50 protein-coding genes and 2 tRNA genes (1 of these 52 running past the window's edge) are annotated in these 57,671 nt (G+C 69.0%); 37 read left to right on the forward strand and 15 right to left on the reverse strand.

Annotation, left to right across the window (positions count from 1 at the left end; genetic code table 11):
- The 8 genes from ABS64_RS04605 to serA all read left to right on the forward strand — a co-directional run.
- A partial coding sequence (locus ABS64_RS04605) for a dihydroxy-acid dehydratase (protein ID WP_292681322.1) occupies nt 1–235 on the forward strand: 235 nt, incomplete at its 5' end.
- A 60-nt stretch (nt 236–295) separates the two neighbouring features.
- Nucleotides 296–2,095 carry an acetolactate synthase large subunit gene (locus ABS64_RS04610; protein ID WP_036290479.1) on the forward strand — a complete coding sequence of 600 codons (1,800 nt, stop codon included), beginning with the start codon at nt 296–298 and terminating at the stop codon, nt 2,093–2,095.
- Between the two features lies 1 nt (nt 2,096).
- Complete coding sequence (gene ilvN, locus ABS64_RS04615; RefSeq protein WP_036290481.1) at nt 2,097–2,606, forward strand: acetolactate synthase small subunit; 510 nt, start codon at nt 2,097–2,099, stop codon at nt 2,604–2,606.
- A gap of 71 nt (nt 2,607–2,677) precedes the next feature.
- Nucleotides 2,678–3,703 carry a ketol-acid reductoisomerase gene (ilvC, locus tag ABS64_RS04620; RefSeq protein ID WP_292681335.1) on the forward strand — a complete coding sequence of 342 codons (1,026 nt, stop codon included), beginning with the start codon at nt 2,678–2,680 and terminating at the stop codon, nt 3,701–3,703.
- Between the two features lie 104 nt (nt 3,704–3,807).
- A complete protein-coding gene (locus ABS64_RS04625; protein ID WP_292681337.1) occupies nt 3,808–4,533 on the forward strand; it encodes a copper homeostasis protein CutC in 726 nt (241 codons plus the stop codon).
- Nucleotides 4,530–5,045, forward strand: coding sequence for a hypothetical protein (locus ABS64_RS04630; protein ID WP_005050120.1), 516 nt, complete (start codon nt 4,530–4,532; stop codon nt 5,043–5,045). The genes ABS64_RS04625 and ABS64_RS04630 overlap by 4 nt, the downstream gene beginning before the upstream one ends.
- Complete coding sequence (locus ABS64_RS04635; RefSeq protein WP_005050122.1) at nt 5,042–5,395, forward strand: hypothetical protein; 354 nt, start codon at nt 5,042–5,044, stop codon at nt 5,393–5,395. Before ABS64_RS04630 ends, ABS64_RS04635 begins: the two co-directional genes overlap by 4 nt.
- A 104-nt stretch (nt 5,396–5,499) precedes the next feature.
- Nucleotides 5,500–7,104: a phosphoglycerate dehydrogenase gene (gene serA, locus ABS64_RS04640; protein WP_288119313.1), complete on the forward strand. Its 1,605-nt coding sequence runs from the start codon at nt 5,500–5,502 to the stop codon at nt 7,102–7,104.
- 134 nt (nt 7,105–7,238) lie between these two features.
- Here the strand turns inward: serA and ABS64_RS04645 are convergent, their stop codons facing one another.
- Nucleotides 7,239–7,781: a TetR/AcrR family transcriptional regulator gene (locus tag ABS64_RS04645; RefSeq protein WP_005050126.1), complete on the reverse strand. Its 543-nt coding sequence runs from the start codon at nt 7,779–7,781 to the stop codon at nt 7,239–7,241.
- Between the two features lie 64 nt (nt 7,782–7,845).
- Here ABS64_RS04645 and ABS64_RS04650 point away from each other — a divergent pair, with 64 nt between their 5' ends.
- The 5 genes from ABS64_RS04650 (at nt 7,846) to ABS64_RS04670 (ending at nt 13,693) form a co-directional block, all read left to right on the forward strand.
- The gene (locus ABS64_RS04650) at nt 7,846–9,396 is read left to right on the forward strand and encodes an MFS transporter (RefSeq protein ID WP_288119322.1); all 1,551 of its coding nucleotides are present in this window, start codon (nt 7,846–7,848) and stop codon (nt 9,394–9,396) included.
- 68 nt (nt 9,397–9,464) lie between these two features.
- Nucleotides 9,465–10,517, forward strand: a complete 1,053-nt coding sequence (locus tag ABS64_RS04655; protein ID WP_292681343.1) for a 3-isopropylmalate dehydrogenase — start codon at nt 9,465–9,467, stop codon at nt 10,515–10,517.
- 49 nt (nt 10,518–10,566) lie between these two features.
- A complete protein-coding gene (locus ABS64_RS04660) occupies nt 10,567–11,697 on the forward strand; it encodes a branched-chain amino acid aminotransferase (protein WP_016465001.1) in 1,131 nt (376 codons plus the stop codon).
- Nucleotides 11,694–12,461, forward strand: a complete 768-nt coding sequence (locus tag ABS64_RS04665; protein ID WP_292681347.1) for a fumarylacetoacetate hydrolase family protein — start codon at nt 11,694–11,696, stop codon at nt 12,459–12,461. The genes ABS64_RS04660 and ABS64_RS04665 overlap by 4 nt, the downstream gene beginning before the upstream one ends.
- 17 nt (nt 12,462–12,478) lie before the next feature.
- Complete coding sequence (locus tag ABS64_RS04670; protein ID WP_292681499.1) at nt 12,479–13,693, forward strand: MFS transporter; 1,215 nt, start codon at nt 12,479–12,481, stop codon at nt 13,691–13,693.
- Between the two features lie 361 nt (nt 13,694–14,054).
- Here ABS64_RS04670 and ABS64_RS04675 read toward each other — a convergent pair whose 3' ends face one another.
- Entirely contained in the window at nt 14,055–15,116 is a 1,062-nt protein-coding gene (locus ABS64_RS04675; RefSeq protein WP_005050140.1) for an aminotransferase class V-fold PLP-dependent enzyme, read from the reverse strand.
- A gap of 48 nt (nt 15,117–15,164) precedes the next feature.
- Here ABS64_RS04675 and ABS64_RS04680 point away from each other — a divergent pair, with 48 nt between their 5' ends.
- Both ABS64_RS04680 and gltX read left to right on the forward strand, forming a co-directional pair.
- Nucleotides 15,165–16,127: a LysR family transcriptional regulator gene (locus ABS64_RS04680; protein ID WP_005050142.1), complete on the forward strand. Its 963-nt coding sequence runs from the start codon at nt 15,165–15,167 to the stop codon at nt 16,125–16,127.
- Nucleotides 16,128–16,223: 96 nt separating this feature from the next.
- The gene (gene gltX / locus ABS64_RS04685) at nt 16,224–17,738 is read left to right on the forward strand and encodes a glutamate--tRNA ligase (RefSeq protein WP_005050143.1); all 1,515 of its coding nucleotides are present in this window, start codon (nt 16,224–16,226) and stop codon (nt 17,736–17,738) included.
- Nucleotides 17,739–17,756: 18 nt separating this feature from the next.
- Here gltX and ABS64_RS04690 read toward each other — a convergent pair whose 3' ends face one another.
- Nucleotides 17,757–19,856 (reverse strand): glycosyltransferase family 39 protein, encoded by a 2,100-nt coding sequence (locus tag ABS64_RS04690; RefSeq protein WP_292681353.1) that lies wholly within the window; start codon nt 19,854–19,856, stop codon nt 17,757–17,759.
- A gap of 125 nt (nt 19,857–19,981) precedes the next feature.
- Here ABS64_RS04690 and ABS64_RS04695 point away from each other — a divergent pair.
- The 3 genes from ABS64_RS04695 to ABS64_RS04705 all read left to right on the forward strand — a co-directional run bounded on the left by ABS64_RS04695 (nt 19,982) and on the right by ABS64_RS04705 (nt 23,315).
- A tRNA-Gln gene (locus ABS64_RS04695) sits at nt 19,982–20,053 on the forward strand.
- Between the two features lie 245 nt (nt 20,054–20,298).
- Nucleotides 20,299–21,312, forward strand: a complete 1,014-nt coding sequence (locus ABS64_RS04700) for an aldo/keto reductase (RefSeq protein ID WP_292681355.1) — start codon at nt 20,299–20,301, stop codon at nt 21,310–21,312.
- A gap of 74 nt (nt 21,313–21,386) precedes the next feature.
- Nucleotides 21,387–23,315 (forward strand): glycosyltransferase family 39 protein, encoded by a 1,929-nt coding sequence (locus ABS64_RS04705; protein ID WP_292681501.1) that lies wholly within the window; start codon nt 21,387–21,389, stop codon nt 23,313–23,315.
- On the opposite strand, the gene ABS64_RS04710 is transcribed toward ABS64_RS04705, so the two are convergent.
- Together ABS64_RS04710 and ABS64_RS04715 are read right to left on the reverse strand one after the other, a co-directional pair.
- Nucleotides 23,300–24,013, reverse strand: a complete 714-nt coding sequence (locus ABS64_RS04710) for a HEAT repeat domain-containing protein (RefSeq protein ID WP_005050152.1) — start codon at nt 24,011–24,013, stop codon at nt 23,300–23,302. The two genes, ABS64_RS04705 and ABS64_RS04710, sit on opposite strands and share 16 nt — an antisense overlap.
- A 74-nt stretch (nt 24,014–24,087) precedes the next feature.
- A complete protein-coding gene (locus ABS64_RS04715; protein ID WP_231477048.1) occupies nt 24,088–25,623 on the reverse strand; it encodes a serine hydrolase in 1,536 nt (511 codons plus the stop codon).
- A gap of 261 nt (nt 25,624–25,884) precedes the next feature.
- Between ABS64_RS04715 and ABS64_RS04720 the strand changes: the two genes are divergently transcribed.
- Complete coding sequence (locus ABS64_RS04720) at nt 25,885–27,612, forward strand: histidine kinase (protein ID WP_292681362.1); 1,728 nt, start codon at nt 25,885–25,887, stop codon at nt 27,610–27,612.
- Entirely contained in the window at nt 27,603–28,283 is a 681-nt protein-coding gene (locus ABS64_RS04725; RefSeq protein ID WP_005050158.1) for a response regulator transcription factor, read from the forward strand. The genes ABS64_RS04720 and ABS64_RS04725 overlap by 10 nt, the downstream gene beginning before the upstream one ends.
- A gap of 1 nt (nt 28,284) precedes the next feature.
- On the opposite strand, the gene ABS64_RS04730 is transcribed toward ABS64_RS04725, so the two are convergent.
- Entirely contained in the window at nt 28,285–29,820 is a 1,536-nt protein-coding gene (locus ABS64_RS04730; protein WP_292681365.1) for a bifunctional phosphatase PAP2/diacylglycerol kinase family protein, read from the reverse strand.
- 11 nt (nt 29,821–29,831) lie between these two features.
- Nucleotides 29,832–31,871 carry a DUF262 domain-containing protein gene (locus ABS64_RS04735; RefSeq protein WP_292681368.1) on the reverse strand — a complete coding sequence of 680 codons (2,040 nt, stop codon included), beginning with the start codon at nt 31,869–31,871 and terminating at the stop codon, nt 29,832–29,834.
- Between the two features lie 135 nt (nt 31,872–32,006).
- Here ABS64_RS04735 and ABS64_RS04740 point away from each other — a divergent pair, with 135 nt between their 5' ends.
- The 5 genes from ABS64_RS04740 to ABS64_RS04760 all read left to right on the forward strand — a co-directional run bounded on the left by ABS64_RS04740 (nt 32,007) and on the right by ABS64_RS04760 (nt 37,039).
- Nucleotides 32,007–32,780 (forward strand): hypothetical protein, encoded by a 774-nt coding sequence (locus tag ABS64_RS04740; RefSeq protein WP_005050163.1) that lies wholly within the window; start codon nt 32,007–32,009, stop codon nt 32,778–32,780.
- A 146-nt stretch (nt 32,781–32,926) separates the two neighbouring features.
- Nucleotides 32,927–33,709 carry a DeoR/GlpR family DNA-binding transcription regulator gene (locus tag ABS64_RS04745; RefSeq protein WP_292681373.1) on the forward strand — a complete coding sequence of 261 codons (783 nt, stop codon included), beginning with the start codon at nt 32,927–32,929 and terminating at the stop codon, nt 33,707–33,709.
- Nucleotides 33,706–34,653 (forward strand): 1-phosphofructokinase, encoded by a 948-nt coding sequence (locus ABS64_RS04750; protein ID WP_292681375.1) that lies wholly within the window; start codon nt 33,706–33,708, stop codon nt 34,651–34,653. The genes ABS64_RS04745 and ABS64_RS04750 overlap by 4 nt, the downstream gene beginning before the upstream one ends.
- A gap of 38 nt (nt 34,654–34,691) precedes the next feature.
- Nucleotides 34,692–36,725 (forward strand): fructose-specific PTS transporter subunit EIIC, encoded by a 2,034-nt coding sequence (locus ABS64_RS04755; protein ID WP_292681378.1) that lies wholly within the window; start codon nt 34,692–34,694, stop codon nt 36,723–36,725.
- Between the two features lie 41 nt (nt 36,726–36,766).
- Nucleotides 36,767–37,039, forward strand: coding sequence for an HPr family phosphocarrier protein (locus tag ABS64_RS04760; RefSeq protein ID WP_005050170.1), 273 nt, complete (start codon nt 36,767–36,769; stop codon nt 37,037–37,039).
- Nucleotides 37,040–37,110: 71 nt separating this feature from the next.
- Here the strand turns inward: ABS64_RS04760 and ABS64_RS04765 are convergent, their stop codons facing one another.
- Nucleotides 37,111–37,749 carry an MBL fold metallo-hydrolase gene (locus ABS64_RS04765; protein ID WP_292681382.1) on the reverse strand — a complete coding sequence of 213 codons (639 nt, stop codon included), beginning with the start codon at nt 37,747–37,749 and terminating at the stop codon, nt 37,111–37,113.
- Nucleotides 37,750–37,869: 120 nt separating this feature from the next.
- Here ABS64_RS04765 and ABS64_RS04770 point away from each other — a divergent pair.
- A tRNA-Glu gene (locus ABS64_RS04770) sits at nt 37,870–37,945 on the forward strand.
- Between the two features lie 62 nt (nt 37,946–38,007).
- Here ABS64_RS04770 and ABS64_RS04775 read toward each other — a convergent pair.
- The 3 genes from ABS64_RS04775 to ABS64_RS04785 form a co-directional block, all read right to left on the reverse strand.
- Nucleotides 38,008–39,120 (reverse strand): DUF4349 domain-containing protein, encoded by a 1,113-nt coding sequence (locus tag ABS64_RS04775; protein WP_036285275.1) that lies wholly within the window; start codon nt 39,118–39,120, stop codon nt 38,008–38,010.
- On the reverse strand, nt 39,117–39,680 hold the full coding sequence (locus tag ABS64_RS04780; protein WP_036285277.1) for a sigma-70 family RNA polymerase sigma factor: 564 nt from the start codon (nt 39,678–39,680) through the stop codon (nt 39,117–39,119). The genes ABS64_RS04775 and ABS64_RS04780 overlap by 4 nt, the downstream gene beginning before the upstream one ends.
- 491 nt (nt 39,681–40,171) lie before the next feature.
- The gene (locus ABS64_RS04785) at nt 40,172–40,765 is read right to left on the reverse strand and encodes a Chromate resistance protein ChrB (RefSeq protein WP_292681388.1); all 594 of its coding nucleotides are present in this window, start codon (nt 40,763–40,765) and stop codon (nt 40,172–40,174) included.
- A gap of 99 nt (nt 40,766–40,864) precedes the next feature.
- On the opposite strand from ABS64_RS04785, the gene ABS64_RS04790 reads away from it, so the two are divergent.
- Nucleotides 40,865–41,866 (forward strand): IS481 family transposase, encoded by a 1,002-nt coding sequence (locus tag ABS64_RS04790; protein WP_292681504.1) that lies wholly within the window; start codon nt 40,865–40,867, stop codon nt 41,864–41,866.
- A gap of 77 nt (nt 41,867–41,943) precedes the next feature.
- Here ABS64_RS04790 and ABS64_RS04795 read toward each other — a convergent pair whose 3' ends face one another.
- On the reverse strand, nt 41,944–44,469 hold the full coding sequence (locus ABS64_RS04795; protein ID WP_292681391.1) for a cation-transporting P-type ATPase: 2,526 nt from the start codon (nt 44,467–44,469) through the stop codon (nt 41,944–41,946).
- A gap of 230 nt (nt 44,470–44,699) precedes the next feature.
- On the opposite strand from ABS64_RS04795, the gene ABS64_RS04800 reads away from it, so the two are divergent.
- Genes ABS64_RS04800 through ABS64_RS04810 form a run of 3 tightly spaced genes read left to right on the forward strand, consistent with a single transcriptional unit; the run spans nt 44,700 to nt 47,301 of the window.
- A complete protein-coding gene (locus tag ABS64_RS04800; protein WP_292681394.1) occupies nt 44,700–45,059 on the forward strand; it encodes a metalloregulator ArsR/SmtB family transcription factor in 360 nt (119 codons plus the stop codon).
- Complete coding sequence (locus ABS64_RS04805; protein WP_292681396.1) at nt 45,056–46,966, forward strand: cation-translocating P-type ATPase; 1,911 nt, start codon at nt 45,056–45,058, stop codon at nt 46,964–46,966. The genes ABS64_RS04800 and ABS64_RS04805 overlap by 4 nt, the downstream gene beginning before the upstream one ends.
- Nucleotides 46,963–47,301 carry a hypothetical protein gene (locus ABS64_RS04810; protein ID WP_292681399.1) on the forward strand — a complete coding sequence of 113 codons (339 nt, stop codon included), beginning with the start codon at nt 46,963–46,965 and terminating at the stop codon, nt 47,299–47,301. Before ABS64_RS04805 ends, ABS64_RS04810 begins: the two co-directional genes overlap by 4 nt.
- 52 nt (nt 47,302–47,353) lie before the next feature.
- On the opposite strand, the gene ABS64_RS04815 is transcribed toward ABS64_RS04810, so the two are convergent.
- The 3 genes from ABS64_RS04815 to ABS64_RS04825 form a co-directional block, all read right to left on the reverse strand.
- On the reverse strand, nt 47,354–48,385 hold the full coding sequence (locus ABS64_RS04815) for a hypothetical protein (RefSeq protein ID WP_292681402.1): 1,032 nt from the start codon (nt 48,383–48,385) through the stop codon (nt 47,354–47,356).
- Between the two features lie 407 nt (nt 48,386–48,792).
- The gene (locus ABS64_RS04820) at nt 48,793–49,143 is read right to left on the reverse strand and encodes a helix-turn-helix transcriptional regulator (RefSeq protein ID WP_292681405.1); all 351 of its coding nucleotides are present in this window, start codon (nt 49,141–49,143) and stop codon (nt 48,793–48,795) included.
- A complete protein-coding gene (locus ABS64_RS04825) occupies nt 49,133–50,251 on the reverse strand; it encodes a tyrosine-type recombinase/integrase (protein WP_292681408.1) in 1,119 nt (372 codons plus the stop codon). Before ABS64_RS04825 ends, ABS64_RS04820 begins: the two co-directional genes overlap by 11 nt.
- A gap of 264 nt (nt 50,252–50,515) precedes the next feature.
- On the opposite strand from ABS64_RS04825, the gene ABS64_RS04830 reads away from it, so the two are divergent.
- From ABS64_RS04830 to ABS64_RS04860, 7 genes are all read left to right on the forward strand, one after another.
- Nucleotides 50,516–51,466, forward strand: coding sequence for a TerC family protein (locus ABS64_RS04830; RefSeq protein WP_292681411.1), 951 nt, complete (start codon nt 50,516–50,518; stop codon nt 51,464–51,466).
- Nucleotides 51,467–51,616: 150 nt separating this feature from the next.
- Nucleotides 51,617–53,062, forward strand: a complete 1,446-nt coding sequence (gene leuC, locus ABS64_RS04835; RefSeq protein WP_036285283.1) for a 3-isopropylmalate dehydratase large subunit — start codon at nt 51,617–51,619, stop codon at nt 53,060–53,062.
- Nucleotide 53,063: 1 nt separating this feature from the next.
- Nucleotides 53,064–53,660: a 3-isopropylmalate dehydratase small subunit gene (leuD, locus tag ABS64_RS04840; protein ID WP_005050185.1), complete on the forward strand. Its 597-nt coding sequence runs from the start codon at nt 53,064–53,066 to the stop codon at nt 53,658–53,660.
- Nucleotides 53,661–53,738: 78 nt separating this feature from the next.
- Nucleotides 53,739–55,097 carry a UDP-N-acetylglucosamine 1-carboxyvinyltransferase gene (gene murA, locus ABS64_RS04845; RefSeq protein ID WP_005050187.1) on the forward strand — a complete coding sequence of 453 codons (1,359 nt, stop codon included), beginning with the start codon at nt 53,739–53,741 and terminating at the stop codon, nt 55,095–55,097.
- The gene (locus tag ABS64_RS04850) at nt 55,094–55,879 is read left to right on the forward strand and encodes a lysophospholipid acyltransferase family protein (RefSeq protein ID WP_016465026.1); all 786 of its coding nucleotides are present in this window, start codon (nt 55,094–55,096) and stop codon (nt 55,877–55,879) included. The genes murA and ABS64_RS04850 overlap by 4 nt, the downstream gene beginning before the upstream one ends.
- On the forward strand, nt 55,869–57,005 hold the full coding sequence (locus tag ABS64_RS04855) for an NAD(P)H-dependent glycerol-3-phosphate dehydrogenase (RefSeq protein ID WP_036283479.1): 1,137 nt from the start codon (nt 55,869–55,871) through the stop codon (nt 57,003–57,005). Before ABS64_RS04850 ends, ABS64_RS04855 begins: the two co-directional genes overlap by 11 nt.
- Nucleotides 56,905–57,671, forward strand: partial view of a D-alanine--D-alanine ligase family protein gene (locus ABS64_RS04860; protein ID WP_292681420.1) — the 5' portion only. It continues 316 nt past the right edge of the window; only the first 767 of its 1,083 coding nucleotides appear in the window; the start codon lies at nt 56,905–56,907; its stop codon lies off the right edge, out of view. Before ABS64_RS04855 ends, ABS64_RS04860 begins: the two co-directional genes overlap by 101 nt.

The following is a 57,671-nucleotide window of genomic DNA, read 5'->3' on the forward strand; positions in this document are numbered from 1 at the left end:
CATCGGCCACATAGCACCCGAAGCGGTGGACGCAGGTCCCATCGCCTTCGTGCGCGATGGTGATCTGATACGGGTCGATATCGCGGCTCGCACTCTCGACCTACTCGTCGACGACGCAGAGCTGAACTCCCGCCGTGACGGCTGGGAGCCGCTTCCCCCGCGCTACACCCGTGGCGTTCTGGCCAAGTACTCGAAACTCGTGCGCTCCGCAGCGGAGGGCGCGACGACCGGCTGAGGCCGTGACTCCCAGGGCGGGAAGCCGCCCTCACACGCATCTGACACCCGAGGTACCACTATGTCTCTCGACACCGCGGCCGTGCCGCGACCACCCGCCCGCGGAGCTGCTGCTCCGGTGATGACCGGAGCCCAGGCCGTCGTCCGATCCCTCGACATGCTCGGGGTCACAGACGTCTTCGGTCTGCCCGGCGGCGCCATCATGCCGGTCTACGACCCCCTGATGGACGATGAGGCGGTGCGCCACATCCTCGTCCGCCACGAGCAGGGCGCCGGTCACGCGGCCGAAGGGTACGCCGCGGCATCCGGCCGCACCGGCGTCGCGATCGCGACGTCCGGTCCCGGCGCGACCAACCTCGTCACCGCCATCGCCGATGCCTACATGGACTCGGTGCCCCTCGTCTGCATCACGGGCCAGGTGTTCAGCCACCTCATGGGCACCGACGCCTTCCAGGAGGCGGACATCGTCGGCATCACGATGCCGATCACCAAGCACTCCTTCCTCGTCAAGAGCGCCGAGGAGATCCCCGGCGCGATCGCTGCGGCGTTCGAGATCGCCTCCACGGGGCGCCCCGGTCCCGTCCTGGTCGACATCACGAAGGATGCGCAGCAGGCCTCGGCGCCGTTCGTGTGGCCCCCGAAGATCGAGCTGCCCGGCTACCGCCCGGTCACGAAGGCGCACGGCAAGCAGATCCAGGCGGCGGCGCAGCTGATCGCGCACGCCAAGAAGCCCGTGCTGTACGTCGGCGGCGGCGTCATCCGCGCGGGTGCGGCGGCGGAGCTGCGCGTGTTCGCCGAAGCGACCGGCGCCCCCGTCGTGACGACGCTGATGGCGCGCGGAGCGTTCCCCGACTCGCACCCGCAGAACCTCGGCATGCCCGGTATGCACGGCACGGTCCCGGCGGTGCTCGCGCTGCAGGAGTCCGATCTCATCGTCGCGCTGGGTGCCCGCTTCGACGACCGCGTGACCGGAAAGGCCGACGAGTTCGCTCCGAACGCGCAGGTCGTGCACGTCGACATCGATCCGGCGGAGATCTCGAAGATCCGCACGGCCGACGTGCCGATCGTGGGGGATCTGAAGGAAGTGCTCGTCGACCTGGATGCCGCGTTCCAGAGCGCCCGCGTCGACCACACGCCCGACATCGCGGAGTGGTGGGCCTACCTCGACGGTCTGGTCACCGAGTTCCCGCTGGGTTACGCCGAGCCCGAGGACGGCCTGCTCGCGCCGCAGTACGTCATCAAGCGCATCGGCGAGCTCACCGGACCCGAGGCCGTCTACGCGGCGGGCGTCGGCCAGCACCAGATGTGGGCCGCGCAGTTCATCAGCTACGAGCGGCCCAACGCATGGCTCAACTCCGGTGGAGCCGGAACGATGGGCTACTCGGTGCCGGCCGCCATGGGCGCGAAGGTCGCCGAGCCCGACCGTGTCGTGTGGGCCATCGACGGCGACGGCTGCTTCCAGATGACCAATCAGGAACTGGCGACGTGCGTCCTGAACGACATCCCGATCAAGGTCGCGATCATCAACAACTCGAGTCTCGGCATGGTGCGCCAGTGGCAGACGCTGTTCTTCGCGGGCCGTCACTCCAACACCGACCTCAACACCGGTCACGGCACGGTACGCGTGCCCGACTTCGTGAAGCTCGCCGACGCCTACGGCTGCCTCGGCATCCGCGTCGAGAAGATCGAAGAGGTGGATGCCGCCATCACGCTGGCACTGGAGACGAACGACCGGCCCGTCGTCATCGACTTCGTCGTGTCGGCCGACGCGATGGTGTGGCCGATGGTGCCGCAGGGCGTGAGCAACAGCTTCGTGCAGTATGCCCGCGACCATGCGCCCAGCTTCGACGGGGAGGACTGAGATGAGCCGTCATGTCCTGAGTCTTCTGGTCGAGAACAAGCCGGGTCTGCTGACGCGGGTGGCCGGCCTGTTCGCGCGCCGCGGCTTCAACATCGAGTCGCTCGCGGTGGGTGTCACCGAGGTGCCCGGCCTGTCGCGCATCACGGTCGTCGTCGACGTCGAGGAGCTGCCGCTCGAGCAGGTGACCAAGCAGCTGAACAAGCTGATCAACGTCATCAAGATCGTCGAGCTGGAGCCGGCGGCATCCGTGCAACGCGAGCACATGCTCATCAAGGTGCGCGCCGACAATCAGACGCGCTCCAACGTGATCGAGGTCGTGAACCTGTTCCGCGCCTCGGTCGTCGACTACGCGACCGACGCCCTCGTTGTCGAGGTGACCGGCGATCGCGGCAAGATCGACGCCATCCTCCGCGCCCTCGAGCCCTTCGGCATCAAGGAGCTCGCCCAGTCGGGTCTGCTCGCGATCGGCCGCGGCGGCAAGTCCATCACCGAGCGCGTCCTGCGCGGCTGACACCTTCGCGGGCGTTTCGACTCGCTGCGCTCGCTCAACGACCGGAAAGAAACCAAGGAGAAACACACACCATGGCTGAGATCTTCTACGACTCCGACGCCGACCTGTCCGTCATCCAGAACAAGAAGGTCGCGATCGTCGGCTACGGCTCGCAGGGTCACGCGCACGCGCAGAACCTCCGTGACTCGGGCGTCGAGGTCGTCATCGCGCTGAAGGACGGCTCGAAGTCGATCGCGAAGGCCCAGGAGGACGGCTTCGAGGTGAAGAACGTCGCCGACGCCACCGCGTGGGCCGACCTGATCATGATCCTCGCGCCCGACCAGCACCAGCGCGGCATCTACAGCGAGAGCATCCTGCCGAACCTGTCGGCCGGCAAGACCCTCGCCTTCGCCCACGGCTTCAACATCCGCTTCGGCTACATCGACGCCCCCGAGGGGGTCGACGTGATCCTCGTCGCCCCGAAGGCGCCGGGTCACACCGTGCGCCGCGAGTTCGTCGCCGGTCGCGGCATCCCGGACATCATCGCCGTCGAGCGCGACGCCTCTGGCCAAGCCTGGGCGACGGCGCTCTCGTACGCGAAGGCGATCGGCGGCACGCGCGCCGGCGTCATCAAGACCACGTTCACCGAAGAGACCGAGACCGACCTGTTCGGTGAGCAGGCCGTGCTCTGCGGTGGCGTGTCGCAGCTCGTCCAGTACGGTTTCGAGACGCTGACCGAGGCCGGTTATCAGCCGCAGATCGCCTACTTCGAGGTGCTGCACGAGCTCAAGCTCATCGTCGACCTCATGTGGGAGGGCGGCATCGCCAAGCAGCGCTGGTCGGTCTCCGACACCGCCGAGTACGGCGACTACGTCTCGGGCCCGCGCGTCATCGACCCGCGCGTCAAGGAGAACATGCAGGGCGTTCTCGCCGACATCCAGTCCGGCGCGTTCGCGGAGCGCTTCATCGGCGACCAGGATGCCGGAGCTCCCGAGTTCCAGGAGCTGCGTGCGAAGGCCGCCGCCCACCCGATCGAGGCCGTCGGCAAGGACCTGCGCGCCCTGTTCGCGTGGAAGCAGCAGGACGCCGACTACACCGAGGGCTCCGCCGCGCGCTGACCTCGTCCAGACCCTCGGCACACCCGCCGAGCAGGCTTGCGAAAGCCGTACCGGCCCGGCCCCCACACAAGGGGGCCGGGCCTTTCGCTTGCTAGCGTGACGGCATGACCGTCGCGTTGGAGATCGCCGTTCAGGATGCCGCGGGCGCCCGCGCCGCCATCGCCGCCGGAGCGGACCGCCTGGAGCTGTGTCAGGCCCTTGCCGTCGGCGGACTCACGCCCTCGATCGCGTTGGTGGAGACGGCCGTCGCCGCCGTGGGCGGGGACCGCGTCAACGTGCTCGTGCGCCCTCGCGCAGGTGGCTTCGTCTACGACGGCGACGAGATCACCCTCGTCGCGGCGGACATCCGGGCAGCGATCGCCGCGGGCGCAGCCGGTGTCGTCGTCGGTGCGCTGACCGACGACGGGCAGGTCGACGCGCAGGCGCTGCGCAGGTGGAGGGCCGCCGCAGGCGACAGCACGCTCGTGTTTCACCGCGCGATCGACGCGGCCCCTTCACCGCTCGCCGTCCTCGACGAGCTCGCGGCGATCGGCGTCGATCGCGTGCTGACCTCGGGCGGCGCCGCCCGCTCCGTCGACGGCACGGATATGCTGCGACGCCTGGTTGCGGCGGACACCGGTATCGAGATCATGGCCGGCGGCGGCATCCGCGTCGGCGACATCGCGCGCATCGTTGCCGTGGGCGTCGACGCCGTGCATCTGTCCGCCCGCGCCGTCGCCGGTCTCGACGTGCCGTCGGGGCCCGGGGGAGGAGCGGGCGGCCACGACGTCACCGACCCGGTCGTGGTGGCGGCGGCCGAGGCCGCCGTCCGCAGTACGCTTTCGGGGTGAGCACGCCACGTGATGACGACGCCCTGAGCTGGGACGGCGACGATGACCCCACTCTCGAGGTGGGCCACCGACCCACCGCCGAGCCGGTGACCGCCCCGACGGTCGCGCCCGAGCCGGCCGTGCTTCCCGACGGATTCACGGCCGTCGGCAAGGGCAGCACCACCGTCGGCCACATCGATGCGGACGGCACCGTCACGATGCCCGACGCGCCGACGCAGATGTCGAATGCGATGCTCGTGACCCTCGGCATCCTCGCCGGCGCTTACCTGCTGTTCACCATCGGCTGGATCATCGGCGGGTTGCGTCTGCGGGGCACGGCAGAGTTCCTCGTCAGCCCGGTCGGGTACGCGGCCGCCCTGTGGCTCGCCGTCGCGGCGGCGCCGGTGTGGTTCCTCACGGTGTTCGTCCTCACCCGCGCCGCGAAGGCCTGGGTGCGCGTCCTGCTGCTGGTCGGCGGTCTCGCCCTGCTCGTACCGTGGCCGTTCATCCTCGTCGGGGCGGTGGGACGATGACCACGAACGCCCCCACGCCCTCCCGCACGCGTGCCCTGCCCACCTGGCTGATCGTCGCCATCTCCGTCGTGTTCGTTCTGTTCTACGCGTACTTCGTGTGGAACGCCGTCGGCTTCCTCTCGCAGGCCGCATCGGGCGCTCAGCCGCTGAACGCCTACGGCTGGTTCGTGCTGCTGCTGTCGGTCGTCTTCCCGCTGATCGCGTTCGGCGTCGCCTTCGCCGTCGGTTGGCGGCGGACGTGGTGGGAGTTCGCCCTCGTCCTCATCACCGGTCTGTGTGTCGTGGCGGTGTTCTGGCTGAACATCCTGACCTACACCGTGGGGCCGTCCGGCTCGTCGATGCTCGGCTGATCCCACGCTTTTGCCCGGCCGTCATACGGTCGGGGGCAGGGGGGTCTGACCGGTAGGCTGGCATCCTTCCACCCGCTCCGATCCTGCGCAAAGGTCCTGCCGCTGTGTCCAAGCCTGTCGTCCTCATCGCCGAAGAACTCTCACCCGCCACGATCGATGCCCTGGGGCCGGACTTCGATGTCCGTCAGGTCGACGGCACCGACCGTCCCGCGCTCCTGTCGGCTCTGGCCGACGCCCACGCCATCCTGATCCGATCGGCGACGAAGGTGGATGCCGAGGCGATCGCAGCGGCTCCAATACTCAAGGTCGTCGCGCGTGCCGGCGTCGGACTCGACAACGTCGACATCAAGGCCGCCACGGCCGCGGGGGTCATGGTCGTCAACGCGCCGACCTCCAACATCATCTCGGCGGCCGAGCTGACGATCGGGCACATCCTGAGCCTTGCCCGTCACATCCCCGCCGCTCACGCGTCGCTGGCCGCCGGCGCCTGGAAGCGCAGCTCGTTCACGGGCACGGAGGTCTTCGAGAAGACCGTGGGCATCATCGGTCTCGGCCGCATCGGCGCCCTCATCGCCGCTCGTCTGCAGGCATTCGGCGTGAGGGTCGTGGCGTACGACCCGTATGTCACGCCGACGCGCGCCCAGCAGCTCGGCGTCACGCTCCTGAGCCTCGATGACCTGCTCGCGCAGAGTGACTTCATCACGATCCACATGCCGAAGACGCCCGAGACGACCGGCATGATCGGCGCGGCGCAGTTCGCGCGCATGAAGCCGACCGCGTACGTCGTCAACGTCGCGCGCGGTGGACTCATCGACGAGGAGGCGCTCTACACGGCGTTGACCACGGGGGAGATCGCCGGCGCCGGACTCGACGTGTTCACGAGCGAGCCCCCGAAGCCCGACGGCACCGCGTTCCCGCTGCTGTCGCTTCCGAACGTCGTGGTGACCCCGCACCTGGGCGCGTCGACCGACGAGGCGCAGGAGAAGGCCGGCATCTCCGTCGCCCGATCGGTCAAACTCGCCCTCGAAGGCGACCTCGTGCCCGATGCGGTTAACGTCGCCGGTGGAGTCATCGACCCGTTCGTGCGTCCCGGCATCGCTCTCGTCGAGCAGCTCGGTCAGGTATTCTCCGGCCTTGCGACCAGCGCCCTCACGAGCCTGGACATCGAGGTGCGCGGCGAGCTCGCCGCCTACGACGTCAGCGTCTACCGCCTCGCGGCGCTGAAGGGCATCTTCACGAAGATCGTCAGCGAGAACGTGTCCTACGTGAACGCGCCGTTGTTCGCCGAGCAGCGCGGCATCGAGACCCGTCTGATCGTCGAGGCCGACAGCCCGCTCTATCGCAACATCACGATTCTGCGCGGCACGCTGTCGGACGGAACGGTGCTCGAGGTTGCGGGAACCCTGGCCGGAACCCGCATGGTCCCCAAGATCGTCGGCATCAACGGCTACGAGATCGAGGTTCCGATCGAGAAGCACCACATCCTCATGCGCTACGCAGACCGCCCCGGCATCGTCGCGATCTACGGCCAGAAGCTGGGGGAGGCGGGCATCAACATCGCCGGTCTGTTCGTCGCTCAGCCCGACGCCTCGGGCCGTGCGCTCTCGGTTCTCACGGTCGACCAGCCCGTGCCGGACGCGATCCTCGACGACACGCGACAGGCGATCGGCGCCGACCTCTTCCGCCAGCTGGAGATCGTCGGAGCCTGACGTCGCGGCGCGGGGTTTCGGGGCGCCGCGGCATCCCGTCGTCGAGCCGCCATGATTCCTCCGAACCGCTATGGTTTAGCGCGCAAAACCATAGCGGTTCGACGAGAACGTGGCGGCTCGGCGGGATGCGGGGGTCAGCGGACGGCGCGCTCGACCAGGGCGACCAGCGCCTTCAGCGCGTCGCCGCGGGGGACCGGTCCGGGGATCGATCCGCCCGACAGGGCGTTGTTGAAGTACAGGCCGTCGCCGACGAGCATCACGAGATCGAGCGCCGCGCCCTCGGGGGCGTAGGGACGCAGCGCGTCAGCCCACTTCTCCCGCACCTCCCGCAATGCCTCGGCGGCGTGGCCGTTGCCGCCCTGCGCGAGGCGCGAGGTGGCGAGGATGACGCGGTCGATCGGGTCGTTCGACATGACGGATGAATGCAGATAGTGGGCGATGGGGCCGCCCGGGTAGCTCGACATCGCCGCGACGTCCTCGTCGACGAGGGTCTGGAGGCGTTCGATCAGGCCCGCCTCGAGCATCTCCTTCGAGGCGAAGTGGTAGAGCAGGCCACCTTTGGAGACCCCGGCTGCGCGCGCCGTGGCATCCATCGTCGCCGCGCGTTCACCCTCGTCCACGAGGATCGCCTCGAAGGCGTCGAGCACCTTCTCGCGGGCCAGGGGAGGGCGACTCATGGTGTCGATCGTATCGAGCGCTCGGAGTCCATGTCTGTTACTATACCGGCTGGACGGTTTATAAATGATGACACTGACTGAAGAGATCACCCTGGCCGAGTCGAACGGCAAGCGGGTCGGATGGCGCGGCTGGCTCGCACTGATCGTGCTGATGCTGCCGGTTCTGCTCGTTTCCGTGGACAACACGGTGCTGAGCTTCGCCCTGCCCGATATCGCTCTGAGCCTGAATCCCTCCAGCGCCCAGCAGCTGTGGATCATCGACGCCTACCCGCTTGTGCTGGCGGGGCTGCTGGTGACGATGGGCACGCTCGGCGACCGGTTCGGACGTCGACGGATGCTGCTGATCGGTGCGACGGGCTTCGCCGCCGTGTCCGTGCTGGCCGCCTTCGCTCCCAGCGCAGCCTGGCTGATCGCGGCTCGCGCGGGAATGGGCGTGTTCGGCGCGATGCTCATGCCGTCGACGCTGTCTCTGCTGCGCAGCATCTTCACCGACCGCGACCAACGCCGTATGGCGATCGCGGTGTGGGCGTCGATGTTCTCCGCCGGAGCGGCCCTGGGACCGATCGTCGGCGGCATCCTGCTCGAGCACTTCGCCTGGGGCTCGGTGTTCCTCATGTCGGTTCCGGTGCTCGTCCCGCTGCTGATCCTGGCGCCGCTGCTGGTTCCCGAGAGTCGCGATCCGCGTCCGGGCCGCATCGACCCGGTCAGCATCGCCTTGTCGATGCTGACGATGGTGCCGATCGTCTACGCGATCAAGGAGGTCGCGGTGCACGGCTTCGGGGTGCTGCCGGTGGTGCTGACGGCGGCCGGGTTCGGCTTCGGGGTCGCATTCGTGCGCCGCCAGCTCGCCTCGGAGCAGCCCATGCTCGACATGCGACTGTTCGCGCGCGGCACCTTCAGCGGCGCGCTGCTGGTGAACCTCCTCAGCGTTGTGTCCCTCGTCGGCTTCCTCTACTTCGTCGCGCAGCATCTGCAGCTGATCGTCGGCCTGTCGCCGATGGACGCAGGATTCGCTTTGGTGCCCGGCATGGCTGCGATGATCGTCGCCGGTCTTCTCGTCGTCCCGATCGCGCGGCGCGTCTCGGCGCGCGTGGTCGTGCCGGTCGCGCTGACGTTCTCGGTCGTGGCCTACCTGCTCGTCCCCGGCGCGGTCGGCGACGGCGCCCTGGCCCTGCTGATCGCCGCCTTCGTCCTGCTCGGCATCGGCATCGGTGCCGCCGAGACGGTGTCGAACGAGCTCATTCTCGCCAGTGCACCTCCCGCCAAGGCCGGAGCGGCCAGCGCCGTGTCGGAGACGGCCTACGAGCTGGGCGCCGTCTTGGGCACGGCGGTGCTCGGCGGCATCCTGACGGCGGCCTATCGAACCGGCATCGTGCTTCCGGCGGGGGTCGAAGGGGCGGCGGCGGATGCCGCGCGCGAGACCTTGGCAGGGGCGATGACGGTCGCGGGCTCACTCGACGGCGCCACCGCCGATGCGCTGCGCGCGGCGGCCGCACACGCCTTCGACGCGGGCGTCGGCATCACCGCGGTGATCGGAGCCGTGCTCGTCGCCATCGCCGCGGTCATCGCGGCCACTACGCTGAAAGGGTCCCGCAGCGCCCACGTCGATCACTGATCGTCCCGACGGACATCGACACCGACGGCGCCGCGCATGCCCGAGTACGAGCAGTGTCGAGGAGTTCCATGTCGCGTGTCATCAAGCTGGCCGTCATTCCGGGTGACGGCATCGGTCCCGAGGTCGTCGCAGAGGCGGAAAAGGTGCTCGATGCCGTGACCGCGGCATCCGAGGTCACCTTCGACAAGACACGCTTCTCGCTCGGCGCCGCGCGCTACCTCGACACGGGCGACACGCTCACCGACGATGATCTCGCCGCCGTCGCGGCGCACGACGCGATCCTCCTCGGTGCCGTCGGAGGTGTGCCGGGCGATCCACGTCTGAAGGACGCGAACATCGAGCGCGGACTGCTCCTGAAGCTGCGCTTCTCGCTCGACCACTACGTCAACCTCCGCCCGTCCAAGCTGTATCCGGGTGCGCCCGGGCCGCTCGCCGATCCCGGGCAGATCGACTTCGTGGTCGTTCGGGAAGGTACGGAGGGCCCCTACGTCGGCAACGGCGGATCGATCCGCACCGGTACGCCGCACGAGGTGGCCAACGAGACCTCGGTCAACACGGCCTTCGGCATCGAGCGCGTCGTGCGCTACGCCTTCGCCCAGGCGGAGCGCCGACGCCAGAAGGTGACGCTCGTGCACAAGACGAACGTCCTCGTTCACGCCGGCGGCATGTGGAAACGGATCGTGGATGCCGTGGCGTCGGAGCACCCCGAGGTGACCGTAGACTATGTGCACATCGACGCGGCCACCATCTATCTGGTCACAAACCCGGGCCGCTTCGACGTGATCGTCACCGACAACCTCTTCGGAGACATCCTCACCGACTTGGCCGGCGCCGTCACCGGAGGCATCGGCCTCGCCGCTTCGGGGAACATCAACCCCGACGGCGCGTTCCCCTCGATGTTCGAGCCCGTGCACGGCTCGGCGCCGGACATCGCAGGACAGCAGAAGGCCGATCCCACGGCCGCGATCCTCTCCGTCGCCCTCATGCTCGACCATCTCGGGCTCGCCGACGAAGCCGCACGCGTCACCCGCGCCGTCGAGGAGGACATCGCCCACAGGGGCTCCGCACCCCGCACCACCACTCAGGTCGGCGACGCCATCGTCGCTGCAGTCCAGGCGTAGCCTGGAACCGCCGCACGCACGCCGACCGCTCACACCCTCAGGACACGACATGAGCCTCACCTACGAACCCGACGCCGGACTTGCCCCTCTGGAGTTCGCGGTCACCCGCAACCTCGCCGCGAAGTCGGCGGCGGAACGCGAGCAGCTGCTCGCCGACCCCGCCTTCGGCACGACCTTCACCGACCACATGGTCGACATCTGCTGGTCGGTGCGCGGCGGATGGCACCGCCCGCGCGTGCAGCCCTACGGCCCGCTCTCGCTCGACCCTGCCGCGGCGGTGCTGCATTACGGGCAGGAGATCTTCGAGGGCATCAAGGCGTATCGTCACGCCGACGGCTCGGTCTGGACCTTCCGACCCGATCAGAACGGCCGTCGCCTGCAGCGCAGCGCACGGCGTCTGGCGCTTCCCGAGCTGCCGGTGGAGTACTTCGTCGAGTCGCTCAAGGCTCTCATCGCCGTCGACGGCGCGTGGGTACCCGCCGGCGCCGACCAGAGCCTGTACCTGCGCCCGTTCATGTTCGCCAAGGAGGCGTTCCTGGGCGTGCGTCCGGCGAACAAGGTCGGCTACTACGTGATCGCCTCGCCGGTGGGCGCGTACTTCAAGGGCGGCGCGAAGCCGGTGTCGATCTGGCTCAGCGAGGACTACGCACGCGCGGGCAAGGGGGGCACGGGCGCGGCGAAGACGGGTGGGAACTACGCCGCGAGTCTGCTGCCGCAGGCGGAGGCCTACGAGCAGGGCTGCGACCAGGTCGTCTTCCTCGACCAGGACCGCAACGTGGAAGAGCTCGGCGGCATGAACGTCGTGTTCGTCTACAAGGACGGCACGATCGTCACGCCGCAGTCGGACTCGATCCTCGAGGGCATCACCCGTGACTCGATCCTGCAGCTGGCCGCCGACCGCGGTCACAAGATCGAGGGTCGTGCGGTGTCGATCGACGAGTGGCGTTCGGGCGTGGCCTCCGGCGACATCGTCGAGGTGTTCGCGTGCGGCACCGCCGCTGTGGTCGCTCCGATCGGTGTGCTGAAGGGGCGCGAGTTCGTCGACGAGCAGCCTCTCGGCCCGCTCGCACAGTCGCTGCGCGACGAGCTCACCGACATCCAGTACGGGCGCCGCGAAGACACGCACGGCTGGCTCGTGCGCCTCGACGCGCCGGAGAGCGACGCGGAGCCGGCGGCGTGAGGGTCGTCCGCTTCAGCCACAACGACGCGATCCGCTTCGGCATCGTCGACGAGACCGAGCTGGTCGTCTTGGCCGGAGACCCGCTGTTCGCGGGTTTCGAGACGACGGGGGAGCGTGTGCCTCTCGGCGAGGTCGCGCTGCTCGCACCGGTCATCCCGCGCTCGAAGATCGTGTGCGTCGGCAAGAACTACCGCGACCACGCCGCCGAGATGGGCGGCGAGGCGCCCGAGGCGCCCCTGCTGTTCCTCAAGCCGAACACGGCCGTCATCGGTCCCGGCGACGCGATCGTGCGGCCGCCGCAGTCCGAGCGCACGGACTTCGAGGGCGAGCTTGCGGTCGTCATCGGTCGTGTGGCCAAGAACGTCCCGGCATCCGCGGCGCTGGACTACGTGTTCGGCTACACCATCGGCAACGACGTGACGGCACGCGACCTGCAGAAGTCGGACGGCCAGTGGGCGCGGGCCAAGGGATTCGACACGTTCTGCCCGCTCGGACCGGCGATCGAGACCGAGTTCGAACTGGACGCCGGTGCGCGCATCGTGACGCGGGTCGACGGGGAGGTGCGCCAGGACGGCCCGATCTCCGACATGGTGCATTCCGTGCCGGACATCATCGCGTACGCGTCGGCGGCCTTCACCCTGCTGCCGGGCGACGTGATCCTCACCGGGACGCCCGCCGGCATCGGCCCGTTCGAAGCGGGCCAGACCGTCGAGGTCGAGATCACGGGACTCGGAACGCTCCGCAACACCGCGCGAAACGCGTGACCGACACGGCGCCGGCGATGGATGCTGCCGCGGTCGCGAGGATCCAGCGGCGCACCGTCACCGTCCTCGCCGCCGGGCAGGTGCTGGGCGGCATCGCGTTCGGCGCGACGGTTTCGCTCGGCGCGCTGCTGGCGGCGGATCTGTCGGGCAATGAGGCGCTGTCGGGGCTGGCGACGGCATCCGTGACCTTGGGTGCTGCCCTGTGCGCCATCCCGCTCGCGCGCCTGGCGGGGCGGCGGGGGCGGCGGGTGGCCCTGACGCTCGGCAACCTCTTGGCACTGATCGGCATCGCGGTCGTGATCAGCGCCGCGGCCGCGCGTAGCTTTCCGCTGCTGATCGTGGGCGTGGTGCTCATCGGCGCCGGCAACGCGGGCAACCTGCAGTCGCGCTTCGCTGCGACGGACCTGGCGCCGGCTGCGCGCCGCGGGCGCGACCTCGGCACCGTCGTCTGGGCGACGACCGTCGGCGGTGTACTGGGTCCGCTGCTCCTGACGCCGGGAGAGGCCGTCGGCGCCGCGCTGCGGATGCCGCCGCTCACCGGCTCCTACGCGTTCTCGATCGTGGCGCAGCTGATCGCTTTCGCGCTCTACCTCGCGGCACTGCGGCCCGACCCGCTGCTGCTGGCACAGCGTCTGGCGCGCAGCGGCGATGCGCAGCGTGAGCACATCGACGATCTCGACCGGCCGGTGGCCGCGCGCTACGCGATCTTCGCGGTGGCGGGATCGCACGTGGTGATGGCGTCGGTGATGGCGATGACGCCGATCCATCTGGCGCACCTGGCGCCCGAGCACGTCACACTCGTGGTCGGAACCACGATCGCGCTGCATGTGTTCGGCATGTACGGCTTGTCACCATTGTTCGGCCTACTGGCTGACCGATGGGGACGCATCGCGACGATCCTGCTGGGTCAGGCGGTGCTGGCGGCATCCCTGATCGTGGCGGCGACCATGCCCGATTCGCAGTGGGCGGTGCTGGTCGCGCTGTTCCTCCTCGGCGCGGGGTGGAGCGCCGCGACGGTCTCGGGCGCGGCTCTGCTCACCGAGAGTTCCCCGACGCGTCTCCGGCCGCGGCGACAGGGTCTGAGTGACACGATCATGACCTTCAGCGCCGCCGTCGGCGCCGTGCTCGCCGGCGTCGTCCTGAGCCAGATCGGCTACGGCGGGCTGGCGATGGTCGCCCTGGTGCTGGTGGTGGCAGTCACGGTGCTCTCCCCTTACGCGCGCCGCGGCTGACGCGCCCGGGGTGAAGCGGTTGCTGGGTTGTTGGGGCGGCTTGCGGCGCGGGGCATGCCGAGGAGATGGCGGATGCCGAGGACGATCTGACGCGGAGTGGTCCTCTGATCCCGACATCTCCGCGGAATCGGCGTCGTGCGCACGCCCAGCGCAGCGCGCACGCACAGCGCGTCCAGCCGACGCGGGCGCCGATTTCCGCGCCAGCTCGCCCCGCCTGCGTGCCGTATTCAGTCTGGGCGGTGGCGGCGGGTCTCGGCATCCGCGTGATTCCGCGGGTGCAGGCGATCGGTCCTCGCGCGCAGACTGAATACGGCACGTCCACGCCGTGCGGCGGGGGAGAGACAGCGCCGTCGCTCGGAGGTCAGCGGCCGAGGGCGGTGACGGCTCGCTCGACGTCGTCGTCGTCGTTGAACACGTGGAACGCGACGCGGGCGCGTCCGTTGCGTCCGGATGCCGTGATGCCGGCCGCCTGAAGGCGAGCGAGGTCGGCGCCGTCGGGGTCGACCCAGGTGACGATCGCCGTGGGTGTCTCGGGGTCGTCGAGTCCGGTCTGCGAACGGAACGACGCGGCGAGACCCGTGACATACGCGTGCACCTGGTGCATGTCGACCCGTGCGAATGCGCGCAGCGCGGGCTCGGCGCCGACGAAGGCCTGCCACGCGGGCGAGACATCGAAGCGGCGAGCGGATGCGGCGAGTTCGGCATCGGCGCCGTAGCACGACGACCACGGGTCCTCCCCGGCGTACCACCCCGCCTGAACGGGCGTGAGGGAACGGGCATAGTCCGCGCTGAGCGCCATGAAGGCCACCCCGCGCGGGCAGCACAGCCACTTATAGGCGTGGCAGAGCAGGGCGTCGACGCGCGCGGCGTCGACCGGCATCCATCCGACGGCCTGCGTCGCATCGCACACGACGCGCGCACCGACCGCGCCGGCGGCGTCACAGATCGCATCGAGGTCGGCGACGTCGCCGCACGCCGACTGCACGAGCGAGAAGGCGACGAGGTCGATGTCGTCCGAGATCGCGTCGGCCAATCGCGACAGCGGGGCGGTGCGAACCCGGATGCCGCGGCCGGCGTGCACGAAGGGGAGGACCAGCGACGAGAACTCGTGCTCGGGCACGAGCACCGTTGCCTCGGCAGGCAATGCTGCGATCAGCAGAGACAGCTGCACCGACGTCTGCGAGCCGATCGCGACGCTCGCGGCATCGACGCCCACCAATGACGCGAATGATGCTCGCGATGCCTCGACCGCGCGGCTGTACCCGGCGATGTCGGGGTGCCCCTCGAGATCGGCGGTGACGGCGCGACGGGTGGCGCGCATCGGCAGACCCGCCGTGCACGCGGCGAGGTAGCCCGCGGCCGTGCCGAACTCGGCACGAAGCGCGGTGAGGGGGTCGGCGGGTGCGGCGAGGGCAGTGACCATGCGTCCAGCCTGCCGTCGAGCCATGCATAGATCTACGGCAGGTATTGGATGAAAAACATGCCGTGGGATGATGAATGGGTGAATGACGCCACCCCGGAGTTCGACGTGCAGAGCCTGCGGACCGTGCGGGCCATCGCCGACACCGGCTCCATCACAGCCGCTGCGGCCTCCCTGGGATACAGCCAGCCCGCGATCAGTCAGCATCTGCGCCGGTTGGAGGCTCGTCTGGGTGTCGCGATCGTCGAGAGGGTGGGGCGGGGCGTGCGGCTGACCGAGGCAGGGCGGGTGCTCGCCCGCCACGCGCCGGCCGTCACGCATGCGTTCGACGCGGTCGCGGAAGAACTCGCCGAGCTGAGGGGATTGCGCACCGGCGTCGTTCGTCTGGTCGCCTTCCCTTCGGCATCGCCCGTGCTGGTGCCGCGGTTGCTCGCTTCGCTTGCGGCATCCCATCCCGGTTTGACCCTGACCTACGTGGAGGCGGAGCCCCCGGAGGCGGTGGAGGCGATTCGCGAGGATCGTGCCGACATCGCGCTGACGTTCAGCTACCCCGGGGACCGCGACGATCCGCACGGGTCGAGCGCGCGCGGACTGACGGTGCGCAGTGCCGGGCGTGACGATCTGCTGCTCGTCCTGCCGGCAGGTCACTCCGGCGTCGAGAGCGTCTCCGAGCTGGCTGAGCAGACGTGGATCGCGGGGTGTCCGCGCTGTCGCGGGCACCTCTTGGAACTGTGCGATCGAGCGGGGTTCGACCCGCGCATAGGGTTCGAGACCGACAACGCCGTCGCCGTCGAAGGCCTCGTCGCGCAGGGGCTCGGTGTGGCGACGCTTCCGCGTATGGCGGTGGACTCTTTCCCGACCCTGCCCGGTGTGCAGACGTCGCCGCTCCCGTCGGCGGAGGCGCGCGGACTGCACATCGTCACGGCGCGCGACGCCGAGCGCGTGCCGTCGGTCAGCACGGTTCTCGCTGTGCTGGGTCGCGAACTGGCAGCGGTCGCGGGCGCGCGCTCGTGATGCGGGTCCGGGACGTGACGTCTTGTGGCACCGCGCGGTCGTCGTCACCCGACGGTGACCACAGGGCCACGTCGCCCGCGGCCTAGACTGGGATGGATGTCTGCCGCGATCCATCCCCGAACCACCGCCGCCACCGGAACCGACGTCCGAGTACGGTTCTGCCCTTCGCCGACGGGTCTGCCGCACGTCGGCATGGTCCGCACCGCGCTCTACAACTGGGCCTACGCGCGGCACACCGGCGGCAAGCTGATCTTCCGTGTCGAAGACACCGACGCCGCCCGTGACAGCGAAGAGAGCTACCGGCAGCTCGTCGACGCGCTCACCTGGTTGAAGATCGACTGGGACGAGGGTGTCGAGAAGGGCGGCCCGCATGAGCCTTACCGTCAGTCGCAGCGCCGCGAGATCTACGCCGGAGTTCTCGAGACGCTGATCGCCTCAGGCGCCGTCTACGAGTCGTACTCGACGGCGGAGGAGATCGACGCCCGCAACGAGGCCGCCGGTCGTGCCAAGCAGCTCGGTTACGACAACTTCGACCGTGAGCTCACCGAGGAGCAGAAGGCCGCCTTCCGCGCCGAGGGGCGCGAGCCCGCGTGGCGTCTGCGCGTGCCCGACGAAGACCTCACCTACGTCGACCTGATCCGCGGCGAGGTCACCTTCCCGGCCGGCTCCTTCCCCGACTTCGTCGTCGTCCGCGCCGGCGGCCAGGCGCTCTACACCTTCACGAACCCGGTCGACGACGCACTCATGGGCATCACCCACGTGATCCGCGGCGAAGACCTCATGCCCTCTACCGCGCGTCAGCTCGCGCTCTACGGAGCGCTCATCGACGCCGGCGTCACCGACTTCATGCCCCGATTCGGTCACATGCCCCTGGTCCTCGGCGAGACGGGCAACAAGAAGCTCTCCAAGCGCGACCCGCAGGCCGACCTGTTCCTGCACCGTGAACGCGGCTTCATCCACGAAGGCCTGCTGAACTACCTCGCGCTGCTCGGCTGGTCGATCGCGGCGGATCGGGATGTGTTCTCCCTCGACGAGTTCGTCGCCGCGTTCGACATCGTCGACGTGAACCCCAATCCCGCCCGCTTCGACCAGAAGAAGGCCGAGTCGATCAACGGCGACCATATCCGCATGCTGGATGCCGAGGACTTCGCCGACCGCCTCGTGCCGTATCTGCACGCCGCCGGTCTGATCGAGAACCCCCCGACGGCGGCCCAGCAGACCACCCTCGACGTCTCCGCACCTCTCGTGCAGGAGCGTATGCAGCTGCTCGGCGAGGCTCCGGGGCTGCTGGGGTTCCTGTTCCGTGATGACATCGCCTACGAGGAAGATGCGCTGAAGGGTCTGCCGGCCAATGCGGGGGAGGTGCTCGTGGCATCCGTGGGAGCACTCGAGCTGGTGCCCGAGCACGACTTCACCGCGGCGGCGGTGCAGGACGCGCTGTCGGAGGCACTGATCGACGGTCTCGGGCTGAAGCCGCGGATCGCCTACGGCCCCCTCCGGGTCGCTGTCAGTGGACGACGCGTGTCCCCGCCCCTGTTCGAGTCGATGGAGCTGCTGGGCAAGGCAGAGTCGGTGCGCCGCCTCGGCGCGCTGGTTCAGTACCTCGGCTGAGCCGGGAGCCGCGGCGCATCAGGCGCCGCAGGAGTAGAGGCCCGAAATCGGGGCGTCCATGACTTCGGTGCAGTTCGCCACGACCCACGTGCGGATCTGACCGGCCGCGGTGCTCGCGCTGTCGGTGCCGCCGAGCCCGCCCGACGGTCCTCCGCTGCCTCCGAATCCGCCAAAGCCACCGCCGTTGCCGGCGATCACGTATCGCAGTTCCCCGTCGGCTACGAGCGTCTGGAACGTCGCGAGCGTGGGGGCAGGATCGCGCTCGTCGAAGCCGCCGATGGGGAGGAACGAGCCGCCGTCCGAGGCGAGGATCAGCGACGCCGCGCTCTGCGCCCCGAAGGTCGCCGCCAGATACGCGGTGCCTTGCTGGTGCTCCTTCAACCAGGCGACGGTGCCGACGGTAGGCGTTTGCACCCCGCTCGGTGAGCCCGTGAAGCCGCCGGAGCCCCGGGTGAGCGCACCGCCGCCGTTCGCGCGCCCGCGCGTGCCGGCGTCGGAGGGTCCGCTCTCGCCGCCGGATCGGGAGAACCCGTCGCCACGGTGGCCCGCGCCGAATGGCGCCGAGCCGCCGGTGCCGGACACGCCGGGCCCGCCGGTGCCCGCCGATCCCGGGGCGCCGCCATGCGCACCGGCTCCGAAGCCGCCGGCGCCGCCGATACCGGACACGCTGGCCACTCCCGCGGCCGTCGGGTTCGTCGAGTTGGGTGACCACATCGTCACGACGGCCCAGCTCGCCGGCGTCAGCAGCAGGGCGATCACGCCGATCACGGCGGTCAGTCGCCGTGCGTGTGCGCGGCGGTGCTCCATGACGACGGCGATGACGGCGGCGACCGCGATGAGAGCCTGTGCCACCGCGACCGGCAGCGAGAACGCGGCTCCCGGATTCGATGCGACGCTCAGGCTGATGATCAGCGCCGTCGTCGCCGCCGCTGCCGGCAGCGCGATCTGCGCCCACAAGACGCGACGTTGCCGGGCCTTGGCGAACGCGGCGCCGATCAGCAGCGCCATGGGGATGGCCATCGACGCCGTATAGAACTGGTGCATGCCGGCGACAAGCGAGAACATCGCGGCGAACGTGACGAACCACACGGCTGCGAACACCAGCAGCGGCAGGCGCACGCGCAGTGCGAAGAGGATCACGATCGCGAGGACCGCGGTTGGGATCATCCAGCCAATCTGATCGGCGAGTGAGCTGTTCAGCAGTCGGACGGCCGACGGGTTCCCCGAGAACGGGGGAGTGAACGAGCGGTACGCCGTGGTGTCGGCGGTCGTGTCGCCGAACCTGCCGAGTCCGTTGTAGCCGAAGACCATCTCCCACGGGTTGTTCGTCAGCGTGCTGCCGACATAAGGACGGTCGGATGCCGGCACAAGCGAGACGGCGATGATCCAGCTGAGTGACAGCACCAGACTGAGCGTTCCGGACACGGCGAGGTGCCACACGCGGCGCCACCACTGCTGCCGCGTGCACAGGTAGGCAGCGGCGAGCGCGGGCCAGACGGCCCATGCCTCGAGCATGTAGGTCTGGAATCCGGCCGCGATGAACACGCCCGCAAGCATCAGCCATCCGAAGCTGGCCCGGCGCAGCGCATGCGTCGCCGCCCACGCCGTCAGAGCGAGCGCGAGCACGAAGAACGTCTCCGGCTGGTTGGAGCGCGCCACCGCGACCAGGATGGGAGTCGTGGCGACGACGGCCCCGGCGACCAGACCGGCGGTCACCCCCGCCCAGCGCCGAGCGGTGATCGCAGTGACCACGGCGGCAGTGGCGGCGGCCAGCGCGTTGGGGATGATGACCGCGGCAGGAGAGAAGCCGAAGATGCGGACGATGAGCGCGGGGATCCAGAACGATCCGGGGATCTTGTCGAGAGTGAGGGTGCCGGCGGGGTCGAAAGAGCCGAAGAAGAAGTTCGGCCAGCTCCGGCTCATCGACAGTGCGATGGACGCGTAGTAATCCGACATCGAGCCGCCGACGCCCCAGGTCGTCAGCACGGCCGCGAACACGCCCAGGGTGAGGAGCGACCAGTGCCAGGGCGTGCCGAACCGTCGCCGGGCTGTCGCCTGGGCGCGGACGGACGGGAGCGGAGCGGCGGAAGAAGCGGGGAGCGCGGTCACAACGGTCACGGTAGGACCGCTTCACCTGCGGCGTCGTTGTGCCAGCTATGAGACTGCCCGGACGGCACTCGGTTTGGACTCGGTCGCGGCGTGGGCTAAGCTAGACCCTCGGTACGACTTCGGTCGTCACCCCCTGGGGTATGGTGTAATTGGCAACACGGCTGATTCTGGTTCAGTTGTTCTTGGTTCGAGTCCAGGTACCCCAGCAAGACAGATAGCCCCGGAAATCCGCATCACGGCGGATCACCGGGGCTCTTGCTTTTGGGGATGGAGATGCCCACCTTCTGTGCAGAGTGCGGAACGTCGCTCCCGCACCGACCCCTCGCGCGCGGCTGGGACGCTCTCGAGGCGGACTCCACGCGACGCACGAGCAGCTGCGCCGCGATGCGATGATCGGCGGGCTCGTCTGACGCCGCCTCGGCGGGGGCGTCCTCGCAGATAGGCTCGACGCATGGCTCCCGCACGCTCCTCCCTCCCGCATCGCGCACTCGGCCGCACCGGCCGCGACGTGTCCGTGATCGGTCTGGGCACGTGGCAGCTGGGCGCCGATTGGGGCGATGTCTCCGACGAAGACGCGGCGGCGGTGCTCGCGGCATCCGTCGACGCCGGCGTCACCCTCTTCGACACCGCAGACGTCTACGGGGACGGGCGCTCGGAGCAGATCATCGGCCGCTTCCTCGCGACGCACCCCGGTCACGGCATCACGGTCGCGACGAAGATGGGGCGTCGGCAGGAGCAGCGCGCCGAGAACTACACGGCGGACAACTTCCAGGTGTGGACGGACCGCTCTCGCCGCAACCTCGGCGTCGAGACACTCGACCTCGTTCAGCTGCACTGCCCGCCGACGGCCGTTCTCGACGACGAGCGCACCTTCGATGCCCTCGACGGTCTCGTCGATGCCGGAGCCATCGCGGCATACGGGGCATCGGTCGAGACGGTCGCCCAAGGCCTGCGTGTCCTCGGTCGACCCGGGCTGGCGAACGTGCAGATGATCATCAACCCGTTCCGCCTGAAGCCGCTGGACGAGTTCCTGCCCGCCGCGGCCGACGCGGGCGTGGCGGTCCTCGCCCGCGTGCCGCTGGCGAGCGGTCTGCTGTCGGGCCGTTACACCACCGCCACCACCTTCTCCGACGCCGATCACCGCTCCTACAACCGCGAGGGCCAGGCGTTCGATAAGGGAGAGACGTTCTCGGGGGTCGATTTCGAGACCGGCGTGGCGGCCGCGACGGAGCTGTCCGCGGCGCTTCCCGGCGGCGTGAGCCTCCCGGCGGCCACACTCGCGTGGGTCGTGGCGCAGCCGGGTGTGACCGCGGTGATCCCCGGAGCGCGCACTCCGGCACAGGCCACGGCGAATGCCGCCGCAGCGTCGGCCTTGGACGATCCAGAGGCGTACGCCGCTTTCGATGCGGCCGTGCACGAGGTCTACGATCGCCGCCTGCGCGGAGCCATCCACCCCCAGTGGTGAGAGGCCCTCATAGGCTTCCCTCAGCCCCCGCCGAGCGGGCGCCGAAGCGCCGCGCCTAGCGTCGGCCCGTGCCGATGACACCCGCCCTCCCGCGGTGGTGGCGCGAGCCCTGGTGGGCGCGCGTCACCCTTGCCGCAATCCTGGTCGCTTTCACCGTCCTCACGGCGTGGAATCTGGCCCGCGGCGGCGACTTCTCTTTCTACGAAGCATCCGCGCGGTCGATGTCGCAGTCCTGGCAGGCACTGCTGTTCGGTGCTTTCGATCCCGCCGCCACGGTCACCCTCGACAAACTGAGCGGCTTCGCCGTCCCGCAGGCGTTGAGCGTTCGCCTGTTCGGCATGTCGACCTCCGCGCTGGCGCTCCCGCAGGTGATCGAGGGGCTGGTCACGGTGTTCGCCTGCGCGCTGATCGGTCTGCGGTGGCGCGGTCGTGCGGTCGGGCTCATGGCGGCGGCTGCCGCGGCATCCACGCCCATCTTCGTCTCGATGTTCGGTCATCCCATGGAAGACGGACTCCTCACGATGTCGCTCGCGGTGGCGGTGCTGTGGTGGCAGCGCGCCGTGCTGACGAAGCGATGGTGGCCGCTGTTATGGGCCGGGCTGTTCATCGGCGTCGGCTTCCAGGCGAAGATGATGCAGGCCTGGTTCGGGATGCCCGCCCTGCTCATCGGGACCCTGATCGCCGTCGGCGGCCGCTGGCCGCAGCGCGTGGCTCGAGTCGGTGCGCTGCTCGGGAGTGCGGTCCTGGCCTCGCTGTCATGGATGCTGATGATGCAGCTCGTTCCCGCAGCGTCGCGTCCGTTCGTCGACGGCTCGACCGACAACAACGTCTTCGCGATGGTCTTCGGCTACAACGGCATCGATCGTCTCTTCCCGAACGCGATCGACGGTGCCGTCCGCAGCGGCGGTGGGACGCAAACGGCGTCCGGCGCCGCGGCGGCGATGACGAAACTGATCGATCCGCTGTATCTCGGGCAGATCGGGTGGCTGTACCCGGCTGCGCTGTTCGGTGTCGGGCTGGGTGTGTGGTCGCTGGTGCGGACGTGGCGCGGTCGGAGCAGACCTCGGCCCGTGTCGCCGGCGACGGCGATGTTCGTCGTCCTGATCGTGTGGCTGGTCACGGGTGCCGCGATCCTCTCGGCGGCACGCATGCCCCACACGGCATATCTGTCTGCGATCGGGGTGCAGCTGGCGTTGCTCGCGGCCTTCGCGGTCGATGAGGCGGTTCGGCTCCGCCGTTCACCGGGCCGGGCCGGACGGCTCGTCCTGCCGATGCTGACCGTGGTGCAGCTCTCGTGGTGCGTGGTGCTGGCCGTCGTGACGGGGATGCCTCGTCCCCTGTGGATCGCGATGATCGCCGTCACTGCAGGAATGTGCGCGCTCGTCGTCGCGAGTGCTCTGCGGATACCGTGGCGCCGACGTCTCGGCCGGACGATCGCCCTCGCCGCGGCGGTCGCGGTTCTGGCAGGACCCGCGCTCTTCGCCGTGCAGGTGGTGGATGCCGCGCGCGACGGCAGCGGGGGAGACGCGTACGTCGGCGTGAAGCACGACGACCCGCGCGCCGCCGTGACGGCCTCGTTCCGCCCGTCACCACCGCAGATCTGGGGCGGTGCGCCGGGGATCACGCCGCCGCTGCTGGAGCTCGTCGCCGCCGCCCGTGCGGCGGGAGGAGGGCGCGATGGCGCGCCGCTGTTCCTGACGGACTCGTGGAGCATCGCGGCTCCGGTCATCGACGCGACCGGCGATGAGGTGCTCACCGATGGCGGCTACTCCGGTCAGGCGGTCGTCTTTACTGCGGCCGAGATCACCGCGAAGATCCGCGCCGGGGTGCACCTGATCGTCGTCAGGGATCACGCCCCCAAGGGGGATCAGGTCGCCAACGCCGTGCGCGCCGCGTCTTGTCGGACGCGGCACACCTGGCCTTCCGCACCGGCCGGCTCCCACACGAAGTCGACCTCGTCCGGCGGCGGAGCGGGCGGGTTCACGCTCTACTCCTGCTCCTGATGCGGCGTCACCGCCTCCAGAGAGAGCAGGCGCTTCTTGCGACGGTTCTCGCGAATGATCCAGGCGACGTCGGGGTCATCGCTGGACAGCGCGTGAAACGCGCGGAGTCCGGGGGCCGGGTCCGCGGCCACGGCGACGCTCCAGGCATAGCCCAAACACTGGCGGAGAGTCCGCACATCGGGGTCCCGTCGCCCCGGGGTGGGCAGCGCGCGGAGTGTGTCGGTGGCCTGCCTGCAGATCTCCACGGCGCGCGCGGCGGCGGATGACGATCGCAGCAGACGTGGCTCGCAGATCGCCGCGACCGCTGCGCGTCGGACGAGCGGGCTCGCCGCCGTCGCCCACGCGGCGACGAGCTCCGCCATCGCCGCGGGGTCGACGTCGCCCCAGAGCTGAAGGCCGATCACGACGCCTTCGCGCACACGCCACCGCGGATCCTGTGCGAGGCGACGCGCTCGCTTCTCGCTGTCGGGCGCGCCCGCATCGCGCCCGATCGCGGCGGCCGCGCACATGGTCGCGAACTCGCCGCCCGCGCGCACGAGCGCATCGATCTCCGACGCTCCGGCGATCCGCGCGGCCGCGACCACGAGGTCGAGGTTGGCGCGAGGTCCGGGCAGCCCCGACGCGCCCTCCAGCGTGGAGGCCCAGTCGTCGGCGTCGAGACGGCGCAGTCTCGCCGACCAGTCGATCGTGCTCGCCATGGCGCGAGACTAGCGCGCCACACGACGCGCCCACGTCGGTCGACACCGTGTCTATCCGGTGGGCGATGCCGCCCTCAGCGCTGACGCGTGAACACACCCAGGCCCGAGGGCTCCGCGATGTGCGGGTAGCGGTTGAGGTAGGTGAACGTCGCGGTCGTCACCGCGCCGCCGGAACGTGCGAACACCACCGAGGACAGCGATCCCGGCAGCGCGTTCTCACCCGTGGGGACGTACGCCATGGTGTCGCCGTTCCATGGCGTGATGTCGAAGGTCGTCGCCCCCGTCGGCCCCAGCGCTCCTCGTAGTCGACCGCCGGCCTCGGTGACCGTGAGCGTGCCGAAATACGCACTGGTATAGGTGCCGACGTAGTCCGATGCGGGAGCGGATGCCGCGGCATCCGTCGGCGGGCTCTGGCCGGCGAGGTCGCCGGACGGCGCGTTGAAACCGGCGAAGAAGCCGTGCATCGTGTCGACCCAGTCCCGGGACTGGTGCCCGTACATCACCTCGTCGAGGAAGATCTGCACCACGGCTTCGGGCAGGCCGACCGGTGCACCGTTCGTCAGGACGACGATGCCGAGGTCGAGGTCGGGTACGAGAGTGGCGGCGGTGGCCGCGCCGAGGCCGAACGCGCCGGAATGGCTGAGCGTGACGCGGCCGCCCGCGGCGGATCCGACGTTGATGCCGAACCCGTAATGCCCCGGGCGCTGATCGAGGTCGCCGGCATGGGAGCTGACGATCTGGGCCGAGAGCGCCTGGTTCAGCGGGTCTGAGTTGATGAACGCCGACCCGTCTCGCGAGCCGTCGCTGAGGAGCAGCTGCATCCACGTCGCGAGATCGCGCACGTTCGAGGACACGCCGCCCGCGGGAGCTTCCGCGTCGGGGTCGCGATCGAACAGCGGTTGGAAGTCGTCCTCCCCGATGCGGGCGTGCAGCACCGCGTGATTCGGGGCGGAGAGGAAGTCGGCGTGGCTCGTGCTCGTCGAGGTCATTCCCAACGGGCTGAAGAGCAGTTCCTTCGACATCTGCTCCCAGCTCTGGCCCCGGGATGCGGCCACCGCCTCCGCGCCCGTCGTCAAACCGAAGTTCGAGTACTGGTAAGTGGTCCGAAACGGTTGCAGGGGGATCTCGCTGAGGTGGGAGAGGATGTAGTTCCGGTCGAAGCCGAGATCCTCCAGATCATCGCCGCCTCCCGTCGGGATGCCGCTGCGGTGTGCGAAGAAGTCGCCGACGGTGATGTTCTGGGTCACGTAGGGGTCGGCGAGTGCGAGGCCCGGCATGAGCGTGTGCGCCGGTGTCGACCAGGTCAGCGACGGATCCTGGGTCATCGCCTTGGCGAGGATGGTGGCGGAGATCGGTTTGGACAGCGACGCGATCTGGAAGACCGTGTCGGCATCGACCTTCGCGCCGGTGGACTCATCGCGAACGCCGAAGCCGTTCGTGTACAGCACCGCGTCGTGAGATACGACCGCCACCGCCAGCCCCGGAACCTTCGACCGGCGCAAGGCATCGTCGATTTGTGACGGCAGCAGAGTGAGCGCCGCATCGACCGCTGCGGCGCGGTCCGTGTACAGCGCCACCACGTCCTGGTTGGGCCGGGTCCCGGTGTCCACGGCGACGGTCGACGATGGCGCAGGCCCTCCGCTGCAACTGCTCAGCGCGCAGGCGGCGAACCCCGCCGCTACGACGATGGCTGTCGCGCGCGTGACGCGGCGTCTCATCGTGCCGATCTGTCCCATGAGCTTCCCCCTGCCGTGCGGCGACGATCCGTGTGCGAAGGCGTTCCGCTGGATCGACCATAGGGGAGAGCGCCGCCGGGAGGCCATGGACCTGGGTCCCGTTCGCGCAGACGTCGCCGGGAGTACGGTCGACGCATGGTGACACCGCGTACGCGTGGAGCGGAGCCTCGACGCGCCGGGCGAGGACATCGGCGACAGGTCCTGCCGCTCGAGCTCGCACTGTGGGTCATCGTGGCGTTCGCGGTGATCGTCGGGGTGGTGCAGCTGGCCGCAAGCGCGGCGCACCCCGACATGGCGAATGCCCTCGTCGCGTTCACCGTCGTCTTGTGGATCTGGGTGGTCGCCGGTGTGCTCGCGTGGTGGCGCCGCCCCGCCAACGGCACCGGACCCCTGATCCTGCTCGGAGCCGTCGCCCTGTGCCTCGGCGGGCTCGGCAACCTTCAGCTACCGCTGTCCGACGTGGTGTCCGCGTTGTTCGCGACCTCCGTGTTCGCCGTGACGGTTCACCTGTTGCACGCCTTTCCATCCGGCCGACTGCGGGGTCGCCTGTCCGTGGGCGTCGTCATAGCCGGCTACGCAGCGGCGACGGGACTGGACGCGCTGCGCGTGGTCGCACCGCGCGCCGGGGCGCTGATCAGCGTGGTGCAGCCCGTCCTCGGCGCCCTGGTGATGACGGCGACGGCGGCGATTCTCACGATCCGCCTCGTTATCAGCGACCGTCGCCATCGTCGCATCCTGCTGCCACTGTCGGCATACGGCATCGTCGCCGTGCTCGGCATCGTCGCGGCGCCCCGATTGCTGACCGGCACGGCGGCATCCATGGTCGGAGTCGTCCAGCTCGCTCTCATGGCCGGGCTGCCGGTGGCCTTCCTCCTCGGCGTCGTGGCCGGCTCGTTCGCTCGCACCACGGCGCTGGAGTCGCTGAGCGCGTGGCTCGCGGTCGGGGGCCCCGACAAGCCGGCCGTCGAGCGGGCGCTGCGAGCCAGCCTGGGCGATGACAGTCTCCAGGTCGTGTACTGGTCGGCGCAGAGTGGAAGCTTCGTGGATGCCGACGGTGTCGCGTTCCTGCCCGCGGCGCCGGCCGGCGGGAGGGCGCACGTGCCGGTGCGCGTCGACGGTCGCCTGGTCGGGGCCATCGACTACGACACCCGCGTCACGGACGATCCTCTGACGGTGAGGCGAGCGGGGGAGATCCTTGCGATCGCGATCGACCGTGAGCGTCTCACCGCGGAGCTCACCCTCTCGAACGAGGAGCTCATCCAGTCTCGGCGTCGGTTGATGGAGGCTGCGTACGCCGAACGGGCACGCATCGCGCGCGATCTTCATGACGGACTCCAGGTGCAGCTGGTGCTGCTGGCGCTGGAGGCTCAGTCGATGGCCGACGTCGTCGCCGAGGACACCCCCGCGGCCGCGGAGCACTTGCGGGCCGGCATCGACGAGGCGGCGACGGAGCTGCGCCGACTCGTGCACAACGTCATGCCGGCGCCGCTGCGCGAGAGGGGGCTGGTGGCCGCGGTCGAGGAACTCGTCGATCGCGCGGAGGTGCCGGCTCTGTTGAGTGCCGACGTCGAGGAGTCCCGTGTGTCGTCGGCGGCGGCGCACACGGCGTACTTCGTGATCGCGGAGCTGCTCACCAACGCCGTCAAGCACGCGGGCGCTACGGCCTTGCGGGTGAGCGTCGCCCTCCGCGAGGACCGCCTGACGGTCATCGTGGAGGACGACGGCGTCGGTGATGCACGCATCGGAGTCGGTGCGGGCCTGCGTGGTCTGCACGACCGGGTCGCTGCCCTCGAAGGCGCCGTCGAGATCGTGTCGCCGCGCGGCGGCGGCACCCGAGTGGGAGTCGAGCTGCCGTGCGTGTGATCATCGCCGAGGACGAGGTGCTGCTGCGCGAAGGGCTGACGCACGTTCTCGAGAAGGAGGGATTCAGCGTCATCGGTGCGGTCGGCACCGCGGCGGACTGGGAACAGGCCGTCGACGCGCGCGTGCCGGATCTGGCCATCACCGACATCCGGATGCCGCCGAGCCACACCGACGAGGGCCTCGCGGCGGCCGTGCGGGTCCGTCACGCTCACCCGCAGGTCGGTGTGGTCGTTCTTTCGCAGCACGTGCAGCGCCGGTACGCCACGGAGCTGCTGGGGGCCCAGGCTGGGGGAGTCGGCTATCTGCTGAAGCAGCGCATCGCCGATGTGCGCACGTTCACCGCCGACCTTCGCCGGGTCGCGGCGGGCGGATCCGCGCTCGACCCGGAGGTCGTCGAGTTGATGCTCGCCCGGGCCGGTCGCTTCGGCGGTGCGGTGGGTGGGCTCACCCCGCGGCAGTTGGAGGTGCTCGCTCTCATGGCACAGGGACGCAGCAACGCCGGGATCGCGGCAGCCCTGGTGCTGACCGAGAAGGCGATCGTCCAGCACACCTCGAACATCTATGACGCACTGGGCCTTCCCGTGGATGCTGACGACCACCGCCGCGTGCTCGCGGTCGTCCGCTACCTGGATGCGGCGGCCGCCGGCGCTCTGCGCCCTCCCGCAACCTGAGTCAGCGCGCGGACGCGGCGGGCGCGATCACGGTGAGGGCGCGCGCAAGCACGCGCGCGCGGAGATGATCGACCTCTTCGCCCACTTCGCCGTCACGGGCGATGCGATACGGACCGTCGAGCAGTTCGAGGTCGAACTCGGCATCCGAGAACTCCTGATACCGACGGTTGCGGGAGATCCGCCCGGTGAACAGGTCGACGAAGACGCGCGCGCGGGACCCCAGGCGTGAGACGCCCAGTACACGCAGATCCAGTCGCGCGTCGTCGAGGGTCGCGCGGTGCACCGGAGCGAATCCCCGTGGTTCATACCGCCCGTTGCCGAGGAAGAGGAGGCTGAAGCGGGCGTCGACCGTCTCGCCGTCGAGATCGCGCACCCGGACGCGGACCGCGCGGGCGGTGCCCAGGGTCTTCACCGCGGCGACGACCGCGGCCAGCGGCTTGCCGATGCGGTGTTCGTAGCGTTCCCGGATCGTCACGAAGTCCGTGTACGCGCCGACGCTGGCCGTGTTCACGAAGATTTTGTCGTTGACCTCACCGAGGTCGACCTTGGCCACCGTCCCGGCGCGGATCGCCGCGATCGCCGTCGACAGCGGGTACATGCCGAGGTCCTTGGCGAAGTGGTTGAACGTTCCCGCCGGCAGCACGGCCAGCGGGATGCCGTGCTCGCGGGCGGCGGCCGCGGCCTGTTGGACGGTGCCGTCCCCGCCGGCGACGGCAAGCACCTCGCAGTCGGCTGCCGTCGCGCGGATGACGGCCGCGTAGTCGTCGTCCGCGTCCAGCTCGACGACCCGCAGGCGGGGGAGGGCCCGCCGCACGGTCGGAAGGATGCGCGCCGCGCACCCGGAGCCGGAGCGCGGATTGATCACCAGTGCGATTCCCGCGCCGTCGGGCCGGGGCGTGCCGGCATGCACGGCGAGAGCATCCTGCAGCGGGTCCACGCGTTCGACCGGGACGACGCGGGTCGTCAGCCAGGCGATCGCTTCGCCCAGGGCGAAGCCTGCCGCCACATCGGACGGGTAGTGGGCGCCGGTGGCGACGCGAGAGAACCCGACGAGCCCGGCGAGGGCGCGCAGCGGAACGGTCAGCGTGGGCATCTCGGCGGATGCGGCGGCGGCGAAGGCCATGGCGCTGGCCGAGTGACCGCTCGGGAACGACGTCGAGTCGGGAATCCGCCGGGCCAGCCGCTGCGTCGGCACTTGCGTGATGGACGGTCGAGGGCGGCGGTGCAGCCGCTTGGAAACCTGGTTCGCGAGGAGACTCGTGACCCCGATGGCCGCCAGCCCGCGCGCCGCAGCACGCCGGCCGCGTGGGCGGGCGGTGAGCGCGAGCAGACCCGCGATCGCCATCCACAGCACCGAACGGTCGGCGGCACGCGTCAGCGCCGGCATCGTCGCGTCCAGCAACGGGCTGTGCGTGCGCGCCACCGCGGCGAAGGTCGCGACGTCGAGGGCGTCGACCTGCCGCCGCACGTCGCGCCAGCGCCGCGCTGAGCCGCGCTCGGTACGGGAGCGGCGAGGCGTGGCCGATCGACGAGGCATGACGGCGCCGATCACTTCATCGCGTTACCGATGTAGGAGTACTTGACGAACACCTCCGAGGCCCACCCCGCCTCGTCGAGCACGCCCTGAACCGCAGTGAGCATGTACTTCGAGTCCCAGCCCATGTAGAGGTAGCGGCCGTCGCCCAGCTCGTCCCACTGGCCGTTCCACGCCTTCGCGGGATAGACCGGTCCGCCGCGCCGCGCGCTGAAATCGATGACGCTCTGGCGGGAGTCGGCCCAGAGACGCTTGAAGATGCGGTTGAAGAGGTAGCGGATGTCCGGCACCTCCCAGTGCTCGCCGCGGAACTCGACGTAGTCGAACTCGCGCTGCCATCCGCGCGGCCAGCCGCGCCGCTTCACGGCATCCAGGATCGGCGTCAGATTGTCGTCGTCGATGCTGACGACGGCGGGGCGGCGCCACACCTGGAGGAACAGCTCGGTCAGTGCCTGCGTGCGCGCGGCGATGGCTGCCGTGCTCCACGACTCGGTGCGGGCGATCGCCCGGGTGATCTCGACGGCGCTCTCGTCGTAGACCGCGCGCTTCGGGGGGAACGACGCGTCGAACGCCCGCTCGAAGAGCTGGTCTTCCAGCAGCGTCAGGTTGCCGAGTGTGGGTGCCAGCGCACGGAAGCTGTTCTGTTCGTCGTCGGTGAGCTCGGCCCATCGGCGGATGCCGTCGGGCGACCAGTCATCGGAGGGCGCAGCGGGTGCGACGTGCTCCAGGTCGATGCCGGGAAGATCGATGTCGCCCGCCAGACGCTTCAACACGTAGGCGGGGTGCGGAAGTGCCGTGTACTTGAGCCCCACCCGGGTCCGTTCGTCCGATGGTGTGATGCGGGCGATCGCCCGCACCAGGGCGTCGCTCGACACCGCAGCGGCACGGCACAGGCGTGCGACCAGGCGGTCGGTCGTCACGCCCACGACGGTGCGTCGCAGCAGCAGCGACTGCACGTGCTCGAGCGAGACACGCAGCTCGGCAGCGCTGAGGTCGCCCTCGATGTGCTCGTGAAGCAGCCGCAGCGCGAGCGGGTACATGCCGCGTCCGAAGGTGTTGAGGTAGGCCAGCTGTCGTGCGATCACGGGGTCGTCGGCGCGCGCCGGATCGAGGAGGATCCGGTAGATGCCCGCGTAGCGTCGCCACTGCGCGGCGCGCTCCCGCAGCGTCGCGAGGTCGAGGCGTGGGAACTGGGAACGGAAGGTGTCGTAGACGCCCCGCTCACCGGCGACCGTGACCTCGCGCCCGGTGAGCATGACCAGGTAGTGGCGCCAGAAGTCGCCGATCTGCTCGCCGGTGTCGTGCTCGATCGGCATCCAATACTCGTCTTCGATCTCGCCCTGCTCGGCGTGCGAGAGTCCCATGAGGACGTAGTTGTGGATCAGCTCATGATCACGCAGCGGCTCGCCGGTGGAGTTGAGGCTCTCGAAGGTCTGCTGGGCGTTCGCGTCTGCGCCCAGGGTGATCGACACGTGTTCGAGGCGCTCCAGGCCCCGCCAGATGTGGGCGGCCTCGTCGGGGCGGATCTGACTGCGGAAGAACGCATAGTTGTCGTCGAACCGTGATTCGCGCATCTGCTCGCCCGCCTCTCGGCGACCGAGCACGACGCTCTCGAAGACATCGGCCCACGCCCGGTGCGGACGCAGCTTGGTGCGCGTCGGATCGTCGCTGCGCACCAGGACGCGCTCGAGTTCGGCCGCGAGTGCGGGGTCGTCGTCGCGCAGCGTGTGATGCAGGGCGGCGACCAGCAGCATCAGAGTGGTGATGCGCTGCTGTCCGTCGATGAGCACCAGGTGCGCATCGTCGTCGGAGGAGGCCGACGCCGTCGACAGGATCGAACCGATGAAGTGTGTCTGTCCGGCGCCGGCATCGGCGACGGCGCGCACGTCGGCGAGCAGTTGCTCGCACCCGCCGATGTCCCATCGGTACTGGCGCTGATACACCGGGACGACGATGGTCGTGTCGGATGCCGAGAGCCAGCGGATGGTCGCGACAGCGGTGGCCGAGACGTGTGACGCCGCGACCGAGGGGGCGAGATGCGTACCGCTGTTCATACTGTCCGTATCGCCTCCGCGCTCGCTCTCGATGACCGCCGTCGAGTCTAATCGCGTTCACATGGGCGCTCTGTAGGCTTGCCTCGGCCGGGCCTGTAAAAACTTCGCTTGTCCGGCAGAAAGGTTGAATCCGTCATGGGTTACATCAAGAGCGCGGCTCTCGAGGAGACCGGTTACGTCGTCCTCGACCGCTACAACAACGAGATCGATCCGAAGGAATGGCTCGACGTCGAATACGTCGACTGGAAGTCTTCGGGCGACACCCGTTTCGCACCGCTGGCCTCGGCCAAGGGTGAGATCGAGTGCAACGGCTTCTGGAACCACAAGCCGCCGCGCACCGACAAGGACGGCGTCTGGATCGACTCGCAGACCGCCATCGCACCGACGCTGACAGCGCGCGCGATGGAGCCGGGTGCGAACGTCGGACGTTGCCGGATCATCGAGCTGCAGCCCAACACGTACGCGGACTGCCTCTACAACCTGCACCAGGACGACAACAACCGTCTGAACCCGGATGGCACGGGTTGGGTGGTGCGCGGGTTCTTCAACCTCACGGACGACACCACGAGCTACTTCGTGCTGCGTGAGAACCGCACCGATCCGAGCGAGGAGACGCGTATCGCGCTGCCGGCCGGCGCGCAGCTGATCGTCGACACGCAGCGGCTGTGGCACGCCGCCGCCCACTACGGAACCGAGCCGCGTTACTGCCTCATCACCTCGTGGGAGTCCGGCCCGGAGCTGGACGCCTACATCGCCAAGTACAACGGTGTGAACAAGGTGGACAGCTACCCCGTCGACCAGGAGACGCTGGATGCCGGTCAGATCGAACAGGAGCGTCGCATCGCCGCTCGCGCCGCCGCTCTGGCCGCACGCGGTCAGCAGGAAGTCACGGTGATGAGCGAGGCCTGAGCCTCGGCATCCCTCCGCGCGCCGCGCGGCAGAAGGGCCCCGGTCTTCGGATCGGGGCCCTTCTGCGCGTGATGTGGTTTTTCCCGGGCTGGTGTGTTGATGCGGCTGTGTTTGTGTTGTAACGTGTGGCTATTCAAGGAGGAACCGTGTACGCAACGGAGCGACAGCAGCTCATCGAGCAGCTGATCACCACTGAGGGTCGGGTCGTCGTCATCGATCTCGCCCGCCGCTTCGGCGTGACGACCGAGACGGTTCGCCGCGACCTCGATCAACTCGAGTCGGCGGGCCTCGTGCGTCGCGTGCACGGGGGAGCCGTCGCCCGCACCCGCGTCAGTACCGCGGAGACCTCCTTCGTCGAGCGCACTCAGCGTCGCACCGATGCGAAGCTCGCCATCGCGGCGCGCGCGCTGGACGCCATCGGCAGCCACGGTGACGGCTCGGTATACATCGACGCGGGCACCACCACGGCCGCGCTGGCGGGACTCTTGGCTCAGCGCGCCACGACGGCGCACCCGCTCGAGGTCGTCACGCACTCGATGACGGTCGCGCACCTGCTCGCCGGAGCGCCGGCGCTGAACCTCACGGCGATCGGCGGCCGCGTTCGCGGTCTGACGGCCGCCGCGGTGGGGGCGCAGACCGTCGATGCGATCTCGCGCCTTCGTCCCGACCTCGCCTTCATCGGCACGAACGGGCTGTCGGCCGCATTCGGGCTGAGCACTCCCGACCCCGACGAGGCGGCCGTCAAGCGTGCCGTCATCGCTTCGGCCCGCCGGATCGTGGTCCTCGCCGACGCGGAGAAGTTCGACGGCGAACTGCTCGTCTCCTTCGGCCGTCTGGCCGACCTCGACATCCTCGTCACCGACGCCGAGCCCCCTGCCGACCTCGTCGCCGCCCTCGGCGACGCCGATGTGGAGGTGTGGATCGCATGATCGTCACCCTGACCGCCAATCCGTCTCTCGATCGCACCGTGACGCTGTCCGACGCGCTGCGCGTGGGCGAAGTGCAGTCTGCGCTCTCGGTCCGCGAGGATGCCGGGGGCAAGGGCATCAACGTGACCCGCGTGCTCGCCGGCTCCGGCGTCGCGACGCGCGCCGTTCTCCCGCTGGATGCCGACGACCCGTTCGCCGCCGTGCTGCGTTCCGCGCACGTGCCGGTTCTCGCGGTGCCGCTGCCGGGAACCGCCCGCGCGAACCTGACGCTCACCGACAGCGACGGCGTGACGACCAAGATCAACCTTCCGGGCGTCACGCGCACCGCGCAGGACGCGGCGACGCTCATCGATGCGACCGTGCGCGCGTCGGCAGATGCCGACTGGCTCGTGCTGGCGGGCTCGCTTCCGCCGGGCCTTTCGGAGGACTTCTACGTCGACGTGATCACCGCCGTTCGCGCCGCCGGAGCATCCGCTCCCCGCATCGCGGTCGACACGTCCGGCCCCGCATTGCGCGAGGTCGTCGAGCGCGGACGCCCCGACCTCATCAAGCCCAACGATGAGGAGCTGGTGGAGCTGGCCGGCGTCGCTCTGGACGCGGAGCTGCCGCTGCCCGAGGCGGTGCTGGCCGTCGCGCGCCAGCTCGTACCGACTCGCGTCGGGGCCGCCTTCGTCACGCTCGGCGGCGACGGCGCCGTGCTCGTCGCCCCCGACGGCGCCTGGTTCGGTACCCCTCCGCCCACGCGTGTGCGCAGCACCGTGGGCGCGGGGGACAGCTCGCTGGCCGGGTTCCTGCTCGCCGACGTCGCCGGCGCCGCTCCCGATGAGCGGGTGCGCAGCGGCATCCGCTACGGGTCGGCGGCGGCCGCCCTGCCGGGAACACAGGCCCCCACCCCCACCGACCTCCTCCCCGGCGACGTGCCGGTGAGGCCTCTCGCCCTCTGAAAACCCACCCTGTACCCAAACGACCACTGGAGGTCACCGTGTCAGAGATCATCACGCCGGCGCTCGTCAGCCTTGACGAGTCGCTCGGCACCGACAAGCGGGCCGTCATCGACGCCCTCGCCGCGCGCGTGGCGGCGACGGGACGGGCGACGGATGCCGCAGCCCTCGCCGCCGACGCCTGGAAGCGCGAGCAGACCGACGAGACCGGCCTGCCGGGCGGCATCGCGATCCCGCACGCCAAGAGCGCAGCGGTGCGCGAGGCGACGCTGGCGTTCGCGCGGCTGAAGCCCGGCATCGACTTCGGCGCCGACGACGGCCCCGCCGACCTCGTCTTCCTCATCGCGGCCCCCGACACCGCCGCCGAGGAGCACCTGGCCGTGCTGTCGCAGCTGGCCCGCAGCTTCATGCGCGAGGACTTCACCGCGGGTCTTCGTTCGGCCGCGACGGCCGAGGACGTCGTCGCCCTCGTGACGGCCGCCGTCTCCGGCGCCGCGGCACCGGCCGCGGCGCCCGCCGCAGCCGCAGCCGCGGACAGCGCCCACCTCATCGACGGGCGCCCCGCGCGCATCGTCGCGGTCACCGCCTGCGCCACCGGCATCGCGCACACCTTCATGGCCGCCGACGCGCTCACCGCGCAGGGCGGCAAGGACGGCGTCGACCTCATCGTCGAGCCGCAGGGCTCGAGCGGATACAAGGCGCTCGACCCGAAGATCATCGAGGCGGCGGATGCCGTCATCTTCGCCGTCGACGTCGACGTGCGCGAGCCGCAGCGCTTCGCGGGCAAGCCCGTCGTGCGCGCGAGCGTCAAGCGCGGCATCGAAGCGCCGGCTCAGCTGGTCGCCGAGGCGATCGCCGCCGCGAAGAACCCGAACGCCGCGCGCGTGAGCGGTTCGGCGGCAGCGGCATCCACCGCGACGTCGGGTGCGGGGGAGTCGTACGGCGCGAGCATCAAGCGGGCGCTGCTCACCGGCGTCAGCTACATGATCCCGTTCGTCGCGGGCGGTGGTCTGCTGATCGCGCTCGGCTTCCTGCTCGGCGGCTACACGATCGCGTTCGACGCCGACAAGATCCTCGGCGCCTCCACCCTCTGGAACCTCGGTGACACCTCGCTCATCGTGTACCTCGGCGCCGTGCTGTTCAAGATCGGCGCGCTCTCGTTCGGCTTCCTGGTTCCTGCCCTCGCCGGTTACATCGCGTACGGCATGGCCGACCGACCGGGTATCGCCCCCGGTTTCGTCGCGGGCGCGGTCGCCGGCTTCATGGGCGCGGGCTTCCTCGGCGGCATCGTCGGCGGTCTGCTCGCCGGTGTGGCGGCACGCTGGCTCAACGGCCTGGACGTGCCGCGCTGGCTGCGCGGTCTCATGCCCGTCGTGATCATCCCGCTGCTCGGCTCGATCTTCGCCTCGGGGCTCATGCTCCTGGTTCTCGGTGGCCCGATCGCGTGGCTGACCAAGGCTCTGAACGACTGGCTGTCGGGCCTGTCCGGCGCCGGCGTGATCATCCTCGGCATCATCCTCGGCCTCATGATGTGCTTCGACCTCGGCGGCCCCGTCAACAAGGTCGCCTACGCGTTCGCGACGGGCAACCTCGCCGCCGGCATCGCCGGTGACGAGCGCTACCTGCAGATCATGGCCGCCGTCATGGCTGCCGGCATGGTCCCTCCGCTCGCAATGGCCCTCGCCTCGACCGTCATCGACCGCAAGCTCTTCACCGAGCCGGAGCGCGAGAACGGCAAGGCGGCCTGGCTGCTGGGCGCGGCGTTCATCTCCGAGGGCGCGATCCCGTTCGCCGCGGCCGACATCTTCCGGGTCATCCCCTCCATGATGCTCGGCGGCGCGGTCACCGGTGCCCTCTCGATGGCGTTCGCCGTCACGAGCAAGGCGCCGCACGGCGGCGTGTTCGTCTTCTTCGCGATCGACAACTTCTGGCTGTGGCTCGTCGCCATCGCCGCGGGTACGGTCGTCGCGGCCTTCTCGGTCGTCGCTCTCAAGCGCTTCGCGCGCCGCGGATCGGCCGCCAACGAGGGTATGTCCGGCGCCAACGCGGTTTCTCCCGAAGCCGTCAGCGCCTAGGCTCGAAGACAGAAGAAAACGACCGATCCAAGGAGGATCCCATGGCAGAACGCCAGGCCACCGTCGCCAGCAGCTCGGGTCTGCACGCGCGCCCCGCGAAGCTCTTCGTGCAGGCCGTTCAGCAGACCGGCGTCCCCGTGACGATCGCGGTCGAGGGCGGTCCTGACCTCAACGCCGGCAGCATCCTCACGCTGATGGGACTCGGCGCCACGCAGGGCACCGTCGTCACGCTCAAGGCCGAGGGCGAGGGTGCGGATGCCGCGCTCGACGCGCTCGTCGCGTTCCTGGAGACCGACCACGACGCCGAGGCCTGATCGGCTCATACGAACGGATGCCGCGCCCGCTGGAGTGACCAGGGGGCGCGGCATTCGGCGTTCACGGTGGGTCAGAGATCGATGGCATCGCCCGGATCGAGTGGGCTGAACCGTCCGCCGCCCTGCTCCGTCGCCCACTGCAGCCTTCCGCGATGCATGTCCAGCCCGATGGGCGAGAGCGTCATGTCGTGCGTCGCGAAGGCGTGCTCCGGACGGACGGCGAGGACGAAGTCGATCGCCTCTCCGATCTTCAGCCAGGGAGCGCCCACGGGCGCCGCCAGCAGCCGTACGTCGACGCCGTCGGGCGCCGAGAACGAATCGCCGGGATAGTAGAACTCGTCGTCGACCAGGACGCCGACATTGTCGATGACCGGAATCGACTCATGGATGACGGCATGCCGCCCGCCGAAGAAGCGCAGCGAGAACGGACCGACGCTCACGCTGTCGCCGGGCGCGACGACGGTGATGTCGAAGTCCGCCGCCGCATCGGCGACGCCTTGGGGGCCGTAGATCGGCACGTCGGGGGAATGCTCGCGGATTGCGCCCAGGTGCTCCGGGGTCCAGTGGTCCTGGTGCTGATGGGTGAGAACCACGCCCACGGTGCCGGCGAGATCCTGCAGCGGGAGCGTGAAGCTTCCCGGGTCGATGATCAACTGACTGCCGTCGCGCTCGAGGCGCAGGCAGGCGTGTTCGTGTTTGGTGACGCGCATGCCGTCAGTCAACGCCTCTCGAGCGACGCGGGCAAGCCCGCGGTGCGTCCTGGTCTCGATTTGGCGAGGCGTCGATCGTCATGGCATAATCGAACGGTTGCTTACGCAGCGAAAAAGTACGGCCCCATCGTATAGCGGCCTAGTACGCCGCCCTCTCACGGCGGTAACGCGGGTTCGAATCCCGCTGGGGTCACCACGACAGAAGCCCGGTCCAGACGGACCGGGCTTCTGTCGTCACCGCCGTCGTCGTGGAACCGATCACCCCTCCGCGGAAGCGTTCCGTCGGCTGTGACGGCGTCGACGCGCTCGCACGACGAGCACCACGACGGCCGTGACGACGAGCCCCACGCCGAGCCACGGGAGCAGGAACCCGACCGCGACGACCAGGGCGTTGAGCGTGGCGACGAGGCCGTTCCACCCGGCGGCGACGCCATCGCCGAAGCCGGCCGGGTCGGCGGTCACGGCGGGGGACGGCTCCAGCAGAGAGACCGTGAGCGTCGACATGGCGACCTGCGACTCGGTCCAGGTCAACTGCTGACGCAGGGAGTCGAGCTCCGATTGGCGTTCGGAGAGCGCGGACTCGGCGGCGATGAGGTCGGCCGTGGAGCTCGACTGCTTCATGAGGTCGGTCAGGCGTGCGACGGAGGTCTCCAGTGCGCTGACACGAGCCCGAAGATCGAGGGTCTCGGTCGTCACGTCCCGCCGGTCGGTCTGCGATGCGGTGACGGTGCCGAGCGTGGACAGTCCGTTCACGACCTGCGACAGCGCATCGGCGGGGACCCGAACCGTGATCCAGGCGCTCGCCGGAGCGGGCATCATCTTGCCCATGTCGGGCAGCGGAGCGGCCGGTTGCCCGGGCGAGGTCCCCGTGCTCTGAGATTCGACGTATCCGCCCGCATCAGCTGCCGCCGTCGCGATCGCCTGCGCCGCGGATGCCGCGTTCTGCACGTCCACGGTGGCGGACGCGCTCACGGCGATCTGCCGGTCCGCGGTGTTCACCGCAGCAGTACCAGCGGAGGCTGCCGCGCCGCCTGAGGAGTCTGCGCCGCTCATGCCCTCGGCGCGGGTGTCCGGGGCGGTGGCGATCGCGCTGCCACCCTCCAGCGAGACGGACGTCAGGGACGACGCTCCCGACGAGCCGGAGACTCCGTGCAGCACGGACGGAGCGATGATCGCGGACACCGCGACGAGCGCCGCTGCGGCGGCACCGCCCATCCAGAGACGTCCGCGGCGCACAGCGCGCGCACGCTCCCTCTCCGCCTTCTGCCACTGGGCGCTGCGTTCCTCCGCGATCTGGGCGAAGAGTCGCTGCTCAATGACTTCGACACGGTCGTCGGCGAGCTCGGGCAGTGCGTTGTCTTCCGTGGTCATGACCCCTCCGAGGTGATGGTGGTGCGCAGCGAGCTGCGGATGCGGGAGAGGCGGTTTCGGACCGCACCATGACTGACGCCGAGTCGGTCGGCGGCTTCGCGGTAGCCGTAGCCCTCGGCCGCGCACAGGCGGAAGATCTCCTGATCCAGTTCGCCGAGCGTCGACAGCTGAGCCGCGATCCGATCGGCGAGGTCGGCGTCGATGACCGCACGCTCGACATCGATCGTCGCCGGAAGGGTCTCGTCGACTCCTGTCGCCAGGTGCTCGCGGTCGCGCTTCTGACGCCGGACGCGGTTCGCGGCCTGGAAGCGGCAGATGGTGACGAGCCACGGCAGGAGGGATTCGCTCTCCAGCTGCAGCCCACCGATCTTGCGCCACGCCACGAGGAACGTCTCCTGCGTGACGTCCTCGGCATCGGTCGCCGTGCCCACCAGCGCGTGCGCCACGGCGTAGACGGCGCGCACGTAGGAGCGATAGAGCGTACGGAAGGCGAGGTCGCTGCCCGCGGCCGCGGCCGCGACCAGCTCCGCGTCGGTGCGCAGGCCGGAGTGGTCGGTCATGGTGTCCTCATCGTCTCTCACTGGATGAGTGTCCGCGAGCGGCGAATCGTCTCAGAGAACTCGGCATCCTCGAAGCCGGTATCCTGGTCGCAGCGAGAGGGAGTATCCCGTTCTCGCGCGCCCGTCACCACGGGCCCGACGTCGGGTTCCCGGGCGCGCGCCGCAGCACCGCTGACGGGGGAGAGACTTTCGACGTTTCGTCATCCCCTCGAAAGGCCTGCATGGACCTCCCCGTCTGGTTCGAGATCGGTTCGCTGATCGTTCTGGTGCTGATCCTCGTCGCCGATCCGTCGGCGGAGGGAAGTATTCATCGGTGGACTAATCGCGTCCACGGTGACGCGACAACCGGAGCGAACCGTAACTGTCCACCGAGCTCTCGACCCGTGAGGCGTGGAGGTGAAGAGGCATCTCGGCGTTCTCGGTCGCCGAGGAGGCCTTGAAGATCCTGGTGCCTAAGGCGTTCCGCGACGAGTGATCCCGGACCGGCCGGGTCAGTCTGGAAGCCGCCTCAGCCGAGGGGGCTGCGCGCTCTCTTCGCCGGTTTCACCGGATTCGTCCGCGCCGCCGGCGAGGGTGGTGTTGTGGGCGTTCATGGCCAGTTCCGCGAAGCGCGTCATCGCCTCTTCGGCACGGCGGAGTTCTTCGCGTGCCTTCTGCCCGAGGGGAGCTTGGAAATAGTCGCGGGCGGCGGTCTTGCGCAGCCAGGTGCGGAACCGGGCGAGATCGACCTCGGATTCCTCGACTTCTTCGAAGGTGGTGCGCCCGCGGGCGGTCTCCTGTTCGAGTTCGGCGAAGAATGACGGGAATCGTTCCAAGATCTCCGCGTACTCGCCGGTTCGCGCCTCCTGCAGTTCGGCGATCACGTCCTGTTCCTGGGCCTCGTCGGCGAGGCTGATGATGAGCACCCGGGCGGTGCCGCCGTCCTGGTCGATGCGCGCCACCAGCTGGGCGACCGCATTCTGGGTGGTTGCACGGCGCGGGAGCAATGCGACGGACTGCTGCAGGTAGAGGGCGCCGAGCTCCTTGAGCTTGCGCCACACGATCACCCGGAGCGAGGCCGGTGCCCCTGCGGTGGAGACCGTCACTAGCTGTACTTCCCCGAGAGGTTGTGAACACGTGACATAGAGAAGACCTCCGGCAAGGATGTGGGTTACCACACTCGCATCTCTAAACCGGAGGTCTCCATGACTCACGCTAATGCTCCGTTGACTCCTGAGGGGCGCCGGCGTCTTGCCCTGTTGATAACTCGTGATGGATGGTCGCTTCGCCGTGCTGCGGAGCGGTTTCAGTGCTCGCCAGCGACAGCGAAACGGTGGGTGGATCGGTGTCGGGCCGGGCTGCCGCTGACGGACCGCAGCTCGAAGCCGCTGACGTCCCCGAACCAGCTGCCGCGCACGACCGAGCGGCGCATCGTCGCGCTGCGGTTCACGCGTCGGTGGGGGCCGCATCGGATCGCGTATCACCTGCAGTTGCATCGCTCGACGGTGGGACGGGTACTGACCAGGTACGGGATGCCGAAGCTGACCAACATCGATCAGGCCACCGGGCTTCCGGTGCGCAAGCCCAAGCCGAAACGGTATGAGGTCGCTTCGCCGGGTCAGCTGGTGCACGTGGACATCAAGAAGCAAGGCCGGATCCCGGACGGTGGCGGCTGGCGTGTTCACGGGAGAGGGTCCGTACAAGACCGAGCTGCAGGCGTCGCACGAGGACGAGCGGCGCGCGCCGGCGCGACGAGCTCCCGCGGCTACCGCTACCTGCACCATGCCGTGGACGATCACTCACGGGTGGCGTACTCGGAGATCCTCGACGACGAACGCAAGGAGACCGCGGCTGGGTTCTGGACTCGCGCGAACGCGTTCTTCGCCAGCATCGGCGTAACCGTCACCGCCGTGATGACGGACAACGGCGCGTGCTACCGATCACACGCATTCGCCGACGCGCTCGGCGACACCGTGAAACACAAATGGACCAAGCCCTACCGGCCGCAGACCAACGGGAAGGTGGAGCGATTCAACCGCACCCTCTCGGCCGAATGGGCCTACGCGAAGCCCTACGCCGACGAAGCCGAACGGACCGCCGCCTACGAGACCTGGCTGCATCACTACAACCACCACAGGCCCCACACCGGCATCGACGGCCAAATCCCTTCAGCCCGTGTTCACAACCTCACGGGGAAGTACAACTAGCAGCCACTCGCCGCTCTCCGATTCACCCATCCCGCCATCGTACCCGTGGAGCTTCGATGGCTCGGGGGTCGGCGAGGTCACAGTCGATCCCCCCGCAGGAGCACCCGAAGTCCGACCGCACTCGCACAGGCGAGGACCGTGCAGGTCAGGACCACCATCAGTGCCCACTCGGGCAGCGGGGCCAGGTGCACGATCTGGCCGACCGGGGTGAGCGCGAGGAGCAGCCCGACGAGGATTGCGGTCGCGGCCCAGATTGGGAACGCGGGGTTCTGTTTCCAGGGTAGGAACGGGCGGCTGCGCAGCGTCCAGGCGATCAGGGCGTGGCCGGTGAGCCAGGCGACGACGGCGCCGGCCCGGGCGACATCGACCCCGTACTCGTCGAGGATCAGGTAGGTGGGGAGCACGGCGATGCACAGGGTGACGGCGACGGAGAGGAGGGAGGACACCATGGGGCGGTCCATGAACCGTGCCCGCGGGCTCCGCGGTGGGCGAAGCATGGCCTGCGGGGCGGACGGCTCGGACACGAACGCCAGCGATGCACCGATGTCCATGAAGATCTCCAGCAGCACGATCTGCGCCGGCCCGAACGGTGACGGCAGCCCGAGGGCAAGGGCCGTGACCAGGATCAGCACGAGGGCCAGTTTCGCGCCGAGATAGAACGCGACCGCGCGGCGCAGCTGAGCAGAGATGTTGCGTCCCTTCGCGATCGCCGCGACGACCGTCGGATACGCGTCATCGGTGAGGACGACATCGGCCGTCTCCCGGGCAAGATCCGAACCGCGACGCCCCATCGCGATCCCGACATCTGCGGCGGCGAGGGCGGGCGCGTCGTTGGGACCGTCCCCGGTGACGGCGACAATCTGATGGTTCTCCTGCAGCAGCCTGACAATCCGGTGCTTCGTCGCCGGTGTCGCGCGGGCGATCACCGTCCCCGGCTGCAGTGCGTGGCGCGCGAGGTCGTCGGGGATTGCGTCGAACTCGGCCCCGGTCACGACCCGGCCGCGAAGCCCAGCCTGTTTCGCGATTGCGCGGGCGGTGCTCGGGTGGTCCCCGGTGACAACGAGCGTGTCGACCCCGGCCGCGGTCAGCGCCGCCACCGATTCCGGGACGCCGTCCCTGAGCGTGTCTCGGAACGAGGCGAGCCCCACGTACTCCAGACCCGACTCGACCACCTCGGGAGCGTACTCGGAGACGTCCTCGAGCGGGCGGCGTGCGAACGCGATCACCCGAAGCCCGTCGTCCGCCAGCTTCGCCGTCTCCGCCAACGCCGAGGCCCGGTCCTGCTCCGACATGATCGAGGCGGCGATGACAGCCTCCGGTGCCCCCGAGACGGCCACCCATCCGCGGCCCTGCGTGGTGACCCAACCGCGGGAGACGAGCTTGCGGGACGAGTCGAACGGGAACGCGAACGCCTCCCGCCCGTCATGAGCGATGCCGGACGCGGCGGCACGGTCCCGCAGTTGCACCTCCATCGGCTCCCGATCCGAAGCCTCGACAGGCTGGGTGTGCAGGGCCACCCGCAGGACCTCGTCCCGGTCGCCGACGACGCCCTCGAATTGCAGCCGGTTCTCGGTCAGCGTCCCGGTCTTGTCGGTCACCACCGTGGTGACCAGGCCGAGCGTCTCACCGGCACGTAGCTTCCGCAGCAGCGCGCCCCGGCGGGCGAGCTGGCTCCCGCCGACTGCGAGCAGCACTGCGATCAGGATCGGCAATTCCTCCGGGACCGTCGCGAACGCGACGGTCAGCCCGGTCAGCAGCATGTCCCTCCACGGCTGTCCCGCCAGCACACCGATCACCGGCACCAGGATGCTCGCCGCGATCGCGAAGACCAGGACCATCCGGGCCAGCTGTGCGAGGCCCTTCTGCAACGGGGTCGGCGGCTCCTTCGTCTCGGCAACCAGCTTCCCCATCCGGCCGAGCTCGCTCGCCTGCCCGGTCGCCACCACCACCGCCATCGCATCTCCCGCGACGACCGAGGACCCGGCGTAGATCATGCTGTGCCGATCCGCCAACGGCGCATCCAGCTCTACCGGGGCGGAAGACTTCCCCACGGCCTGCGACTCACCCGTGAGCCCGGATTCGTCCGGACGCACACCGTTAACTCCATCTAGCAACCGGGCATCCGCCGGCACGATATCGCCGGCCTCCACCAGGATCACATCCCCTGGCACCACCTCCGCCGCGGGGCAGGTGTGGATCCCCTCTGGGCCCAGGACTCGCGCCGTCGGCGCACTCATCTCGCGCAGCGCATCCACGGCATGCGAGGCGCGGATCTCTGAGATCGACTCCAACGCGACCACGACGAGCACCAGAGCACCGATGGCCAGGGCGTCCGCCAGTGAGCCGAAGATCCCCGACAGCACCGCCACCCCGATCAACAGCAACTGCATCGGTTCCACGAGAGACTCGAGCACTTCCTCCCACCACGGCTCCCGCTTGCGGCCCTGCGGTACGTTCGGTCCGAACCGGGCCAGGCGTGCCGTCCGCTCCTCCAAGCCAAGCCCCGCCGCCGTCACTCCGAGGGCATCGAGGACCGCCGCGACAGGCATCGAGTGCCAAGGCAGCTCCTCCTCCAGCTGGGTCTCAAGATCGGTCTGACTCATCCCTGCACCTCGCCTCCAGCAACCACACCAGCCAACCTATTGTTACACCCGTAACATCAGGCGTGAACGTTTCGTACGCCGCCTCGACTGAGGATGTCGAGGTGAGTTCGGCCCCTCGCCACCGACTCGTCGGCCGGCGTACCACCTCGTGCTCTCTGTACGGCCCTCGGCGTCGTGTGCGCACGGAAAGTGACCATCCAATAGATCAGCGCTGACTGTATAGTCAGCGTGTGCTGACTATTGCTTCGCGTCTCGACGTCATGAACCGGCTCGGTCGGGCGATGGCGGATCCCACGCGCTCCCGGATCCTGCTGACGCTGCTAGACGGGCCGAGCTACCCGGCCGTGCTGTCGCGTGAGCTGGGACTGACCCGCTCGAACGTGTCGAACCATCTGACCTGCCTGCGAGACTGCGGGATCGTGGTCGCTGAACCGAACGGCCGGCAGACTCGCTACGAGATCGCGGACCCGCACCTGGCCGCAGCCATGACGGCGCTGGTCGACGTGACGCTCGCAGTGGACGAGAACGCGCCGTGCGTGGACTCGTCCTGCATGGTGCCCGGCTGCTGCGGCGCGGGAGCCGCCTTGTGAACGCAGTGACCAAGCCCGTCGTTGACGGTGCGGCCGTCGACGACGAGGACGACGACCACGACGGCCCGTGGTGGAAGGACCGCGAGATCCTTCTGCCCGTCGCCTCCGGGGTCGCGTTCGGTGCTGGGCTGATCTGCGAATGGTCGGGGGCGAAGGTCCCGGCGCTGGTGCTGTTCTGGATCGGTCTGTTGCTCGGCGCATCGACGTTCACCCCCGGTGCTGTTCGCAAGCTCCTGAAGGGCAAGCTCGGCATCAGCCTGCTGATGACGATCAGCGCGATCGGCGCGGTCATCCTCGGCTACGTCGAGGAGGCAGCTGCTCTCGCGTTCCTGTACTCAATCGCCGAGGCGTTAGAGGACAAGGCGATGGACCGTGCGCGCGGCGGATTGCGCGCGCTGCTGAAGCTGGTCCCCGAGACTGCGACCGTGCTCGTTGACGGGGCGCAGGAGGAGATCGAAGCGCGGGAGCTCACCGTGGGGCAGCTGATGCTGGTGCGTCCGGGCGAGCGGGTCGCGACCGATGGCATCGTCCGCTCCGGCCGCTCCAGTCTGGACACGTCCGCGATCACCGGTGAGTCGGTCCCGGTTGACGTCGGGCCTGGCGACACCGTGCCCGCAGGCGCCATCAACACCGCCGGTGCACTCGAGATCCAGACGATAGCCGCGGGCACCGACAACTCGCTCACCACGATCGTGGAGCTCGTCGAACAGGCCCAGACCGAGAAAGGCGACCGGGCCCGCCTCGCCGACCGAATCGCCCGGCCCCTGGTCCCCGGCGTGCTGGCCTTTGCCCTCCTCGTCGCAGTCATCGGGTCCATCTTCGGCGACCCGGAACTGTGGATCACTCGCGCGCTCGTCGTGCTCGTCGCGGCGTCGCCGTGCGCGCTGGCGATCTCCGTGCCGCTGACCGTCGTCGCCGCGATCGGTGCCGCGAGCCGTTTCGGGGTGATCATCAAGTCCGGTGCCGCGTTCGAACGCTTCGGCACGATTCGTCATGTCGCCGTCGACAAGACCGGCACCCTGACACGCAATCAACCGGCTGTCACCGCAGTCGCCACCGTTGACGGCGTGACCGAGTCACAGGCGCTGGAATGGGCGGCCGCTCTCGAGCAGCACAGCACCCATCCACTGGCTGCCGCCATCACCGCCGTCACCCCGGGCGCCCCCTCAGCCGAGGACGTGACCGAGCAGGCCGGCCACGGCATCGAGGGCACCCTCGAGGGGGCGCGGATCACCGTCGGCAGTCCCCGCTGGCTCGACGCCGGGACGCTTACCGACAGGGTCGCCACCCTGGAGGCGCAGGGCATGACAGTCGTGATCGTGCATCGCGACGGCACCCCGGTCGCCGCGATCGGCATCCGCGACGAACTGCGGCCCGAGGTCCCCGAGGTCGTCCGCACCCTCGCCACCAACGGCGTCGGCACGACCATGCTCACCGGCGACAACATCCGCACCGCCCGGGCCCTTGCCGCACAGGCCGGTATCGATGATGTGCGCGCCGAGCTGCGCCCAGAGGACAAGGCCGCCGCGATCGGCGAGCTCTCCCGGAACGTGTCGGTCGCGATGATCGGCGACGGCATCAACGACGCACCGGCCCTGGCCGCGGCCGACCTCGGGATCGCGATGGGGGCGACGAGCTCGGACGCGGCGATCGAATCCGCCGATGTCGCCTTCACCGGCCACGATCTGCGGCTCCTCCCGCGCGCGTTCGACCACGCCCGCCGGGGACGACGCATCATCAACCAGAACATCATCCTGTCGCTCGCGATCATCACGGCACTGCTGCCGCTCGCCCTGTTCGGCATCCTGGGCCTCGCCGCTGTCGTCCTGGTCCACGAGATCGCCGAGGTCATCGTCATCCTCAACGGGCTGAGAGCCGCACGCACCACCGCGGGGGACCTGTCATGACGGACAACAGCAACAACGCCGCCGAGCGCCCGCATCTGCTGCCGCAGGTCCCCGCCGCCTGCACGCTCACCCCCGGCGGGGGAAGAGCTCAGATCGAGCGCTGGAGAGCGTTCGACCGGGCTCACCTCATCGACATCCGGCACGAAGAGACTCGGCTTGTCGCCCGGTACGCACGGACGTCCGAAGCCGCGCGGCTGCTCCGGGAACTGGTCGCGACGGAGAGGGCCTGCTGCTCATTCGTGACCTGGGACGTCCAAGACGAGCCATCCGAGCTCGTGCTGATCGTCACTGGCAGCCCCGAGCAACTCTCCGCGGTCACCCTAGTGGCGAACTGACCCGGGCCCTATCGCGCACGAGCTCGTTCTCGATGCGGCCAAGGATAAGTCGCTATGGACGCAGGCCGGGATAGCTCGTCCAGGTTCCCCCGGCTCTGTTCTTCCGCTGGTCTGCGGTCAGGTTGGAGATCCCGATGACGTCTGCGACGACGGAGGCCGGCATCCGCATGACGAGAAGATTCAACCGTGTCTCACGGGACACGCGTGCCCCGATTCCGTGTTGAGCTAAGCGGAGGCGGGCGAAGGCTGCTGAGAGATGGGTACCCGGTGACAGCCCTTCGAAAAGCCAGTCTGATTCTCCGGCCGCGTACCCGCGGCGGGGTGGCGCTGCCAGATGACGCCGCACGAGAGCTGCGACAGATTCCTCGAGCTCCACGGGAGTCGTGCCGAATCGAATGGTGATGCGGTGCGGGGTCACCTCAACTCGGTCGCGGGTCAGACCGACCGTGCGTTCCAATGGCTGGGCGTAGACAAGCGTGAGCAGCCCGACGACGCGGACCGCGAGTTCGATCGTCTCGCTCTCGAGGAGCAAGTCCGTCGCGCGCCAGAGTTCCTCTTCGGTCATCGTGGTCGTCGGGTTCGGGGCGCCGGTCGGGTAGATAGCCAGGTCGGCCGCCAACCGTGAACGAGTCGCCCACCGCACGAAATGGTCGACCGGTCCACGCACCTTGATGCGCGCGGTGTAGCGATCGAGGGACGACTGATCGAGATCTGCGAGGGCCAGACCGTGGCCGTCCATCCAGCCCAGAAACCGCACAATGACGGCGATCCGGCCCCGCTGATTGATGAAGGCGCCCGCGGACAGGTCTCGCCCTTGGTCGCGATACTTGCGGTGAAGTTTGGGGAGGAGATCCCACCGATAGAAACGGCGGACCATGTTCGCGGACGCGGGGCTCAGCGTCGCCGCGACCGCTGCGACGTGAGCGGTGAGTTCGTGCTGGAGAACGTGGATCGATGGAAGCACCTCGGCCGCGATGAGCAGTCGCCGGAAGTATCGTGTCCCGGGTCCCGGAGGGAGCAGATCAATTGTTGAGTGGGCGACCGGGAACTCGCCGGTCGCCATGCCTTTCAGCGTGGTGGCCACGTGGGGCCGCCGCAGCCACCGAACCACCGACCGTGGATCCATCGATGCATTCGCGAGGTACCCCCGAAGAGGCTCCAACTCGGCGTGCGGAGCAGACTCATCGCCGATGAGCTCGTCCAGTCGCTGCTGAAGCCGGCACCGGCCGCAGTCGGAGCCCGTCAGGAACTGTTCGCTCCCGCAGGTGCGGCACGCGAACCTCGCAGGCTGTCCCGCGCAGGTCGCGCAGATGACCCTGCCATCATCGGCGACGAAAGCAAGCACCCGGACGCCGCCGCAAGACGGGCACTCCGCAGGGTTGCGGCGGAGGGCGCTGTAGCAGACGTTGCAGATCCGTCCGCCGAGCAGGGAGTAGAGCCCTGCCGCGGAGCGTCCACAGCGATCACATCTTCGCGGAGGACCGGCCGCTGTCATCGTCCGGACGCGTCCGGACGGCGGAGCCGCGCGCGAATCGGTCGGAGTTCTCCGATCGTCGAATCATGCTGCCCATGGTCCGTGCCCGTCTTCCTACTCGCCGCCGGCTGCGCAGTCACCGTGATGAGGTCGTTCGGCTGGCACCCGAAGATGCGGCACAGCGCGGCCAGGACCTCGACGTTGAGCCGTTCCGGCGCACGGGTGACGAGCCGATATACCTGCTCGCGGGACAGCTCAACGCCCTGCTCCCGGAGCGGCGCGATCAATTCCGTGGTCTGGAACATGTGGGCGTCGGCCATGAGAGCGCGCAGATGCCAGTCGATCGGGCCGGTGCTGTCAGCGGTCATCGCGATCCTCCGTGGTTCTTCTCAGTGCGTCGACGAGGACCCGGTTCTTGAAGTCGTCGCCGACAGATGTGTAGATGGCCGTGGTTGAGGCGTATGCATGCCCCACCTGGTCTTGGACGAACTTCTCGCTGTAGCCCCACTCGATGAGGTTCGTCACGTATGTGTGTCGGAGGGCGTGCGGGGTCAGCTCCACGGGGAGGCCTACCTCGTCACGCAGCTCGGCAAAGCGGTCGTTCAGGTAGCGGGGGCTCACCCTCGTCCGACGTTCCGTCGGCCAGAGGACGTTGGTCTTCCAGTCGCCGATCATTCGCGGTCGGCCCAAGTCGACCCATTGGGCGAGACCGTCGACGACCCACTCGAACTCCGGCAGGGTCAGCACTGTGCGCCGCTTCGGCCCGGTGCCGCGTGTGCCCTTTCCGTGCCGCACATACAGGGCGCCGTAGCGGCCGAACTGGGAGACCGCGGGGTTCGAACGCATGTCGGCAACGTCCAGCCATACGCACTCCGAGCGACGCAACCCGAACGCGTAGATCGTCTTGAACATCTGCGCGTCGCGTAGCGCACTCAGGGCACCCTTCTTGCCCGCACGGACGATGGACTCCACCCGAGCATCCGCCGCATCGAAGAACCCCTCCAACTCGTCGAAGGTCAGCGCACGTCGTCCTGGGGAACCTTCGTAGTCCAGCAAGTGCGTGAATGTGTTCCAGTCGTGGCAGATCTGCTGGGGAGCGGTCCCGAAGCGTGTCACGCACTCGGTCTGCCATCCGTAGCGCGGGTTGGTGAGGAAGTCGCAGAAGAGCCGGACGCACAGCTGATAGTTCCGCAGGGTCGAACTGCTCAATGGTGTGGCGCCCGATCGCATCCGGCTTGTGTAGTCCTCGAGATCGTGTGGCTGCCACCTCCACGGATATGCCTCGCAGAACTCGGTGAATCTTTGGATGAACCGCAGCCGTCGCTCGACGGTGATCGTCTTCAACCCACGGCTGGCCTGCTGATCCGACCAGCCATCCAGCATCGAATCGAAGACGAACTTCTCCTCATCGAGAACGACGACGTTCCCGGCCAGTCGCAGCGGTGCCCCACCGCCACCATCGGAACCAGAACGCACAACCTCATGTTGCAGCAGTTGCATCATTGATGCAACAGTGATCATCCGACTGGGCGCCTCGAATCGAGAAGACGGACCCACGCACGCGACCTTCGACCCACATCGAGAACTCGCAGCATGGCAAGATGGCGCGGAGCGGCTCGGCGCGAGCGGAGCCAACTGAACGGTGAAGACGTCCGCGGGCAATCGAGTTTCGCGCGCTCCCTCAAGCGAGACTCAGAAAGCCCAGATCACGCGCACTAATTGCGCACAGTGATGCATCAGATGGCGATAATTCTCGCTCTCGCCCTCATCGCACAGCGGCCGCACATTCCGACGCCCAAGGAGTCGAGCCTCTGGGTCGTCTTCTACGTCACTCTCGCGCTGATCTTCGCGGGACTGATGTGGCTGTTCGCCGGCGGGGAGTACGCCGGCCAGTTCGTCGCCGGCTGGCTCACCGAGTACAGCCTGTCGATCGACAACCTCTTCGTCTTCGTGCTCATCATGAGCCAGTTCTCCGTGCCGCGGCGCTACCAGCAGAAGGTGCTGATGGTGGGCATCATCATCGCGCTGGTCCTCCGCGGACTGTTCATCCTGGCCGGGGCCGCCATCATCGAGCAGTTCAGCTGGGTGTTCTACATCTTCGGCGCCTTCCTCATCTACACCGCGTGGAGGCAGGCGTTCCCGGGCGGCGACCACGACGAGGAGATCAAGAAGGAGTCCGTCGTCGTGCGGCTGCTGCGTCGTACGATCGACATCAGCGAGGACTACGACGGTCCGAAGGTGCGCACGCTCGTCGACGGCAAGCGCATGTTCACCCCGATGATCATCGTGTTCGTCGCGATCGGCATGACCGACCTGCTGTTCGCGCTCGACTCGATCCCCGCGATCTTCGGCATCACGCAGAGCCCCTTCATCGTCTTCACGGCGAACATCTTCGCGCTGATGGGCCTGCGCCAGCTCTACTTCCTGCTCGGCGACCTTCTCGACCGTCTGAAGTACCTGCACTACGGCATCGCCTTCATCCTCGCGTTCATCGGTGTCAAGCTCATCGCGCACGCGATGCGCGAGAATGAGCTGCCGTTCATCAACGGCGGCGAGAACATTGCGTGGGCGCCCGACATCTCGACGTGGATGTCGCTCGGCGTCATCGTCGTCTCGATGGTCGTCGCGACGGGGGCGAGCCTCATCGCGGCGCGGAGGGAAGGGCGCGACGTCACGCTCGACGAGCGGTGACGATCCGGCGCCGATCGCCGCGGTGGTAGTCTGAGCCGGTGCGGATCGCTCGCCTTCTCCTTAGCCGCCGCGACGAGACCTCGTTCTGAGCCCTCTCTCGTCGCGGAGTCCGTCGCGGGCTTGATCCCCTTATCTGGAGAACGAGACAGCATGAGCACAACGATTCCCGACCGCCCGCGGACCCTCGCCGAGAAGGTCTGGGACGACCACCTCGTGGTGAAGGGCGAAGACGGGCAGCCCGACCTCATCTACATCGACCTGCACCTCGTCCACGAGGTGACCAGCCCCCAGGCATTTGATGGTCTGCGCGCCGAGGGTCGTCCGGTGCGGCGGCTCGATCTGACGATCGCGACCGAGGACCACAACACGCCCACGCTCGAGATCGACAAGCCGATCGCCGATCTCACCAGTCGTACGCAGATCGAGACGCTGCGACGCAACGCCGACGAGTTCGGCGTGCGGCTGCACTCGCTGGGTGACAAGGAGCAGGGCATCGTCCACGTCGTCGGCCCTCAGCTGGGTCTGACGATGCCGGGAATCACGGTCGTCTGCGGCGACAGCCACACCTCGACGCACGGCGCCTTCGGAGCGATGGCGTTCGGTATCGGTACGAGCGAGGTGGAGCACGTTCTGGCGACGCAGACGCTGCCGCTGAAGCCCTTCAAGACGATGGCCATCACGGTCGAGGGAGAGCTGAAGCCGGGAGTGACCGCGAAGGACATCATCCTCGCCATCATCGCCAAGATCGGCGCGAACGGTGGCCAAGGCTATGTGCTCGAGTTCCGCGGCAGCGCCATCCGGTCGCTGTCGATGGAGGGCCGGATGACGATGTGCAACATGTCGATCGAGGCCGGGGCCCGCGCCGGCATGATCGCCCCGGACGAGACCACGTTCGCCTACGTCAAGGACAAGCCGCACGCTCCGCAGGGTCAGGACTGGGACGACGCCGTCGCCTACTGGCGGACTCTCCCGAGCGACGAGGGCGCGGTCTACGACGCCGAGGTCTTCCTCGACGCGAACGAGCTCGAGCCCTTCGTCACGTGGGGCACCAACCCCGGCCAGGGCGTCTCACTGAGTGACGTCGTGCCCGACCCGGCATCCTTCGCGGACGCCAATGAGCGCGCGGCCGCCGAGCGCGCCCTCGCGTACATGGACCTTGCCGCCGGGACACCGCTGAAGGACGTGACGGTGGATGCCGTCTTCATGGGTTCCTGCACGAACAGCCGCATCGAAGATCTGCGCGCCTTCGCCTCGGTCATCGAGGGCCGCCACAAGGCCGACGGCGTCCGCGTCATGGTCGTCCCCGGCTCGGCGCGGGTACGTCTGGAAGCGGAGGCGGAGGGGCTCGACAAGGTCTTCACCGCGTTCGGTGCGGAGTGGCGTTTCGCGGGTTGTTCGATGTGTCTCGGGATGAACCCCGACCAGTTGGCCCCCGGGGAGCGGTGCGCATCCACGAGCAACCGCAACTTCGAAGGACGTCAGGGCAAGGGCGGCCGCACTCACCTCGTCTCGCCGCTGGTGGCCGCCGCGACGGCGGTGCTGGGGCGGCTCGCCAGCCCGTCCGATCTGCCCGCCGTCGAGAAGGTCGAGGCCTGACATGGAGAAGTTCACGACGCACACCGGTATCGCCGCCGCGCTGACGCGGTCCGCGGTCGACACCGACCAGATCATCCCCGCCGTCTATCTCAAGCGCGTCACCAAGACGGGCTTCGAAGACGCACTGTTCGCCAACTGGCGTCAGGACCCTGATTTCGTCCTCAACCAGCCGGCGTTCGCGCGCGCCTCGATCCTCGTGGCGGGGCCGGACTTCGGTACCGGCTCGAGCCGCGAACACGCCGTCTGGGCCCTGCGCGACTACGGCTTCCAGGTCGTGCTGAGCCCGAAGTTCGCCGACATCTTCCGGGGCAATGCGGGCAAGCAAGGCCTGGTCACCGGCGTGATCTCCGAGGCCGACGTGGAGGCCATCTGGGCCCAGATCGAGGCGCAGCCGGGGATCGAGATGACGGTCGACCTTCTCGAGCGCACGGCGGTGATCGGCGAGCTCCGGGTCTCGTTCGAGATCGACGATTACACTAGGTGGAGGCTCCTCGAAGGTCTGGACGACATCGGGCTGACTCTGCGCAATGAGGACAAGATCGCGCAGTTCGAGGCGCGCCGCGAGGCGTGGCGCCCGCGGACGCTCCCCGTTCGCTAGGACGGATCGCGCCTTCACCGGCGCCGATCATCTGTCTTTCGCTTCCCCGTCCTCGACACACACTGTGAGGTCCGATCCATGAACACCCTTCTGAGCGCTTCGGCGTCGACACCCGCCGGAGGCGAGGTTTCGGTCCTCGAGATCCGCGGAGGACGGCCGCTGAAGGGGCGCGTCGAGGTGAAGGGCGCGAAGAACCTCGCGACCAAGGCGATGGTGGCGGCGCTGCTCGGAGAGACCGAGAGCGTGCTGCGCGATGTCCCCGACATCAGCGATGTGAAGGTCGTGCGCTCCCTGCTGGAGGTGCACGGGGTCACCGTCACCGATGAGGGTGAAGGGGTCCTGCGTCTCGACCCGCGCGGTGCGGTCTCCGCGCACATGGAAGAGATCGACGCGCATGCCGGCGCGTCCCGTATCCCGATCCTCTTCTGCGGCCCGCTGCTGCATCTGCTCGGGCAGGCGTTCATTCCGGATCTCGGCGGATGCCGCATCGGCGACCGTCCGATCGACTTCCACCTCGACGCTCTGCGCGCCTTCGGGGCCACCGTCGACAAGCTGCCCAGCGGCATCCGGTTGTCCGCGCCGAACGGACTCAAAGGCGCGAACATCGCCCTGCCGTACCCCAGCGTGGGCGCGACGGAACAGGTGCTGCTGACCGCGGTGCGCGCGAAGGGCACGACCGAGCTGCGAAACGCCGCGATCGAGCCCGAGATCATGGATCTGATCGCCGTGCTGCAGAAGATGGGCGCGATCATCTCCTACGAGCCCAACCGCGTCATCTTCATCGAAGGCGTCGACACCCTTCGCGGCTACGACCACCGGAGCATCTTCGACCGCAACGAAGCCGCCTCGTGGGCGTGCGCGGCGCTGGCCACCGACGGCGACATCTTCGTCGGTGGAGCCAAGCAGCAGGAGATGCTCACCTTCCTCAACGTCTTCCGCAAGGTGGGCGGCGACTTCGACATCCACGAGGACGGCATCCGCTTCCGCCGCGGGGGAGCCCTGAAGCCCGTCGTCGTCGAGACCGACGTCCACCCGGGATTCATGACCGACTGGCAGCAGCCGCTCATCGTGGCTCTGACGCAGGCCGAGGGCGTCTCGACGGTGCACGAGACCGTCTATGAGAACCGGCTCGGCTTCACGCAGGCTCTGAACAAGATGGGTGCCGACATCGTCGTGCACCCCGAGGGCATCGCCAGCCCCGAGCGGCGCGTGGCGCGCCGCGCACTGGAGCAGGCCGCGGTGATCACCGGTCCGACGCCGCTGCACGGCGCCGACGTGGTCGTCCCGGACCTCCGCGGAGGCTACAGCTATGTGATCGCGGCTCTGGCTGCGCAGGGGCGCTCGCGCGTCGCGGGCGTCGACATCATTCGTCGCGGATACGAGAAGTTCCTCGAGAAGCTCACGATCCTCGGCGCCGACTTCGACGTCGTCGGATGACGGGCGCCGTCGGCCCGGCACGCCGCCGGGCTTCCGCTGAGAAGACGCGTCCTTCCGTCTTCTGGCCACTCGCGGCGATCATCGTGCCTGCCGTCGGATGGTTCGCGAAGATCGAGATCACCGGCGCGGAGCACCTCCCGGCGGAGGGCCCCTACGTGCTCGCTCCGAACCACTACAGCGAGTTCGACCCGCTGATCATCGCCGTCGGCACGTGGCGAATGGGGCGCGCGCCGCGGTTCATGGCGAAGGAGAGCCTCTTCCGCGTGCCCGTGCTCGGAGCCGCCTTGCGCGCAACCGGTATGGTCCCGGTGGCACGCGCGTCGTCGTCGGCCGCCGCGAAGCAGACCCTTCAGCAGTCACAAGACCTCGTGACCCATGGTCGCGGCGTCATCGTCTACCCGGAGGGCTCGCTCACGCGCGATCCCGACATGTGGCCGATGCGCGGCAAGACCGGTGCGGTGCGTCTCGCCCTCGCAGCCGGCGAGCCGATCCCCGTGATTCCGGCGGCGACCTGGGGTGTGCAGCAGATCCTCCCGCGCTACGGCAAGCTCCGCCTCTGGCCGCCGCGCCGCCGCGTTCGCCTCGCCCTCGGACCGGCGACAGACCTGTCGGCGTTCACCGGACCGGGTGCGACGGGATCGGCTAACCTCATCGCCGCCACCGATGCCGTGATGGCCGACATCTCGGCCCTGTTGGGCACGTTGCGCGACGAACAGCCGCCGACCGAACGGTGGAACCCCTCCGCCCACGGGCAGAACGAAACGGGTCGCCTTGACGCGTAGGGGCGAGTCGGTGTTGCCGCGGGTCGCGGTGATCGGCTCGGGCAGCTGGGGAACCACGTTCGGCAAGGTGCTCGCCGACGGCGGCGCCCACGTGGTGATGTGGGCTCGCCGCGCCGAGCTCGCGCAGGAGATTCAGGAAGGGCACCGCAACAGCGAGTATCTGCCCGGGATCAACCTGCCGCGCACGATGTCGGCGACGACGCACCTCTCGGAGGCGCTCGAGGGTGCCTCGCAGATCTATCTCGCGATCTCGAGCCAGGCGCTGCGACAGAACCTGAAGGCGGTGCGTCCTCTCGTGCGCGACAGTGACGCGCCGATCGTGTCGCTGATGAAGGGCGTCGAGAAGCGCAGCGGGCGGCGGATGAGCGAGGTCATCGCCGAGGAGCTGCACTGCGACCCGGCCCGCATCGCCGTCGCGTCCGGCCCGAACCTTGCGCTCGAGATCGCCCGGGAGCAGCCCACGGCAGCCGTCATCTCCTCCACCAGCCGTGACACGGCCGAGGCGGTCGCCCGGCGCGCTCGCAACGACTACTTCCGGACTTTCGTGAACACGGATGTGATCGGCACCGAGTTCGGTGGTGTGCTGAAGAACCTCATCGCCGTCGCGATCGGCATCGTCGACGGCGTCGGTTACGGCGAGAACACGAAGGCCTCCATCATCACGCGCGGTCTCGTGGAGATGACCGACTTCGCCGTGGCCCAGGGCGCGCAGCCGGAGACGCTGCAGGGGCTGGCCGGTCTCGGCGACCTCATCGCGACGTGTCAGTCTCCGCTGAGCCGCAACAACACCGCCGGGCGACTCCTCGGCCAGGGCTACAGCTTCCAGGACGTGGTGAAGCAGATGAACCAGACCGCCGAGGGACTCGCGTCGGTGGCACCGGTGCTGCAGCTGGCCCGCGCCTCCGGCGTCCAGATGCCCATCGTGGAACAGGTCAAGATGGTTCTGGACGGCACGATGAATCCTCGCGACATCGCGCCGCATCTGACCACCGACGACGACAAGCCCACGGGTGAGAGGACCCAGCATGGACAAAGCGGTAGTGGCGGTGCTCTTCGGAGGGCGTTCCAGCGAGCACGCGATCAGCTCCGCGACGGCGGGCGGCGTGCTTCGGGCGATCGACCGTGATCGCTTCGACGTCATTCCGGTAGGGATCACGCGCGACGGCGCCTTCGTGCTCGAAGACGACGACCCCGACAAGTTCGCGCTCAACCCGGAACGTCTGCCGGAAGTCGTCGACAACGGCACGCGCATCCTGTGGCCCGACTCCGTCCGCTCCCGCGAGCTGCGCGTTCAGGATGCCGACGGCATCCGCTCGCTCGGCGACATCGACGTCGTCTTCCCGATCCTGCACGGCCGCTTCGGCGAGGACGGCACGATCCAGGGCTTCCTCGAGCTGCTCGATCTGCCCTACGTCGGTGCCGGACTGTTGATGTCGGCGATCGGCATGGACAAGCACACCACCAAGAGCGTGCTGAAGGCTGCCGGCGTCCCGGTCGTGCCGTGGGTCACTGTCACCGAGGCAGCCCTGGCCCGTGAGAGCGACCTGTGGCTGCGGCGGATCCGCGCGCTCGGCCTGCCGGCGTTCGTCAAGCCGGCGCGGGCCGGGTCGAGTGTGGGCGTGTCGAAGGTGTCCGACTGGTCCGAATTGGATGCCGCACTGGCGACCGCGTTCGCCGAAGACGGAACGGTGCTGGTCGAGCAAGCGATCGTGGGCCGCGAGGTCGAGTGCGGCGTCCTCGCCGGTCGGGACGGCGCCGCGCCGCGCGTCAGCGTCGCCGGGGAGATCGTGAT

This window comes from Microbacterium sp. SCN 69-37 (genome assembly GCF_001724435.1).
In the GTDB taxonomy this organism is placed as follows: Bacteria; Actinomycetota; Actinomycetes; order Actinomycetales; family Microbacteriaceae; genus Microbacterium; species Microbacterium laevaniformans.

Coding starts and splice junctions, on each gene's coding strand:
- ABS64_RS04610 (WP_036290479.1), top strand. CDS start 296: ATGTCTCTCGACACCGCGGCCGTGCCGCGACCACCCGCCCGCGGAGCT.
- ilvN (WP_036290481.1), top strand. CDS start 2,097: ATGAGCCGTCATGTCCTGAGTCTTCTGGTCGAGAACAAGCCGGGTCTG.
- ilvC (WP_292681335.1), top strand. CDS start 2,678: ATGGCTGAGATCTTCTACGACTCCGACGCCGACCTGTCCGTCATCCAG.
- ABS64_RS04625 (WP_292681337.1), top strand. CDS start 3,808: ATGACCGTCGCGTTGGAGATCGCCGTTCAGGATGCCGCGGGCGCCCGC.
- ABS64_RS04635 (WP_005050122.1), top strand. CDS start 5,042: ATGACCACGAACGCCCCCACGCCCTCCCGCACGCGTGCCCTGCCCACC.
- ABS64_RS04645 (WP_005050126.1), bottom strand. CDS start 7,781: ATGAGTCGCCCTCCCCTGGCCCGCGAGAAGGTGCTCGACGCCTTCGAG.
- ABS64_RS04650 (WP_288119322.1), top strand. CDS start 7,846: ATGATGACACTGACTGAAGAGATCACCCTGGCCGAGTCGAACGGCAAG.
- ABS64_RS04655 (WP_292681343.1), top strand. CDS start 9,465: ATGTCGCGTGTCATCAAGCTGGCCGTCATTCCGGGTGACGGCATCGGT.
- ABS64_RS04660 (WP_016465001.1), top strand. CDS start 10,567: ATGAGCCTCACCTACGAACCCGACGCCGGACTTGCCCCTCTGGAGTTC.
- ABS64_RS04670 (WP_292681499.1), top strand. CDS start 12,479: ATGGATGCTGCCGCGGTCGCGAGGATCCAGCGGCGCACCGTCACCGTC.
- ABS64_RS04675 (WP_005050140.1), bottom strand. CDS start 15,116: ATGGTCACTGCCCTCGCCGCACCCGCCGACCCCCTCACCGCGCTTCGT.
- ABS64_RS04680 (WP_005050142.1), top strand. CDS start 15,165: ATGAAAAACATGCCGTGGGATGATGAATGGGTGAATGACGCCACCCCG.
- gltX (WP_005050143.1), top strand. CDS start 16,224: ATGTCTGCCGCGATCCATCCCCGAACCACCGCCGCCACCGGAACCGAC.
- ABS64_RS04700 (WP_292681355.1), top strand. CDS start 20,299: ATGGCTCCCGCACGCTCCTCCCTCCCGCATCGCGCACTCGGCCGCACC.
- ABS64_RS04705 (WP_292681501.1), top strand. CDS start 21,387: ATGACACCCGCCCTCCCGCGGTGGTGGCGCGAGCCCTGGTGGGCGCGC.
- ABS64_RS04710 (WP_005050152.1), bottom strand. CDS start 24,013: ATGGCGAGCACGATCGACTGGTCGGCGAGACTGCGCCGTCTCGACGCC.
- ABS64_RS04720 (WP_292681362.1), top strand. CDS start 25,885: ATGGTGACACCGCGTACGCGTGGAGCGGAGCCTCGACGCGCCGGGCGA.
- ABS64_RS04730 (WP_292681365.1), bottom strand. CDS start 29,820: ATGCCTCGTCGATCGGCCACGCCTCGCCGCTCCCGTACCGAGCGCGGC.
- ABS64_RS04735 (WP_292681368.1), bottom strand. CDS start 31,871: ATGAACAGCGGTACGCATCTCGCCCCCTCGGTCGCGGCGTCACACGTC.
- ABS64_RS04740 (WP_005050163.1), top strand. CDS start 32,007: ATGGGTTACATCAAGAGCGCGGCTCTCGAGGAGACCGGTTACGTCGTC.
- ABS64_RS04750 (WP_292681375.1), top strand. CDS start 33,706: ATGATCGTCACCCTGACCGCCAATCCGTCTCTCGATCGCACCGTGACG.
- ABS64_RS04760 (WP_005050170.1), top strand. CDS start 36,767: ATGGCAGAACGCCAGGCCACCGTCGCCAGCAGCTCGGGTCTGCACGCG.
- ABS64_RS04765 (WP_292681382.1), bottom strand. CDS start 37,749: ATGCGCGTCACCAAACACGAACACGCCTGCCTGCGCCTCGAGCGCGAC.
- ABS64_RS04775 (WP_036285275.1), bottom strand. CDS start 39,120: ATGACCACGGAAGACAACGCACTGCCCGAGCTCGCCGACGACCGTGTC.
- ABS64_RS04780 (WP_036285277.1), bottom strand. CDS start 39,680: ATGACCGACCACTCCGGCCTGCGCACCGACGCGGAGCTGGTCGCGGCC.
- ABS64_RS04790 (WP_292681504.1), top strand. CDS start 40,865: ATGACTCACGCTAATGCTCCGTTGACTCCTGAGGGGCGCCGGCGTCTT.
- ABS64_RS04795 (WP_292681391.1), bottom strand. CDS start 44,469: ATGAGTCAGACCGATCTTGAGACCCAGCTGGAGGAGGAGCTGCCTTGG.
- ABS64_RS04810 (WP_292681399.1), top strand. CDS start 46,963: ATGACGGACAACAGCAACAACGCCGCCGAGCGCCCGCATCTGCTGCCG.
- ABS64_RS04820 (WP_292681405.1), bottom strand. CDS start 49,143: ATGACCGCTGACAGCACCGGCCCGATCGACTGGCATCTGCGCGCTCTC.
- ABS64_RS04830 (WP_292681411.1), top strand. CDS start 50,516: ATGGCGATAATTCTCGCTCTCGCCCTCATCGCACAGCGGCCGCACATT.
- leuC (WP_036285283.1), top strand. CDS start 51,617: ATGAGCACAACGATTCCCGACCGCCCGCGGACCCTCGCCGAGAAGGTC.
- leuD (WP_005050185.1), top strand. CDS start 53,064: ATGGAGAAGTTCACGACGCACACCGGTATCGCCGCCGCGCTGACGCGG.
- murA (WP_005050187.1), top strand. CDS start 53,739: ATGAACACCCTTCTGAGCGCTTCGGCGTCGACACCCGCCGGAGGCGAG.
- ABS64_RS04850 (WP_016465026.1), top strand. CDS start 55,094: ATGACGGGCGCCGTCGGCCCGGCACGCCGCCGGGCTTCCGCTGAGAAG.